We start from the raw sequence: 56,076 nt of genomic DNA, 5'->3' as shown, positions 1-56,076 counted from the left end.
CGGTTGATCAATTGGTTCAACCGCGCCAGCGCCATCCGTTTGTTCTTCTCCGAGCCCTCAATCATGAAGCCTACTCGCTGCTTCGTCATTAAGCTCAGATCAAAGCTCCGCAGCCAGCCCTCAATCTTTTCCATATCCCGACGGATAATCGCCTTGTTCACGTAAAACGGTGAAGCCAGGTTCTGCAGGGTTACGGGCTTCGCGTTCATCAAGAGCCGATATGCCAGGTGCAGCACCCTTTCCTCATCGGATTCATCCTCGGCGGTACTCTCGTTGGAATACAAGCGGCGGAATAAATCAGCCTGATCCGCTTCCCCGATCTCCAGATAGACGCCAAGTCCCGGCCTTTTCACCAGATGGCCGCTGGAGTGCTTAGCTATATATTCTTCAATCACCTTCAGATCGTTTCGGATCGTCTTCTCCGAGCACTCGGTCTGATCCGCCAGATCCTGAACGAGCCACAGCCGGTTCGGTTCCATTAACAAATTGCGAAAAATCTCTTTTTGCCTATTATTCATTCCGATCCCCTATTCAACTTAATGGGAGTGCTCACTCATCGTAGAGCGGGTGCATTGTCCTACGTATATCATATCCGGGTCTCTATGGCAAACTGATCTGGGAGGTTACACGAGAGTGGATCAAAAGAAATGGCATATTGACGGAAAAGCTGAGCATATACAGTATTCTAAAATCCGACGTAAACAAAACAAGGGTGCCGCAGAAGTCGGCCCCCTTGTTTCATGATCCGATTTTAATCCCTCTTACATCTTAAGAAATTCTTTCGGTCGTACATCGTATCTTACCTATAAAAGCCTCTACAACTTCCCGCGCCGACTCCGCTCCCGTCACGGCGGATATCACCGCGACGCCATCCGCACCCGCTCCAATCACTTCCTCCACGCGCTCCACGGTAATCCCGCCGATCCCAACGATCGGCAGGTGGATTCCAGCTTCGCGAAGCTCATGGAGAATGGCTGGGCCTTGCACAGTCTTGGCATCATCCTTCGAGCGGGTCGGATAGATCGGCCCGATGCCAAGATAGTCGGCGCCGTGGAGAATCGCGCGCCGCGCTTCCTCCACGGTATGCAAACAAGCAGAAGATATGATATGCCAGCAGCGGAATGATGACCGAGGCGATCAGCTTCTCAATAATCTCTCGGAATTCAACCGTGACCTTCTGCAAGGCCTGTCCCTTGATTACAGTCGCTCCGAGTCCCAACGTAAAGGCAAGCAGGAGAGCGGTTATGACCTCGAATACAGGCGGCATTTCCACCTTAAAAAAGGTTTCAACAGCGCCTCTTCCGGATTGGTGTAGGAATTGACCAGACCGCTAACCTCTCCAAAATAGACGGATATAATAACGTCGCTGCCAAGAGTGCCAACAGTCCCGCGATAACGGTGGAGAGATAAGCAAGGCCCGCGGTCACGCCCAGTAACCTCTCAACACAACACACTACTTATAATGACGAAAATTGTAGAATTATATCAGCTCATTCTAAACTTTTAGGCTAAAATTTCTAAAATGAACTTCTAACATAATTATTTTCGACGAAAAAAGACATATTAAATAATTGGGATTGATTGTTATTTTTAGTTAAAAAGTCCCATTAAATATATATATTGCAAATGTTATATTAGTGTTAGTATATTCCTAAAATTATACAAAAAAGGGAGTGAATAAATTATTTCTTTATATTAGGTTTATGCTTAGACTAATATTAAGGAGAATCAAATTAAATTATGCTCAAAAAACTATTTAAACCGGCCGTTTTATCTGTTCTTGCTTTCATGCTCACGCTGTCTCTTTTCTCACCGCATGCTTTTGCATTAAAATCAAATGCATCGCCAGATATATATTTGAGAACGTGCCATAACAATTTTTCTGATTGGTATGTTGATGGCGGAATATATGAAAGTACCTATGAGAAAGTAAGCTCGGTTTCTGCTTACATGGAATTATACCGTGACGGAACATACTTAGGATCGAGCTATGATATCGATGATCTTTATCGTCCTTCCGGTCTAAGAAGCGCGGCAGCTAATATCTCAAGCTGTACACATAAAACATTCGGATTTTATGTTATGAATTGGAATTCTCGCCTTTCGCCTCTTACTGGCAGTGATGTAACTAATTCGGGTTCAGTAAATATACTAAAAAACAAATGATGACTAAAGGAGGAAGCATCTTAATGAAGGTAAAAAAAAGAACTGCTATAATAACTCTCGGTCTAGCATTTGCTATATCAGGTTCTAGTGTTTATGCGAGTGACTCATTAACAAACATCTTCTCTTTTAATACAGAAAGTCAAGAAGAACAACAATATATTAAAAACGTAGAAAACAAACTTGTTTCTTCATGGAATTTAGGGAAAGAAACGATCCTAAATCATTCAATTAAATCCGTGACATTGACAACACAACAAGACTTAAGCGAATGGAATATGATAAGCTCCATCGAGATTGAAGATAAATTATATTCAAAATTCAAATCAGAAGAGAAATCGTCTTTTATTGATGCATTTTATGGCGAAGAAAGAAGAGCAAACCTAGAAGTAGGGGATTACATGCCTGCTATTCTAATAAACTCCGAGTTAACGGAAGCCAAGCAGTTTTGGCAGAAGTATGATGGCTCTTATATTGTTATTAACATGAAAACGAAGAACTCAAATGGATCAAAAGAATGGTATGTAGAAGGAAAAGCAGAACACTTAAACTAATAAAATTCACCCTATAGTTGTAAAGAGTGTCGAAAAATTTCGACACTCTTTTTTTATAGTAAGTTCTATTAATTGTAAAAATCCTTTCTCATGAAAACATCCAACTACCTGAAGCACTTATCTACAATAGCCTCCACTACCTCCCTCGCCGACTCCGCTCCCGTCACGGCGGATATCACCGCGACGCCATCCGCACCCGCTCCAATCACTTCCTCCACGCGCTCCACGGTAATCCCGCCAATCCCAACGATCGGCAGGTGGATTCCAGCTTCGCGAAGCTCACGGAGAATTGCTGGGCCTTGCGCAGTCTTGGCATCATCCTTCGAGCGGGTCGGATAGATCGGCCCGATGCCAAGGTAATCAGCACCGTGGAGGATGGCGCGCCGCGCTTCCTCCACCGTGTGGGCGGAAACACCGAGAATCCGGTTGCCGATTCGCTCGCGGACGGAAGCCGCGGATTCGTCGTCCTGGCCGACGTGCACGCCGTCTGCGTTCAGCTTCAGTGCCAGCTCTACATCGTCATTGACGATGAAGGGCACGCCCGCTTGGCGGCACTGATCCTGAATCCGGCGAGCCAGATGAATCATCGGTTCGCCGACAAGCGCACCGTGTCCCTTCTCACGGAACTGGACCATGGTTGCGCCTCCAGCCAGTGCTTCCTGCACGACCAAGCTTGGCTCGACGATACAGTTCACGCTGCCGAGCACGAGGTACATCCGCAGATGCCGTCTCATCATCTCGGGTGCCACTCTGCCCGTCATCGCAGCACCTCCTGACGGCGGCGATTGTATGCCCAATGATTGGTCGGGCCCTGTCCGTGCCCCAGGTTTAAGCCGTCCTCAATGGCCGCTTGGATGAATATGCGCCCGCTCTGAATCGCATCCAATGCGCTCAGACCTTGGGCCAGGCCTGCGGTAACGGCCGCAGAGAAGGTACAGCCGGTACCGTGCGTATGAACGGTATGAATTCGTTTGCCATATAATTCTGTGAAGGCCGTACCATCGTATACGAGGTCGATGACCGGAGGACTGTCGGGATTACCGTCATCGTTGGAAAAGAGCGAACGGCCCCCCCTATACTCCCCAGCAGGCATGGCAGTTCTCATTTGACCGTGCGTCCTATCGGACTGAGGCAACTCTTCCTGCTGCATACCCGCCGTTATAGCCGGTCCCCTGTCTCTTTCATGATCCGTACCTTCATCGCTTCCAAGGATTCCCTCGTCATGACCGCCTTTGATCACTACGATCCTGGGCCCAAGAGCATGAATACGTCTCGCCGCTTCTTTGCGATCGTTCATCGTGCGGATTCGCATCCCCGCCAATACTTCGGCCTCCGGTATATTGGGGGTGACAATCAACGCCAGCGGCAGCAAATCTTCTCTTAAAGCCTGCACCGCTTCGCTTTGCAGCAGCTCCGCTCCGCCCTTGGCGATCATCACGGGATCGACAACGACCTTCCCCCAGCCGAATGCCCGAATCCGGTCAGCAACCAGCCGAATGATCTCGGCGTTGAACAGCATGCCCGTCTTCAATGCATCTACTCCGAGGTCCGAGCCAACCGCTTCAATCTGCCCCGCAGTTGCTTCGGGTGGCAGCGGATATACGCCGTGAACCCCCAAGGTATTCTGCACCGTGATCGCGGTAATCGCCGACATGCCGTACACGCCGAGTTCCTGGAAGGTTTTCAGATCGGCCTGAATGCCGGCGCCGCCACCGCTGTCAGACCCGGCAATCGTCAGGGCACGGGGTATGCGAGCCTCGCTCATCGCGTGCCTCCGGCAGCCGCCGCTCCCGCTTCCAGCACAGCGGCATACCCTTCCAGCGATCCTGGATGAAGCTTCGCCAGCTCGTCCAGGAAAGTTATCTGGAAGCTTCCCGGTCCCAGATCTGCCGTTCGCTCAGCAGCTTTCGCCGCCGCGGCCCCATAGAAGGCCAGACCCGCCGTACCTGCAAGCAGCAGGTTTGCTTCCACCGCGGCAAAGGCACCCAGCACCGAGGTCAGCAGGCAGCCTGCGCCGGTCACCTTCGTAAGCAGAGCATCCCCTCCGGTAATGATGCGCACTTCCGTTCCATCGGTAATCACGTCCTCTTCACCGGTAATGGCCACGATCGTGCCTAACTCGCGCGCCGCCCGCACGGCCAGCTCGGCATGATTGCTGCCTGCGCTATTGCCTGCGTCTACGCCCTTGATCTCGCGGTCCTCCCCGATAAGGTGAGCGACTTCAGCCGCATTTCCGCGCACGAGCGAAACCTTCACCTCGCTTAGGATCCGCAGCGCCGACTCCGTCCGAAAACGGGTCGCTCCCGCGCCGACCGGGTCCAGCAGCACCGGCACGCCATGGGCATTCGCCGATTGCCCCGCGATAATCATCGCATCCACCAGCTCGCGGTTCAGCGTGCCGATGTTCAATACGAGCGCGCCCGCGATGGCGGCCATATCCGCCACTTCCTCCGGCGCGTAAGCCATCACCGGCGACGCGCCCAGCGCGTACAAGCCGTTAGCCGTAAAATTCGTAACCACCACGTTCGTCATATTGTGAACGAGGGGGCTCGTCTGCTGTACCTTCGTTAAAAGCGCCGAAACCTCTTTTTCCCATGAATGCATTTATATCAGCCTCTCTTCGCTATAATGGAATTCCATGTGCTTGCGAACATCGCTCTTTACAGCACGGCAGCTTCCAGCTGCACCGGCCATTCCTCCTGCTTATAAGCCATGTCCCAAAACAGATACTCCAGCTGGCAGCTCAGCATGAAATGCTCCCTCATCCGTTCCCGCTCGGCTGTCGTTGCACGCTCCGCCCATGCATCGACACGGTCGCGGAACTTGGCTGTTGCGTCTTCCCCCCGGTTTCCGTAGAAAGAAATCCAGTCGTAAAACGGATGGGAGGCATCCGGCTTCACCTCATTCAACAGCTTGCGGCCAATCTCCAGGTACGTCCATGGGCATGGCAGCAGTACGGCCATAATCTCCCCCAAACTACCCTCATGCGCCACCGTCAGCATATGACGGATGTAATGATGCGCGGACGGAGCCAGCGGATATCCTTGAAGCTCTTCATAGGTCACCCCGGCGGCTGCGCAAAAATTCTGATGCGGGTGCACCTCGCTGTGCAGAATGAATGAAATCTGTTCGTTAAAGGCCGCAATCTCTTCACGGCTGATCGATTTGGATATGGCTATTCCGTATATCCGCATGTAGGCATTCAAATACTCAAAATCCTGCTTCACATAGTGAATCAGCTGCTCCCGCTCCAGATTCCCCTCGGCAATGCCTGTTACGAAGGGATGATCGAAGATTGCTTGAAAAATGCCTCCCGCCTGCTGACGGAGCTCTTGCGTGAAACGCATCTTTGTCCCCACCTCCAACATATTGAAGAGCAGGAAGTCCGTAAGACACGACTTTTCAGACAACGCTAAAAAGCCGCCCCGAAAACTGGAGCGGCTTCGTCAACAAGCCCGGGTGCGCCAAAAAAACGCACCGAGACCTCATATTCGAAGGCTCCACTTTCCTACGCTAGTACGAACTAGATCAGGTTCAAAGGGTCCAAGATACGCTCTTGTCTCAGCCGCCAACGGCTCCCCTAGTGGACTTCCTATTCTTTTGTCTAATACTGTACATAGGTTTGGGGGTGGTGTCAAACGTTAACAGTTTGTGGACGGAACCTCAAGCTCGACCTTCCTCCGACCGCGTGATTGTGACGATGTACGGTGGCGGCTGTCTTTTCGCAAGATAAAAACGCAGGCTACCCCAAACTCATTCCGGAAACACTGACGCTCGGCTGTCATATATGCCCCCGCATAATGAGTGCATAAGCACAATTCAAATAAATGAAATTTAAAGGAGCGAGCGTATTTATGACGTACCGACTGAAAACGGTTAAACCCATTCCGGATGGCTACACCTCCGTGACGCCGTGGATCATCTCAAGAAACTCCGCAGCGCTGATCGATTTCCTCAAGCAGGCTTTTCGGGCCGAAGAGTTAGCCCGCGTCTATGTTGGCGATGGTGTCATCGGCCATGCCGAGGTGCGAATCGGGGATGCCGTCGTCATGATGTTTGACGCAAAGCCGGAATGGCCGGATAGCCCGGCATACCTCCGTTTGTATGTTGAGGATTGCGATGACGTGTATCGGCAAGCGCTGGCCGCAGGAGCGGTCTCGGTGACGGAGCCAACGACCTTGTTCTTCGGCGATCGGGTGGGACGGGTACGGGACCCGTTCGGCAACTTATGGTGGGTACAGACACGAATGGAGGACCTCACTCCGGTGGAAATGGAACAGCGTGCCCAAGACCCGGAATACATCCAAGCGATGACCTATGTTGCAGGGGCGGAGATCGTGGTGAAGATGTCGTAAAAAGTTACCGTGAAGCGAGCGTTATTACAGGGAGGACATGGGTGGATTCGGTGTCCCAGGGGTGTGCATGGATGGCGCCGACCAAAACAACTTAGAACACCATAACTTAGAGTAGCTTTGGGTTAGAGGTAGAATCCGGTATATAGTTGGTGCTACTACTGGTCCTGGTACTACTACTGGTATTGATGCTATTACTGTTCTTGGTGCTATTACTGGTCTTGTGCGACTGCTGGTCTTGGTGCGACTACTGGTATTGATGCTACTACTGGTCTTGATGCGACTACTGGTCTTGATGCGACTACTGGTCTTGGTGCTACTGATCGAGGACAAGCGGACTGAGGATACGTTATTTAGCTGAATAGGCGTAATTTTTGATGGCTAACGGACACCAGATACGTTATTCATAGAATATGACGGCAAATAGACCGTTTATTGCGGTAATAAGGGATCCTGTGTCCGTTAGATCTAAGAATCGAGGGTTAATCAGGGAAATAAGGGATCTGGTGTCCGTTAACGAGTACCTTGGTGACTGGCTGGTATTGATGCTATTACTGGTCTTGTGCGACTACTGGTCTTGATGCTATTACTGGTCTTGGTGCTATTACTGGTCTTGTGCTACTACTGGTCTTTGTGCTACTACTGGTCTTGGTGCTACTGATCGAGGACTAGCGGACTGAGGATACGTTATTTAGCTGAATAGGCGTAATTTTTGATGGCTAACGGACACCAGATACGTTATTCATAGAATATGATGGCAAAAGGACAGTCTATTGCGGTAATAAGGGATCCTATGTCCGTTTGATCTGAGAATCGGGGGTTAATCAGGGAAATAAGGGAACTGGTGTCCGTTAACAGGTCATGGTTAGCGGCATGATGCCCGGAGTTGGTTAGGCTGTACTGGCGAGCGATGTGACATGCAGCTGCATACCGGCGGTACTTCGACGTTGCGGTACTGGCGACGCGCGATGTTAAAAAAGGAGGCATCCCAAAAGATCTCAGATCTTGAGGGATGCCTCCTTTTTTAACTTTTCCTAGCATCTTCCGCTATACGATGATACTAGCCTTCAGCATCCGTCTTCATTCCTTACTGAATGCCGTAAAACTCCTGCAGTTGGTCGATCATCAGGTTGGCCGCCAGGATGCCGCCTGCCGTATTCCAGATCGCATCATCCACTTTGTGGGCTTGACCGTTCTTCACAACGTTCAGGTTCTTCCACAGCGGATCGTTGATCCATTCCTGCTCGGTCTGGTTGGCGCCGCCATCCCCTGTCTCATAAGTGAAATAGAACAGTCTGTCGGCTTCCACCTCAGGCAGACGTTCCTTCGTGATCTCGTCCACGAAATCGTCCTTGGCATTCTTGGTCATGTCGTTGCGGGCGATGCCGATTTTATCGAAAATAACGCCCGAGAACGTATTGGTATGGTACACCCGGGTCTTGCCTGCCATGAAACGAACCACGGAGACGGTTTCGTCAAGCTTGCTGCCGGCCTTCTCTTTAAACTCCTGGATCCGCTTGTCGTAGGCTGCCAAGAGTTCTTCGCCTTCCGACACTTTGTTCAGCGCCTTGGCATACAGTTCAAAATTGTTCTGCCACTCGCCGCGAAGATCCTCGGCAAAAACAGTCGGCGCGATCGCCTTCAATTGCTCGTATACTTTTTCCTGACGCATCTTGTTGCCGATGATCAGGTCAGGCTGCAGACCCGCGATCAGCTCGATGTTCGGCTGGCTCTCTTCCCCGACAACGGTAACGCCTTCCATCTGGTCTTTAATATGCGGATACCAAGGATCCCCCGTCCAGGATCTAACGGCACCTACCGGCTTCACGCCCAAGGCCAGAAGCGCCTCGGTTCCTTCGTTCGTGAGGACGACGACCTTTTGAGGCGTTCCTTTGATCGTTTCCGTCCCCATGGCATGCGTAACTTCATACGATTCGCCGCCGGCAGCAGCGCCGCTGTTGCCCTCTGCGGTATTCGTCGTGTCGCCGCCCGCGTTGCTTGTCCCTTCTTGCGCCGGGCTTGCTCCGCACCCCGCAAGAATCATGATCATGATCAGAGCCAGCAAGCTAAACTTGAGGCCTCTTGCCCGTTTCTTTGCCATTCCTGTTCCCATTCCTATCTAAATCCCCCTTGTGTCATATCCCGCTATTTGAAAACCATTATCAATCACTGATTCAAAACTATAAAGGGTTTCGTGAAAAATATCAATATATTTGTGAGAATGATTATCAAGCTCATTGACAGATACCGTCCCTTCACCTAAAATTCATATGAACTTAATTATTCATGGACTTAAGAAAGTGAGCATATATGCGCGTATTCGGACTATTGATATCGCTATTGGCGCTGGCCGCTGCCGTCATGGGCAGCATCGCATTCGGAGTAACGAACATCCCTCTTTATCAGGTATGGGAATCGTTCACTCACTTTAACGGAAGCAACGAACATCTGATTATTCTCACGGCAAGGCTTCCTCGAGCGCTCATTGCCGTCGCCGTGGGGGCGTGCCTTGCGGTTGCGGGTGCGCTCATGCAGGTCATCACGCGCAATCCGATTGCGTCGCCAAGCACGCTTGGCGTGAACTCCGGCGCGGCTTTCTTCATTATTCTGGCATCGGGCTGGCTGGGCATTGGCGGACTTCAGTCCCTTACCTGGGTCGCGTTGATCGGAGCCGCCGTCAGCGGCGGTATCGTATTCTTCCTCGGCAGCATCGGCAGGGACGGCATGACGCCGGTCAAAATCACCTTGGCAGGAGCTTCCATGGCCGCTTTCTTCCACTCCCTGACCCAAGGATTAATGCTCTCCGACGGCAAAATGTTTGATCAGGTGCTGGTATGGCTGGTCGGTTCGGTAGCCGGACGCGATTTGAACCAGCTAACTGCCGTATGGCCGTACATGGCCGTTGGCATGCTGGCTGCGCTGCTGCTGGGACGGCATCTGAACGCCCTCTCCATGGGAGACGACATCGCTCAGAGCCTCGGGCAAAAAACCGCACTCATCAAGCTGTTAGCTGCTGCAGCCGTCATCCTGCTGGCCGGCGGCTCCGTAGCGGCGGCGGGACCCATCGCATTCGTGGGGATCATCATCCCTCATATCGTTCGGTATTTAATAGGAAATGATTATCGGTGGATACTACCTTACAGTGCGGTGTTTGGCGCACTCCTGCTGGTGACGGCCGATCTCGGCTCCAGATACATTGCCATGCCGAAGGAAGTCCCTGTCGGCGTGATGACTGCAATCATCGGCGTGCCGTTCTTCGTGTACATAGCCAGGAAAGGAAGACGAGCACAATGAGTAAACACCGCATATTCCGCTCCAGGAACGCGAAAGTATCGTTTATGCTGGAGAGAAGAACACTATGGGTATGCCTAATCCTATTCGTGCTTTGCATCGCCGCCATGATTATTAGCACAGGAACAGGAAGCCAGTTTGTTTCGCCGCTTCATGTCATAAAGGCATTGTTCGGCGATGCTCCGCCCATGGAGCAGGTCATCGTCATGCAGCTAAGGCTGCCTCGAATTATTATCGCCGTGCTGATCGGCGCCGCTCTCGCGGTGGCGGGAGCTATTCTGCAGGGCGTCATCCGCAATCCCCTGGCCTCCCCCGATGTCATCGGCATAACGGAGGGAGCATCGCTTGGGGCGGTTCTCTTCATCTTCATATTTACGGGCACCGTATCGATCCATTGGATGCCGCTATTCGCCATCCTTGGTGCCTTTTTCATTACCGGTCTATTGTACGTGCTAGCCTGGAAAAATGGCGTATCGCCGCTGCGGCTCGTCCTAATCGGGATCGGAGTATCGGCTGCCATCAAATCGATCTCCTACATGCTGATCATATCCGGACCGCTGCAGCTGGCCGACCGCTCCCTTACTTTTATGGCAGGCAGCATTTACGGTATGTCCTGGGATAAGGACGTTATGACCCTGCTGCCTTGGGTAGCCGTACTTCTACCGCTTACTTGGCTGCAGGCCCGCAATGTGAACATTCAAGCCTTAGGAGACGACGTTGCCAGCAGCACAGGCGCGCAGGTTCAGAAGCAGCGTCTGATCCTAATCGGACTCAGTGTAACTCTGGCCGGAGCTGCCATCTCGATCGGCGGCGCCATCGCCTTCATCGGACTGATGGCACCCCATATGGCCCGCAGGCTGGTAGGCCCCAACTTCGGAAGCGTACTGCCGGTCAGCGCCCTGATCGGTGCGATTCTACTGCTTGTCGCCGACCTGGTAGCACGGACGGCATTTCTGCCGCGAGACGTGCCGGCAGGTGTATTCACCGCTGCGATCGGCGCGCCGTTCTTCCTCTACTTGCTGTATCGTAACCGCAATCGATTCTAGAACCGAAAGGAGCTGGCGTCATGAATACGCTGGAAGCAAAGGGATTGGGTCTGTCCTATGGGGGAGACTTTATATTCGAAAATCTGGATTTAACCGTGCCAATAGGTAAAATCACCGTGTTTATCGGCAGCAACGGCTGCGGCAAATCCACTTTGCTGCGCTCCATGGCCAGGCTGCTGAAACCGCAGCGCGGCTCGGTTGTACTGAATGGAGCCGATATCGCAAGCTTGTCCACGAAGGACGTGGCGCGTAAGCTCGCAATTTTGCCTCAGGGACCTACCGCCCCGGAAGGATTGACAGTCATGCAGCTGGTAAAGCAAGGACGCTATCCATACCAGAGCTGGCTTCGTCAATGGTCACGCGAGGATGAGGAAGCCGTCGCGGCGGCGCTGGCATCCACAGGTTTGACTGAACTGGCTGACCGTACGGTTGACTCGTTATCCGGCGGCCAACGCCAGCGGGCTTGGATCGCGATGACGCTGGCACAAGAGACGCCGCTCATTTTGCTTGATGAACCGACCACCTATCTGGATTTAACCCACCAGATCGAAGTGCTCGATCTGCTGTATGAATTAAATGTTCAAGAGCAACGGACCATTGTCATGGTGCTGCATGATATCAATCTGGCCTGCCGCTATGCCGATCATATCGTCGCCATTCGCGACGGAAGCATCAAGGCCAAGGGCGCACCGGGAGAAATCATTAATTCCGAGCTGATGCAAACCGTGTTCCAACTGCCGTGCGAGATTATTCCGGACCCGTTGTACGGGACCCCGATGTGCGTCCCGCGCGGAAAAGGCATGCGCAGGCCTTCAGCCGTCAAGCAAGAACCAGCGGAACCAAAACAACCAACTACGCCACCCGCCCCTGAACTGGCACCAGTGTAGCATACATGTAATTAAGCCGGCTCCCTTCCGCATTCAAGCGGGAGGAGCCGGCTTTTTTTATTTGGGCTATTCTCGCAGTATGGTGCTATTATCTAAAACAGGTCTTTGCAAACCAAGACATGAGGGCAGCCGGAACGGCGGAGAGACTGAATAAGTGTATCGGCTTTAACTCATCGATCATTTTTGAAAACAACAACCGACAACGTGCGTTCTGGAAACTTGCCGACACAAAGAAAGACCGCCCTAGCCATCAGGGCAGTCACTGTATTTGGAATTAGTCTTAAACATAGGATTTGTCTGCCACTGTTAACGTCTGCTTCGCTGGCGGCACATCATGACCATTTACCTACACGCAGGTCTTTTTTCCTTTGGCGATGCGGGAGTACTTTGAACAGCTTGGACTTTTCACGTTTTCGCTGTTCCAGCAGGTTCTTTACCCCTCGCATCAATATCCGGTACCTCATCTCATCCTCGTGGCCGAACTTGCGCATCTCGTCAAAATACTCGTCTGTCATCCTATCACTCCAGCTGTATAAGTCTATAGAACTAGAATATAGGACCGAACTATACAATTTCTAAACAAGACTGGGTTGCACGTTAAGCCGATGGCTCTTGCATAGCTGAGCTGCCGGCAGCCTTCAAGGTTTGCTTTCTTCGCCGGAGGAGAAGAGCCAAGGGGATGGCCAGTGCAACCAGCCCGCTTGCCACCAGGAACACATCATCAATGCTCCTCGTGTAAATGATCCGATGCAGCCACTCCTTGGTTTCGCCTAAAGTAGCGTTAGACAATCTGCCTTCATGCACGTTCAATCGCGCATAGAACAGTGACGTAAACATGCCCAGCGAAATCGAGCTGAACAACTGCCGCAACCAGTTCAGCAGCGCCGACGCATGGCCCGATTCCTGCTCCGTGACCGCTGCCATCGCTGCGCTTGTTGCCGGGGAAATAGCCAGGCCGGAGCCTACATTGCGGATACACATCCAGATCATGACGGTGATCAGCGTCGTTTCCATATGAAGCCTGCTGAATCGGAAGGTCGTGACGAACAGGATCAGGCTGCCCAGCGTAATTAGCAGAGCTGGTCCCCAAGAGGCATACCACCTCCCTGACAGGAAGGTAGCGATGGTGAGGCACGCCGCAGCCGGAAGGAACAGCAACCCGACCTGGAAAGGAGACAGACCCTGGATTTCCTCCAGAAACAGCGGGATGAAGTAAACACCGGAATAGAGCGCGAAGGTTAATATGAGCGAAACAGCCAAGCTGATCGCAAAGGCAGTATTGCGGAACAATCTTAGATTCAGAAGCGGCTCACTTGTTCGCAGCTCAACCCGGACAAACATCATCACACATAGACTGCCTATGATCAAGCATCCCCATGACAGAGGGGATTGCAGCCCCCATGCATGTATATTGCCAAAAAGCAGCAGCAGGACCAGACTTCCTACCGTGGCTAGAACAAGACCGGCCACATCCAGCCTTTTCCGAACAGCGGTAAACCGGGATGGGAGCAGAAGCAGGCCGGCTATCCATGCAGCCGCTCCAATCGGCACCGTAACCAGAAAGATCCAACGCCAATCATGCTGCTGAAACCAGCCGCTGAGCGAGGGGCCGATGGCGGTGCCGAGCACCGTCGAGAACGACCATACGCTGACCGCAAGCGGTTGTCTTTCCCGCGGGAGCGTCTGGTAAATCATCGTCAGGGAGATGGGGTGAATCAGCCCGCAGAACAAGCCTTGAACCATGCGAAATCCGATGAGCGCATAGATGTTCCATGACAACGCGCACAGAATGGAACCTGCCGTAATTCCCGCAAGGGACAACAAGAACATGGATCTGCCCCTGAAACGGTCCACGAGGTATCCGCTCACCGGCGTTATCATCCCGCAGGCCAGCGAGAACCCGGTAATCATCCACTGTACCGTGCTCAGCTCGGCATCGAATATGCCGATAAAACCTGGGAGAGACACATTGAGTGATACGACGTGGTACATGCCGGCAAACGATCCGAGAAACAACGTGATCAAAAGCGGCCAGAATGGAAGCTCGGCCTGCCCGCTGCCAGTCTTCGCCCGGAAATGGCCCGTATTTATGGACATATCTTATTAACCCCCTGCGGGTGGACTGCCGCCATAATCCTCACAGCGGATGATGACAGGCTGCATAATGGCCGCTCTCCAGAACCAGCAATGGCGGTTCTTCTTCGCGGCAGCGTGCGGTTACAAGCGGGCAGCGGGTATGGAACCGACAGCCGGAAGGCGGATTCGCCGGAGAGGGAATCTCTCCCTCTATGCCGCCTGTCGGCTGGCTTCCGCCCGGAGCTCCCTGCGGTATCGAATCGATCAGCGCCCGCGTATACGGATGGGCCGGCCTGAGAAACAGGGATTCGCTCGGGGCAATCTCGACCAGCTTCCCAAGGTACATCACGCCGATCCTATCGGATAGATGGCGAACGACTTGCAGGCCGTGGGCGATGAACAGATAGGTCAGGCCTAGCCTCTGCTGCAAGTCCTGCAGCAAATTCATTATCTGCGCCTGAACCGACACGTCCAGAGCGGACACCGCTTCATCAGCCAGTATAAACCGCGGGTTCAGCGCGATGGCCCTGGCGATGCCAATGCGCTGCCGCTGCCCTCCGGAGAATTCATGGGGATACCGATCCGCCCACGAAGGGTCAAGCCCGACCAGACCAAGCAGCTCATGGACACGCTCCTGCACGGCCGATGCGGGCAGATGAAGGTGTACCAAGAGCGGTTCGGCAATACTGTCCCCGATCCTCCAGCGAGGATCAAGCGACCCGTAGGGATCCTGAAAGATCGTCTGCATATGGCGTCGTGCCCTGCGCAATGCCGTGCCTCCCAGCTTCGTCAGGTCCTCTCCTTCGAACAGGACCTTGCCCTCCGTTGCCCGCTCCAGCTGCAGCAGCACTCGGCCCAGCGTGGATTTCCCGCTCCCGGATTCACCAACCAGCCCGAAGGTTTCCCTCCTGCGAATCGTGAAGCTTACGTCATCCACGGCCCGGATCAGCTTCTTCCTGCCGAAGCCATCCCCATGCACGGGATAATACTTTCGGAGATTCTCGACGGCAAACAACACGTCCGGGGATTCTACGAACGGATCATGCTTGTGCTTCTGAATATCCAAGCTATTCTTAATCGTCATCTCATCGATGCCAAAGCTTATATCAGCACATCGTGGTTGCGACGCTTCCCCTGGAACAGTTTTGGAAATCGCCTTGAAAGCAGCCTCGGAAACTGCACCAGAAACTGTACCAGAAACTGTACCAGAAACTGTACCAGGAGCCACTTCAGAAACAGTCTCAGAAACAGTTTCAGAAACTATATCAGAAACTACACTAGAAACTGCACCAGAAGCTGCACCAGAAGCGCGACTTGGAAATTGAACCTGGTTATTATGATCTGATTGTAACCGGTGACCTCTCTAAAATCGGTTATGAAATCGCTTGTAAATTGTTTAAAAAACATAACTTCCCAATCGGTCAAACCGAATATTCCGATTGCGGAATGATGATTTACGATTATGAAACTCAAATGGTTCAGTCTGGTGCAAGCGGCTGTGGGTGTTCCGCGGTTGTTACGTATGGACATTTGCTGAAACGTATGCGAAAGGGCGAATTAAAACGAATCCTCGTTGTAGCCACGGGTGCGCTTCTATCCCCGATCTCCTTCCAACAAGGGGAAAGCATCCCCTGTATTGCTCATGCCGTATCGATAGAAGCTGGGAGGAGTTTGTGATGATATTTGTATGGGCATTTCTAGTTGGCGGCGCAATCTGTGTCTTCGGTCAATTTTGTTTCGATGTATTTAAGCTCACACCGGCCCATACAATGAGCTTGCTTGTTGTGTTGGGGGCGTTTCTCGATGGAATTGGATGGTACGATCCGTTAATTGAATTTGCCGGCGCGGGAGCTTCAGTGCCGATTACGAGCTTTGGTAATGCGCTCGTTCACGGTGCGCTTGAGGCATTAAAGAGCGACGGTTGGATCGGGGTCATCACCGGAATTTTTGAGGTGACCAGTGCCGGAATTTCTGCAGCGATTATTTTTTCATTTTTGGCTGCATTGTTCGTAAAACCAAAAGGATAATATGGGGAATCCAAGGGAAATATAAAAAGGATTCTACTAAGCAGAAAAAGGAGAAGGTTACAATGGTAAACAAAAGATACATGAAGATGGTTATTGCCTTAACATTTGTGGTGCTTCCGATCGTTGCAACGGGATGTACCGATAATAATGAGGTGAGGCAACAAGGAAATCGAACAGATCGGATAGATCGAATACAACAACAAACGGATACGAATCCTGCGGATAATCGCATTCTAGTAGCAGACCAAGCGGCGCAAAAAATAGTGTCGATCCCTGGAGTGAAACAAGCCAATGTGGTGGTTACACAAAGAAATGCTTATGTCGCTGCGGTATTGGATGATGGGCAGAGCCAGTTAAGCAGGGAGATTGAAGATCAAATCGCTTCCAAAGTCAGGGAAACCGATCCGACCATCCAAAATGTATATGTTTCCACCAATCCGGATTTCATTGACCGAATCAATGCGTACGTAAGGGATGTGCAAGAAGGACGGCCGGTCGCAGGTTTTGTTGAGGAATTTAATGAGATGGTGCAACGAATATTTCCGAATGCCCGGTAAAGTACTCCTGTATTCCCCGTCTTTTGTAAGGTGCGAAAGACGGGGCCATATCAGCATTTAAGTCTGTTCAACCCCGAAATCTCCCCAAATGCTGCTCCTGAAGTTGATATAGTATATTCGATGTTAAAAAGACTCCAACAGGAGGCAATTGATCAGTATACTGGTATGGCAAGGAATTTCCACTAATGGGGTATGCGTTCAGACTTATATCAGTTGTAGCAATCCAAGTTCCATATTCACCTGCTTGTAGAGAGGGAGGTTTCATAATAAGACGTCCACTCAAAATAAAATGTCGAATTCTAATCGGAGGATCGTCAAATATAGTTAAGTTACCGGAGTATGTGGCATAAGGTGAATCAAATGTGATTTGTTTGGCGCTTTCATTCCAAGATCCATGAATTGGAATAGGCATACCACGAAAATTAATCGTACCAATTACCCTGTTATCAGTAATAGAGTTAATGATGAGTTCTCCCCAAACGATCGGTCTACCAGCTATATCAGCGCGGATACCCCATTTTGTTGGGAATGGTATACTAACCATAGTTACCTGTGCAGTTTGCAAAATGATCTCTCCTTAATTTTAAGAACTCAGGATTTTAGCGAATATGATTGAATACGCTTACGTTAATGGCTGATCATTGAATTAGATGCTCTGTTTAAAGCAACAATACAGTATATGCACCACCAACAGAATGATCCACTAGTGAAAGTTATATTCAGTCTCGGGTAAATCTTCTCAGGGAGAAAATAATGGATGTTATGGCCCAGAATAATGTATTGAACCGGACCCAACTAATGATAGCACTTGGAAAAAAGTAACTATGACTATATGATGAAACATGATAATGATTGGTTTAAAAGAAAACTTCCCTCTCAAAAGGTATTTTTCCAGATCATTAATGACTAGGAACAACAACAACAACGATTATTTATATTGTGGAGTTGCCGCGGCAGCTCCAATTTTTTGGTTCTGTTTTTACAAAAGCAAATATCAATAACAAACTTTATTTTCTACATTTCCTGTTTGCCCCTAACGAAAGAAACCGACACTAACAAAATTGCTCAACACATGGATTGTAAAATAAACCTTTAAAATCCATAGAAACAAGCTTTTTAGTAACGAACTTTATTTTCTTACACCATTAGGCACTCCGGAAATATTGCTGATTGTTGCAGTTCTCGTTAGAATTGCGATCGCTTTTAGAAAGTGAATCATGAAATGGGTGCTGGAAATGTTTAATGCCACGCAAACGCATATTACTGTGGCTAGTTGAAACAAGGTTGTTTAATTCGACGATCTCCCCCGCATACATCACCACGATCCGGTCCGCCATATCGGCCGCGATCCCCAGATCATGCGTAATCAGCAGGATGGACATGCCGAATTCCTGCTGCAGATCCTTCAGCAGGCGCAGAATCTGCGCTTGTATCGTGACATCCAGCGCGGTTGTCGGTTCGTCCGCGATCAGAAGATCCGGCCCGCAGGACAAGGACATGGCGATCATCGCCCTTTGCAGCATCCCGCCGGACAGTTCCCCCGGATACTGCTTCAGCCGCAGCTCCGGTTCGGGAATGCCTACCCGTCCAAGCAGCCTGGCCGCACGATCCCTCGCCTCCCGCTTCGATACCCGCTCATGCTGCAGAATGGTTTCCTCAATCTGCTGCCCAATGGTAAAGACGGGATCAAAGGCAGCCATGGGCTCTTGAAAAACCATCGCCATTTTTTTCCCGCGATAACGCCTCAGCTCGGCCTCCGTCAGGCTGGCAAGATCCGTCCCGCCAAGCCTCAGGGAACCGCCCGTGATCCGGCCATGCTCATGATCGATCAGGCGCATGATGGCTTTGGACGTCACCGTCTTGCCACTCCCGGATTCGCCCACCAGACATACCGTCTCCCCTGCCCCTATCGAAAGCGTCACGTCGCGGATCGCATGAATCGTCCCCCGCCGGGTTCTAAAATCAACCGACAGCTGTTGAATATCCAGTAAATTACTCATCCATGTCCTCCTATCGCTGCGTGATTTTTTTTGGATCGAGATGATCTCTCAGCCGGTCGCCTATAATATTGACGGACAGCACGAATGCCGTAATGGCAAGACCGGGAAAGGTGCACATCCACCACGCAACGGCGAGGTATCCTCTGCCTTGAGAGAGCAGCGTCCCCCAATCCGGCACTTCGCGAAGCACGCCAAGACCGAGAAAGCTCAGCCCCGACCCTGTCAGTATGGAGGTTCCGATGCCGATGGTTGCCATAACCAGAAGGGGGGACAGGCTGTTCGGCAGCACATGGCGCCAAAAAATACGCAGCGGCGAAGCGCCGATGGACCCGGCCGCCTTCACGAACGTCCGGTTCTTGATGCTCATAATCTGGGCCCTCATCACCCGCGCATAACCCGGTATGGCGGAGACTGCCACCGCCAGCACAACATTGAACAGGCTCGGACCGAGAGCCCCGGCAATCGCCAATGCGAGCAGGATGCCCGGAATGGTCATCAGAATATCGTTCAACCGCATCAGAACGGTATCCACCCAGCCACCTGCATACCCGGACAATGCTCCGATCGTGCCGCCAATCAACCCTCCCACGAGGACGGAGGCAAAACCGATAAAGAGCGAATCCCGGCTGCCATGAACGACCACGCTGAATATATCCCTGCCAAAATAGTCGGTACCAAATAGATGGGCCGCGCTCGGCGCCTGCATAATACGGTCCGTCAACATATCCGTCGGGGCATAAGGCGCAATCCACTGCGGCACGATGGCGCATGCGACGATAAACAGCACAACCAAACCTGCGGCGTACAAGAACCCATCATTCGCCGAGAATCGGCCGAGCCGGCGCGTAGAAGGGGACGTCAGCCTTCGTTCACGCCAAACCGTTTTGGCGGAGACCGCCTCTCTCATATGAACTCCCTCCTCTTCTTTAAGCCGAACGTCTGACGCGCGGATCAATCCATGCATAGGAAATATCCACGATCAGGTTCACGATGACATAGATGATGGCGGAAAAAAGAATCACCCCTTGAACGACTGGCAGATCCTTGGCCATGATGGCATCGGCAATAATTCTGCCGATCCCCTGCCGGGAAAAAACCGTCTCGATGACCACCGTGCCCGCCAGCATCTCGCCGACAAGCATCCCGATCATGGTCACGGCTGGAATCAGCGCATTGCGCAGTGCATGACGGTACATCACCGCCCGCTCCGCAAGGCCTTTAGAACGCAAGGTCACGATGAACTGCTCGTTGATCACATCGAGCATGCTGTTACGGACCATGCGCACGATGAAGCCTGCTCCCACCGTTCCCAGCGCCAGTGCCGGCAGCACCAGCGTCTTCCAGCCATCCGAGCCCATGGCCGGGAACCAGCCCAGCGTGATGGAGAAAATCAGGATCAGCAGAATGCCCGACCAGAAGGTGGGCATCGATATGCCGAATAAACCGACGATCCGGGCGATGATGTCAATCGCCTTGTTCCGGTGAATCGCCGACAATACCCCAAGCAGAATGCCAACGATGACCGAGACCAGCGAGCTTGCCGCCGTCAGCGCGAGCGTTGCCGGGAAACTCTCCACGATCTTCGGCAGCACCGGATCGGAATTGATCAGCGACATGCCGAAATCGCCTTGAAGAATGCCGCCGAAATAACGAAGGAACTGAATATGAAAGGGTTGGTCGACCCCAAGCTCGTGCCGCAGATTCGCGATCACTTCCGGCGTTGCCATGGAGGGATCCACCATGTTATCCGTCGGGTCCCCCGGAAGGACATATAGAATGGAGAATACCAGGACAAGCGAACCGACGATGACAATCAAAGAGGTCAACACTCGCCAGGTCAACGTTCTAGCCATACTTCTTCAGGCCCCCTTTCTTCTATTTTTGCAGAGACACATCATTGAATAACGGGTAGCCCAGCGAATCGAACAGCACGCCTTGAACCGAGTTCGATGCTGCCACCGTGTATGGAAACACATAAATCGGGAGGATGATCGCATGGTCGATGATATATTGCTGGACAAGCTGGTACAGCTCCGCACGTTTCGCGTCGTCCTTCTCCACCCGCCCCTGTTCAAGCCATTGATCCACATCCGGATCGTTCAGCCTGGACAGGCTCGCCTGGCCTTTCGGATCATAGGAGTGATAGAACGAATAGAGTGCGTTCGGATCCGAGTTCACCTGGCTGTTGCCGTACAAATCATAATCGCCGTTGGTATACACCACCGTGCGGATATCCTTTGTGATTTCGACCTCGACGGCGATGCCGATCTGCTTCAGCTGCTGCTGAATCATCACCGCAATATCGTTGCGCTTCTCCCGGTTCGGCGTGCCGTCCACATAGCGAAGCGTAAGTTTCTTGCCGTCCTTAACCCGGATTCCGTCTTCGCCCCTCACCCATCCGAGCTCATCCAGCAGCCGATTAGCCTTTGGGATGTCCGGCTTAATCGACTGCTCAAGCGATGCGTCATACCCGAACGTTCCCGGCGTTAACGGGGACCAGGCACGCTCATAAGTGCCTAAATACAATGTCTTAACGATCGTATCCACATCCACCGCAAGCTGTACGGCCTGCCGCGCTTTTAATTCATTCCATGGTTCGCGGTCTTTATTGAAAAAAAGCGTGTAGGGCAACCCGACGGTGTTCGTCTGCAGCAGCTGGAAGTTCGGGTCCTTCTCCAGCGTCAAAATATGCTGGGGCGGCACCGTCTCGGCGGCAAGCACCTGCTTGCTCTGAACGCTTCCGATTCGCGTGGCCTCCTCCGGAACGATTCGGAAATCGATGCCGTCCAAATAAGGGGCTCCCTGATTGGTCACCAGCTCCGGCGCCCACTTGTAATCCGGATTACGTTCTACGTGAATCCCTGCGTTCTCCTCCCATTTCACAAACTTGAACGGCCCGGTGCCGACCGGATGCTGCCCGAGCTGATCGCCGTATTTTTGTGCCGCGGCCGGAGAGACAATCCCCAGTAATGCTTGACTCAAATTGCCGAGAAAAGCTCGGGATGGCGTGGCCAGATTCAGCTTGACCGTATATTCGTCCAGAACTTCCGAAGACTGGTACGGCTGCAGCAATGCTGCCGCATTGGACGCTTTCGTGGCCGGATCCAGGATCCGGTCGAAATTATATTTCACCGCTTCCGCATTAAACGGGGTACCGTCGTGGAACTTCACGTCCTTCCGAAGCTTGAACGTATAGCTGAGGCCATCCTCCGAGACTTCCCACTCCGTCGCCAGCCAAGGCTTGATCGTATGATCAGGCAGCTGAACCACCAGACTGTCGTGAATCGTACGGATGACTCGAACGGATACCGCCAGCCCGCTGCGGTGCGGATCCAGCGTGTCAGGCGATGTCGCAAGGGCAAAGCTGAGTTCTCCTCCCTGAGCGGGTACGCCTTGTGCGGCAAGCGCTCCTGCTGCCGTCGTGCTCCCTGAGGTGGCCTGCTGCCCTCCGCATGCGGACAGCAGCAGCATCAATACCATAGCAGCTGCGGCAACCGGTTTTCCTCGTTTTCGAGCATGGTTTCTCATATCCAGACTGACTCCCTTCGAATTCGATTTTTATTAATGGAATGCCGCATAAGATGCTGGAATACTTATTTGTCGCTCTCACTGGCATTACATACATTCATATTTCCAATGAGTATAGTCGGAATTATGTTGTTGATTACTCTATCACCCAGCATTCTGTTCTACAAGACCATATAGAGAAGTTCTATCCTCACTTCTTGATTCTCTATTTGAGCCCTTAACCCTCGGTAATTATGGCAGCGCAAAACCACGATCCACGGATTCGGATCGCGGCTGCTGAATCTCAAGATCGCACACAGTTTGCCTTGGAAACTTAGGGTCAGACCGCCTGCCCCTGCCGCTCCGCCGGCACAGCCGAATATCGGGCCAGTTCTGATTGCAGCTCGTTTAGCGCGTCATCCAAGCGTTCTCTCAGCTGCTCCGTGAGGTCGTATTCGCCCAGTTCGAGACGGGTGATCCACTGATCTACAGCAAACACCCCGCTGAGAATATGGGTTCCTCCGAGTGCGGATATTACCGGCTTCAGCGCATAATCCACCGCGAGTAAATGCGCGATGGTGCCCCCGATGAACAGCGGGAGCACGACTTTGCCTTGCAAACCTTTTTGAGGAAGAATATCCAAAATCGTTTTCAACGCCCCTGAATAAGAAGCTTTATACACCGGGCTGGCAATGATCACGGCAGCAGCTCCTTCAACCGCCGTTATGACCTGCTTGATGGCCGGACTGTTGAAATCGGCCCGCAGCAAATCCTCAGCCGGTAGATCCGCTGCCGAGATGAATTCGATCTCGTAGCCGGCAATGACCAGGCGATCCTCTACATATTGCGTCAATCCGAACAAGCGCGACCCTTGAGTCGGGCTTCCTGCTATAAAGGCGATTTTCGTCATGATTTCCTCCTTATTCGTTAACGTCATGTAGGGCTAGGCGCACCCATATTCGCGTCCCATGCACCAGGACAGCTTCATCCACATCGAATCGGGGCTGGTGAATCGCATGGACGATCCCCCGATCCCGGTTCCCGCAACCGATGAATCCAAAAGCGCCCGGGACCTGATCCAGGTACCAACCAAAATCCTCGCCTGCCAGGCTGGGTGGATGGAGCACATGTACTTGCTCCTCGCCCAGCACTTGCCCTGCGGCTTGCGTCATACGACGCAGCGCGGTTCCGTCGTTGACCACGGCCATCCCTTCACGAAGCTCCAGCTTATAGCTGCCGCCTGCTTGGTCCGCAATGGAGGCGGCCAGGCGCCTTAAGCCCTCCGTAATCGCCGCCACGGTGTCCTTCCGAAACGCCCGAAAGGTTCCCGCAAGCTCACTGTGCGCAGCGATGACGTTGATGGCGGTGCCTGCCTGAAGCGTCCCGAATGCCAGCACGGCTGGTTCAGAGGGATCCACCCGGTTGGCCATCAAGCTGTTGGCCTCCGTTACGTACCGGGCTGCCATTTGGAGGGCATCCGTAGCCAGATGAGGGGAGCTGTGATGCCCCGGGGTCCCATGGAAATGCACTCTAAAATGGCTTGATGCCGCCATGGCATAGCGGGTATGGACGCCAAACGAACCGACAGGCAGCTCAGGCATCACATGGAGGGCATAACATTGATCCGCATGCTCCAGCACGCCGTCTTCAATCATATCGCGCCCGCCCGACAGCAGCCGTCCGTCTAGCGGACTTGGTAGAGCCCCTTCCTCGGCAGGCTGAAAGACAAAGCGGATCGTGCCGCGGACGCGATGGCGATAGTGTGCCAAGGTCCGCGCCGCGCCCAGCAGCATTGCGGTATGGGCATCATGCCCGCAAGCATGCATCACCCCTTCATGTTTCGATCGGTAAGACACGTCGTTCTCCTCCCGGATCGGCAGGGCATCCATGTCGGCTCGCAGCAGAAGGGTCGGTCCGCTGCCGGCCGTTCCATGAAGCGTACCGATGATCCCCATCCCGAAATGTCTGCCCACATTCCGCCTAACCTCAATCCCCCACGACTCCAAGAGATCAGCCACAAGCTTCGAAGTGCGGAAGACATCGTACAGGAGCTCGGGATGCTGATGAAGGTCCCTCCGGATCCTGGAGAGCTCTTCATGAAGCTCCCCCGCAAAATCCATCATTTCATCCAGTTCTACAGCTGCCGTCATGCCCACTGCTCCCTATTATGAACGTGCAGCAACTGCCTTACCTTTGCTGTACCGGTTCTCGGGCACGGGCAATCCCAAATTGCCGCGCAGCGTGTCGCTCTCGTACTCGGTTCTGTAGAGGCCTCTCTCCTGCAGAATCGGCACGACTTGGTCCACAAAATCCTCCAGCCCGTTCGGCACCGCCGCGGTGGTCATAAAGCCGTCGGCCGCGCCTGCTTCGAACCAAGCCTGGATCTTGTCTGCCACCTGCTCCGGCGTGCCGATAAACCCGCCGCGCGGCGTGGCCGACTGCAGCGCCACTTGCCGGAGCGTGAGCCCCTTCTCCTTGGCATCCCTTTTGATTTTGTCAGTGCCGCTCTGGAAACTGTTCTTGCCCAAGTCACCCAGCTCAGGGAACGGTTCATCCAGCGGGTACTGGGAGAAATCGTGATGCTCGAAGAAGCGGCCGAGGTAATCCAGGGCATTCTCGATGGTCACCAGACTGGCTACCTCCTCATATTTGCGCTCGGCCTCTTCGGCCGTGCTGCCGATAATCGGACTGATGCCGGGGAAGATCAGCACTTCGTCCGGATTCCGGCCGAATCCCGCCGCCCGCGCCTTCACGTCCTGATAAAAGGCTGCCGCATCCTCCACGGACTCATGACCGGTGAATACGGCATCAGCTTCCTTGGAGGCGTAGTTCTTGCCGACCTCGGACGATCCCGCTTGAAATATAACCGGCTGTCCCTGCTTGGAACGGGCGATGTTCAGCGGCCCCTTCACGGAGAAGAACTCGCCTTCGTGATTCAGCGTGTGCATTTTCTCGGGATCGAAAAAAACGCCCGTCTCCTTATTCCGCACGAAAGCATCGTCCTCCCAGGAATCCCATAGGCCCCGGGCCACCTCCAAATACTCCGTTGCGATCCGATATCGCTTATCGTGCTCCGGATGCTCCTTCCTGCCGTAATTCAGGGCGGAGCCCTCCAGTGGAGAAGTGACGATGTTCCAGCCTGCCCGTCCGTCGCTAATCTTGTCGAGCGAAGCGAACTGACGGGCAACGGTGAACGGCTCGCTGTACGAGGTTGATAACGTACCGACTAGACCGATGTTTTTACTGACGGCGGCTAGTGCGCTCAGAATGGTGATCGGCTCAAAGCGATTCAGAAAATGCGGGATTGATTTTTCGTTGATATACAAGCCGTCCGCAATGAAGATCAGATCGAACTTGCCCTCTTCGGCTTTCTGAACCCACTGCTTATACAGCCCAAAATTAACGCTTGCGTCAGGCTGCGCGTCCGGATGCCGCCACATGGAGGTTCCTCCCCCCACGCCGTGCAGGAGCGCCCCCAGTTTCAATTGTCTTTGCTTTGCCATATTCCATTCCTCCTTACAGATATTGGCGCCCTCGTCTCACACCGGAGCGGCAGCCAGTTTAATGCGTTCGATCTGCCCGAGATGATTCTGTACGTGGCGGGTAAAACCATTGACGATATCTGAGACGCTGACGGTCTCCCCTTTGATATTGATGCCGGTTTTGGCCGTATCGGCCCCGCTCAAGCGGCGAAGCAGCAAGCTGTTATAGTGCAGCAGCGCCCGGAATGCTTCCAATATATCCTCGGCTCTGCCTTCGTTCGAATATTGGCCGTTGACCCAGGCATCCTGATTGAACCCGGGCAGCTGGGTCGTCGTCCCGGCCAGAATATCCCGAATCCGGAACGAAACCACGATGCTGTGATCTACCAGATGAGAGAGCACCTCCTGCACGCTCCATATGTGCGGGGCTTGCTTCCATTGGAGCTGATCCTCGCTAAGGTCGGCGACGGCGGCCAGCAGTTGATCATGGGTATTAACAAAAGCTTCGATAAGGAATTCGCTCATTCGATCTCCTCCAATACAAACTCGATTATGACCTGCCGACAGAAATAATAACAAAAAGCTCCTTCACATCCCGCGCAAGGTTCATGTTCCGGGCATCATAACGGTAAAGCTTGATAGATAAACCGGTGCTTCCTTTCAGATGACAGCAACAGAAGGTATTCCTTATGGCGATGGTGCTGCCGAGGGCGAGGGTGATACCGATGGCGATAGCGAAGTCTCCCCGCCGGAGCGGTAATGCCCGAGCGCCCGCTCCGCCAGCCTCGTGAAGAAGTCGATGCTGACCGGAATCGCCCGCTCATCCAGATCAAATGCCGAATGGTGCCACTCCTGCTCGCCCGCCGTCCCCATGAAAACAAACAACCCGGGAACCTCGCGCTGGTACACCGCAAAATCCTCTCCGGCCGGCGAAGGAACCGGTATCACCGCCTCATATCCCGCTTCGGCAGCGGCGATATAACCGAGCTCCGCCAGCCTGCGGTCACTATGGACCGGCGGCGGTCCCTCGATCCAGCGCACGGCAGCCGTCGTTCCGAAAGCTGCGGCCACGCCTTGAACCACCTGGTTGAATCGTTCAAGCACCTGTTGCCTGACGTCGTCATCGAAGGTACGTATGGTGCCTTCCAGCAGCGCTTTATCCGGAATCACATTCCACGCGGTCCCGCTATGCAGCTTCGTAACGCTGATGACGGCGCTCTTCGAGGGGCTCACATTCCGGCTTACAATTGACTGGAGGGCCGTAATGATATGCGACGCGGTCACGATCGGGTCAAGGCCCGCTTCGGGTACGGCCGCATGGGACCCCTTCCCCGCCACCTCAACCACGAAGCCGTCGGCGGCGGCCATTAGCGGTCCCTCCTTAATGCCGATGGTGCCGACAGGCAGGTCCGGCTTGTTATGCATGCCGAAGATCGCCTGCACGCCTTCGAGCGCCCCGCTGTCGATGACTTGCCTCGCGCCCTTGGCTTTCTCCTCGGCCGGCTGAAAGATCAGCCTCACGGTTCCTCTCAGCTCCTGTTCCCGCTGCTTCAGGGCATACGCCGTCCCGATCAGGGCAGCCGTATGAAAATCGTGCCCGCAGGCATGCATCTTGCCGGGAATCGTCGAGGCGTACGGAAGCCCCGTCTCTTCCTGGATCGGCAGGGCGTCGATGTCCGCTCGCAGCGCAATGATCGGCCCCTCTTGAAGTCCGCCGACTTCGGCGATTATGCCTGTGGCGAGCGGATACTCCGCCACCCGTATCCCGGCTTCCTCAAGCCAGCCCCTGATCAGCTGCGTCGTTTCGAACTCCTCGTTCGACAGCTCCGGGTATCGGTGCAGATGACGCCGGATCTCAATAATTCGCTGAATGTCTATGTCCGTGGATAAAACATGGTTTGGCATGCGTAAAACCTCCTAAATAGTCACGTGCCCATCGACGATTCCCTTATGCTTCGGCAGGAACCTCAGCCAACGCCTCACTCAGCAGCTCGAATGAGCGGATTCGCTTGGCAAAGGGCTGGATGTTGCTGGTGACGATGATTTCGTCAACACCCGAAGCCCGCTGAAGCCGGAGCAGCTGTTCACGCACGGTCTCCTTCGTCCCTTTAGTGATGAACGGTTCCTGTTCCTCAATCGTATACGGTTCGCCTGCCTGGCGTCCGAATTCTTCCGCCTGTTCCCTCGTCCCCAGCGTCAGCGTCCGGCCGCTGGCCAAATGAATCTTCACCAGCTTCATTGCCCCTGCCAGCTCCGCCGCTTCCGCCTCCGTATCGGCCACAATTACGGATAGAGCGACAAGAATTTCCGGTTCCCTGCCATAGGTATAGTCAAATGTGCTTCGGTAAACGCGAATGGCCTCCAACGCCGCGGATTCCTCCCCGTTGATGAAGAGGGAGAATACATAGGGCAGACCGAGTCCGGCCGCTATTTCCGCGCTGCCCGCGCTTGCCCCCAGCACGTACAGCTCGGGGGCGGTCTCCGGCAGCGGAGCGGCGCGCAGCCCGGCTAACGGATGGTCTTCCTCCAGCGTATTGTGCACAAACTTTCGAAGCTCGACGATCTTATCCGTTAATGACGCGTCCTCCTGCACGCCCCGCTGCAGTGCCTGCGTGCTGCGCGGCAACCCGCCAGGCGCGCGCCCGATGCCCAGATCCACGCGTCCCGGCGCGAGCGCGGCCAGCACGTTAAAATTCTCCGCTACCTTGTAGGGACTGTAATGCTGCAGCATGACGCCGCCGGATCCCACGCGGATGGTTCGGGTTCTGGCTAACAGGTAGGAGATGAGCACCTCCGGCGAAGACCCTGCCACATGGTCCGAATCGTGATGCTCGGAAACCCAGAAGCGCCGGAAGCCGAGCTCCTCCGACTTTTGGGCAAGCAGCACGGTGTGCGCGAACGCCTCCGCTGCCGTTTCCCCCGGATACATCGGACTTTGGTCAAGCACGCTTATCGTAATCCCCATATTCGTCAACCTCCTAAATGCTATAGTTAAACTCAGGCGTGATCCGCTTCAGAAACTGCTTGGTTCGTTCTTCCCGCGGATGATGGAACAGCTCGGACGGGGGCCCCTGCTCCACGATCACGCCTTCGTCCATGAACACAACGTGGTTCGCCACATCCCTCGCGAAGCCCATCTCATGGGTCACCACGATCATGGTGATCCCTTCCTTCGCGATTTTGCGAATGACGGCAAGCACCTCGCCCACAAGCTCCGGGTCGAGCGCTGACGTCGGCTCATCGAACAGGATCACCTCCGGCTCCAGGGCCAGTGCCCTGGCAATGCCCACCCGCTGCTGCTGTCCGCCCGAGAGCTGGCTCGGATAGGCATCCAGCTTATCGGCAAGACCGACTTTTTCGAGCAGGGCGACACTCTTCTGCCTTGCCTCGGCCTTCGGCATTTTTTTGACGACGATCAAGCCTTCCATCACGTTCTCGATCGCCGTCTTATGTTTGAACAGATTGTACTGCTGAAACACCATCGCCGATCGCTGGCGGAGTTCGTGAATCTCCTTCTTCGTGGCCCGCTTGCAATCGAGCCGGTAATCGCCGATGGTTATCTCGCCCCCATTCGGCTTCTCGAGATAATTCACGCAGCGCAGCAGCGTGGTTTTGCCCGAACCGCTCGGCCCCAGAATCACCACCACTTCCCCTTTGTTTACCGTCAGATCAATCGATTTCAGCACCGCGTTCTTGCCGTAGGACTTTGAAATTCCGGTTAGTTGAATCATGCGACGCCCCCCCGATTGTACAGATTGATTCGTTTCTCAATGATTGCGGTCAGTCTCTCGATGAGGAGCGTAAGTCCCCAGAAAATAGCTGCCGCCGCCAGATACGATTCGAAGAACTTCCAATTGGTCGATGCCACGATCTGCGCCTGCGCATTAATATCCACAACCGACACGGTAAAAGCCAAGGTTGAACCGTGAAGCATACCAATCACCGAATTGGACAGATTCGGCAAGCTGACCGCCAAGGCTTGGGGGAATACGATTCTGCGCAGCGCCTGCCAGGTCGTCATGCCGATCGAATAACCTGCCTCCAGCTGCCCCCGGTTGACCGCGAGAAGTCCGGAGCGGATCACTTCCGACATATACGCCCCTGCTGTAATGGAGAACGATATGAACGCTAACCAGATCATCGGGATGGAGGATGACTTAAAGCCCCAGCTCATCTGGGCGGACAGCGCATCCACCAGCACCGGCAGGCCGAAATAGATCAGCAGCAGATGCGTCAGCATGGGAGTGCCCCGGATAAAGGTCACGTAGACGGTGGCGATCTGGCTGAGCACCGGCACCTTATAGATCCGCACAAACGCCGCCACTAACCCGATCATGAATCCAACCGATACCGATACGGCGGTGATTAACAGCGTTGTCGGGATCGCGGACAGCAGGTTTACGAATGCGGTCCATATGAAGGATGGGTCGATTTTCACAGCTCCGCACCTCCTTTTTCAGCTCTCATTCCGGCAATGATGCGGCGGTAGGACCATTTCTTTTGCATACGGAATCTTTTACGGGCCGCCGACTCCGGAACCTCATGACGCATCAGGCTCCGCTCCGCTCGCAGCAGCAGTTTCTCCAGCGTAAAGCTGATGACAAGATAGATGATTGCCAGCGCCAGATAGGCCTCGATAAAATGCTGGGTGATATTGCCCAGGGTTTGCGCTTTTCCTGTCATCTCCATCAGTCCAAGGGTGAACGCCAGCGAGGTATCCTTCAGCAGGGCAATCACCATATTCGAAAATACAGGAACGGCGATCGCGAGCGCCTGGGGGAGAACGATCCGAAGGAAGGCTTGATGTCCCTTCATCCCCATGGCATATGCTGCCTCTACCTGGCCTCTGTCCACCGCCGTTACCGATGCCCGAATCATCTCCGACATGAAAGCTCCGGTATGAAGCCCGTAAGTCAGGATCACGAATACTATGACGGGCGCCCGGGACATGTCGATATGAACCAGCTTCAGCATCTCCGGCAGACCGTAATAGAACAAGAAGAGCTGGATCAGGATCGGCGTTCCCCTGAAGAACGATATGTACACCTTGGAGAACGTGTCCAGCACCGGGATCCGGTACAGGCGAGGCAGGGCCACCAGAAAACCGACGACGATCCCCACCAGCAGAGAGCCTGCCACGATCAGCAGCGTGACGCCTAAGGTCGACAAGAGTTTAGGCAAAAAGCTAAGCACATACGTGAAATCGAACGGTGCCCCCATGAATCCTTCTCCCTTCCTGTATGGTTATCGCGTCATGGATTCGACGACGTGAAGTCGTCGCCCAGCCATTCCTTGCTCAGCTTGGTCAGCGTCCCATCCGATTTAAGCTCTCTGATCGCATCATCAACCGCATCCGACAGCTTCTGGCTGTCCGGGTCATCCTTACGGAATACGAACAGGATATCGGCCTCCGACAGGTGATCACCCGTTGTTTTCAGCTTTCCTTGCGGATCGATCAGCGGCAGCGTAAAGTCCGCCCCAACGGTTGCATCCACACGGCCCGTCGTAATTACGGTATCATTCGCCGCACCGTTCTGATAGACAATATTGATCGTATCGTTATGGTCCTTGTTGTAGTTTTCCAGAATCTGAGCAGCCGCACTGGTTGCACCGGTCAATACCTTCTTCCCTTTCAAATCATCCAGTGATTGAATGGAGTCGTTCTCCTTGGCAACAATGATTTTATTTCGCCAATAGGCGTAAGGCTCTTTATTGAACAGGTACTTTTCGGTTCGTTCCGGATTCTTCTCCATCTGGTGAGCCACAAAATCGATCTTCTTCGTTTCCAGGCTCAGCAGCAGATTGGAGAATTCCTGCGTCTGCAGCTCGAACTCATACTCCGGCAAACGCTGATCGATCTCCCGCACCAGCTCAACGTCAAAGCCGGTCAGCTTTCCATTCTCGTCAATAAAGCAAATCCTCGGAAAGGCCGTGCCCGTGCCAACCACAATCTTTGTTACTTTTCCTTCCGCCTTGTTCACCGTGCTATCTTTTTGCGCCTCTCCGCTCTTCGCGTCTGCTCCGCACCCGGCGATCACCCCTGCCAACGCCATGACAACGGCTGCCACGATTGATTTCTTCACGACCTCATCCCCTTTCGATCTTGTCCCCATCCTAATTTAATAATTCCTATAGATTTAGTAAGAATTATGTTGTCACTAACTTTACCGCGATTTGGAAAACGCGTCTAATAGAGTTTTTCTATTCATCCATGTAAATCATCAATAGGACAATTCCCGACCGAGCTCCAGCAAGGAATCCAGAAACTCATTATTCTGCCCGTTCAAGGAGATGAGATGGGTCTGCAGGGAAATGCCTGCCGTTTCGGCAATATCCACGGGAATCAAACTTCCCTCGGCTGCCTCCTGCTGAGCGCACAGCCCCGGTAGAAAGCAGATCCCCGCCCGCCCCAGCACGAGCTTCTTCGCCGTCTCGGAATTATCCACCTGAAACACGATGTTCGGCGGCTGTTCCAGACTTTCGAATGCCCGGTGAATCCGCAGCCAGTCCAGCGAACCGCATTCGAAGAAGACCAGCGTCTCGCGCCGAATATCCCGAATGGAGGCTCTCCCGGCCGCAGCGAGGGGATGATCCTTATATACGTACAGGCGGATGGGGTCTTCGAAGAACGGATAGGATTGAAACGCCGGATTCATCAGCTTGCGAACGAAAGCCAGATCGATGTCCTTAGATGATAGTTTGCCGGCCAACTCTTCTGTAGGACCTGTTGTCAGCTTGAAGTTCATCTCGGGAAACCGGCGGTTGAGCACCATAAGCAGATTAGGCATTAAGTAATTGGATACCGAAACCGTGCTTCCGATTCTGAGCTCATTGGGCATGGATGCTTTCGATTGAAGGTGGTGCTTCCCTTTTTGGAAGGTTTGGAGGATTTGCTGAGCATAGGGAAGAAATTGTTTGCCTTTGTCGGTCAGATGAATCTGTTTACCTAAACGGTCGAACAGCCTGCAGTCAAGCTCTCTCTCCAGCGACTGGATGCGTGCGGTCACCGTCGGCTGGGACAGAAACAGGACGTCTGCCGCCTTATTGAAGCTGCCGTAGTGATGGATGTAGACAAAAGCCTCGATATTTTCGATGTTCAAGCTAACACCTCCGGAAACATCATGATATTATTATTACTATTATACTTACTATTCCAATGAATATAGGTGGTTTTATGACCGCAATTTCCTTATAAATTATCCTTATCTTAGGCAGTTGGCAAATTATTGTCAATCCAAATATGCTTATAGATTTTTTTAATGAGGGGATTAATGTTATTTGTATTCCGATGTGATTAATGAGATAAACTGCTATACTAATCTCACCTTATCAGGATATGACCGTATCCTCTGAAGTTATAAACACCGTAAAAAGGAGTGGTAGCGATGAATTCAATGCAAGAAGTGATCGTACGGGATGCACATGATTGGGAATGCGAGGCTGTTGCGGCTGTGATGCTGGAATCTTATCAGCAGTATGCCTTCGATCTGTCAACGGAACGATGGGAGGAGTATCGGGATTCCATCAGGAATTCCGCGTACAGCCATGCGCCGCATGCCCGGATCGTCGCCGAGCTTGCCGGGGAAATCGTCGGCAGCGTCCAGCTCTTCCTCTCCTCGGAGGACGCTTACGGAAAACCGGAAATGGGAATTCACTCCCCCATTATCCGTCTTCTTGCCGTATCTCCAGGTTTCCGGGGACGAGGCATTGCCACACTTCTGATTCAAGAGGCTGCCCGCAGATCGATCCAGCTCGGCTCAACCACACTGAATCTTCATACCTCCGACATGATGGCCTCTGCGGTGAAGCTTTACGAGCGGCTCGGCTTTGAGCGGGCATACGACACGGATACGTTCAACGGCGAACATCTTGTCAAAGGATACCGGATCGAACTGCCCGGCTCCCTGCTGCTGCAAAGCGCCGTGTGAAATAACAGAGGACGCGAATAACCGGAATTTTCCCCCGTATATGGAGGAGGAATCCGGTTATTTTATATGTGAGCATTTTGCATAATTCCGAATTTGGATAAATCATAGGAAGAACAGACATTGTCTCGTCTCTAAATCACGCGTTTTCTGAAAAAGGACAGACCTCCAGAATTTTTGAAGTTTGAACTTTTTAAGCGGCGGCTTGCTTTCTTCTCGAAGCAGTTGAGAGCGCAGATACGAGTAGGACGATGGCGTTCAAATACTGCTGCGTAGTGACTTTTTGAACGCCCCAGACATGCAGGCTATCCGCGGACAAATACGTTTTCATTCGAGAATTGCACCGTTCCACGCTGGTTCGTTCATTGTAAAGCTCTTTCCAGCGCTTGGTATCGCGATGCGGATTACTATATCGCCTTAGATCGTCCTTCGTATCGACTTTGACGACCATGCCATAGTTGGACGCTGAGCAAGTGGCCATGCCTAACGGGCAATCTACTTTGCCTGTGGCATGCGGACAACGAAACTTCAAGTAATCGCCGTCGGCGCCCCAGTAAGTCATCGCGAACCCCATCGTACAGCAGGGTGTTCCGTTTGTCGTCATGCCAGCGGGCGGTTCTTTTTCTCCCCGAGGATTGAGAGGAATAATGGCTTGAGCGTTCACCTTTCGAGCCGCTTCGTACACTTTCATTTGGTCATAGCCCGCATCAAGCATGAAGAATCTCGTGCGTTTATCGACAGCAACCTTCTCAATCAGGCTCGGCGCCATTTCTCCATCATTCACATGCGCTGGCGTGACTTCGAGCGCAAGTGGAAGTTCGCTTTTCGTATCCACCGCCAAGTGGAGCTTATAGCCGAACCAAGTCACTTTATTACCGAAGGAGTCGAACTTCGCTCCCCAGTTCGCATTGCCCGTTTGCTCGCTTTTTCGCTTAGGCTGCTTCTTTTCGTAAGCGTGAATCGAGGCACTGTCGATCGCAACATGATTTCCGTCGATGATGCCGTCTTGCTTGCAGCGATTGACCAAGTCTTCGAACAACTGTTTGGCCAGCTCTTTCTTCGTCAGCTCGGCAAAGACTCTGCTTAATGTAGCGATGGATGGAGCCTCGCGGTCGAGTGGAAGTCCGCATTGATAGCGAAACCTAAGATCGGTACTCAGTCGATGATGTAAACCAGTAAATGTCTGGATACGTTCTAGAGGAGCAGCAAGAAGGGCGCGCAAAATGCCTTCTCTGCAATGCCCGTCGGCTCCTCGGGGTGAACGACTTCTCAGTTCTTTCGCGTAAGGACGGAGGTCCAGCACACTGAAAAAGATCGGCAAACGATCTTTTGACTCGATTTTTAGCAGTTCCTCAAAGGAAAACAGACTTTCTTGGAGAATATACAAGAGACTTTACCCCTTCTTGAGTTTTCTGGATTGGTCTCTTGAAAACTTCTGCAAGTTGGGGTAAAGTCCCTTTTTTATGCCTGAAAATCCTTGCGTAGCAAGGGCTTAGATTACTGCAAAATACTCATGTACATATATCTGCCTGCCCTCGTACTCGCTCGATTCGTTCCAATGTTGCACAGCGAATATTCGTTTCACATCGGATCGACAGGTATTATACAATGAACACAAAAGGGGGCGTCGTTCATGTGGAGTATATTCAGGTTGAACGGACCGGTCTGGGCAGGCATCGCGGCGGGCATTCTTCTCGGGCTGTTCCTCAAGATCATCGAGCATATCACCACGCTGAAGGTCTATACGCTGCTCCTGAACGTCGATTACGTGCCTGTCCTGAAGGAGCTGAGGCTTCCCGAACTGATCGAGTTTGTGCTACACCTCGTCATCTCCGTCCTGTTGAGCATTCTTCTAGCCATCTTTCTGAAGTCAAAGAACTGGCCTCGGGGGCGAAGTTTGTCTTGGGTTTCCTTGGTATGTCTGGCCGTAGGACTGCTCCTGTATCCGACTACCGTTTTGTCGAACCGTACGCCGGAGTTAACTGACCTCGCTGCCCTCCTATTCTGGCTGGCCGGTCATCTGTTATACGGCATTGCATTGGGCTGGCTGCTGACGGTTTCACGCAAAGCTTCAGCCTAGGTCGGATAGCAGACTTACGGAAACGCCGGTTTATGGATTAACGCAAAATGACCGCTCCGTTTGAATGGGAGCGGCTTGAGCGTATGGTATTTGTTTAGTACAATTTTTTTTGATTTAATTTTCCAACGCTTTCAGTTGATTAACGATAGGTAAAACCCAATTCGGCAAATTAATTTCCCTATGCTTAATTATCCCGAATTCTGCTTCCAGAACAATTTCTCCACTTAGTGCGCTATTATCTATCACTAGTAGATGATCAACCAGGCCCAAGTATTGGAGAAGATTTTGCATAGAAGAATGATGCCGATGCATGATATCTTTGGCAGGGATGTGGTGACCCCCATTACGAACTCTGCCGGCTACTCGTTCAACATTAAGATTTGGATCACCAAGGCCTACATAAAACATGGTGACCTGGAAACCATTTGCTTTTGCTTCCTTCATAAGCCTAATGGCGTACCCACCCGAGAGTGTCGTTTCTATGGAGAAATCCCGTTGAAATTGTAGGCATTCTCGAGCTAATTTTATTGCCTCTTTTCCTGCTGAAACGCGGGCTGATTCAGGTTGCTCCGGGCTCAGACGCCTAGCCAGTGCATCGGGATCAATATTTACACTCACCCCAATTCGGTCGATGATGAGATTACGAATCGTACTCTTCCCACTCCCATTGTTTCCGGCAAAAACAAACATCGTTGTTGGTTCAACTGTCTTTTCCCGAGACATATTCCTTCTCCCCATTAGAATACTCCCTTACCAGTTTGCCAAAATCATCTTTATATACAACATAAGATTCGTTTACTTTGGCCTCAAGTCTTGCTCTTTCGCCAGTCAGCCTAATAAGTTTGGTTAATTGTTTATCCTTTTTCATAGCCACAACCTCCAACTTATTGTCGTTGAATACCGTTTCTCTTTTAAATCATATCACAAACTGATTAATCCACCACATAGGATTAACTTGTATAAACATCTTTGAATTCGACTGGGTGATTAACGCAAAATGACCGCTCCACTTGGGAGCGGTCACAGCTATGAAACCGAATGCGCAAATGCCGCACTCATGCTATGGAGCCTCACTTTGGCAGTGCTAGCGTCCCAAGGACAAGTCCTTGTCCACTTCGCTATCGGATTCCTCATCCTCGACGTTCGCGTCGTCGCCGGATGCAGCTACGCCATCCATGAAATCTTGAATCTGACCGCTGTTGCGGGTCAATGTAGCAACGGAAACCTCATGCTTCTTCGCGATATCAGACTTCGTTGTTGAAATGTTAAGCGATGAAGTTACTATATATTCTAACGCACTTGCATATCCGCCCTGTTTGCGGTACTTCGGATTGGCTTCTCGGGAGAAGCTGTTCCAGACCATCAGAAGGCTGAACACTTGAAACAGCTGCTGATCATCCTGCAATTCGTAATCCCGGCAGATTTGAGGAAACACAGACTCTGCAAGCTCACGATGCTCATCAGCGTTCCAGTCCATCCATCCCAGCTTGTCGTTAATCATCTGCCGCAATTGATCGACCTGTAGCTTAGGATCTGCTGCTCTCGCACCAGGGAACTGGATGACTTTACCGTATACCGTGCGTTCATCTCTTTCAAGACAACATCTTTTGTACTTTTTCCCGCTTCCGCAGTGACATAGATCGTTTCTTCCTAGCTTTTTCATTTCCTAGCTCCTATTTGAATGATTTCTTCTATTATACATGGAAAATATGAAAATGCGCATCCCAAGCCTGTAGACCCTTAAGGCATGCCGGCCTTCCGCGTCATAACACTCTCTTACAGGGGGGGCTTCCGATAAGAAGGTGTCCAGGCAAGTTAGATAGCAAAAAAGCGCGGGTTCCCTCTATGAAAGCCGCGCCCCTTCATATTATTCTATAATATCGTCTTAACGCAAGTAGGATGTAACAAATTTGTTAGAACCTATAATAGACTTATGCCATTTTTGGTAAAGATTCCATAGATTCGCGCCTTAAGGCTCATTGGCCTGGCCCAAACGTCACAGATAGCGACCGAGCATCTCCACCACCGAGTCGGCGCACATCCGGTATCCTTCCTGATTCAAGTGAAGGCGGTCATCCGACAAATAACCGCTCAGATCCTCTTTGACCCTGGCATTCAGATCATGAATCGTAATGCCCATCGGCACAAGCGCCTTCACAGCGTATAAAACGAGAAGCGCCCGTTCTCCCCCGGTGCCACGACTTCTGCAAGGCTTGCCAGCCTTTCTCTAACGTAAGGCTCATATCCCTCCCGGATGGAATCGCCCAGCAACAATATCCTCTTCATATATCCGCCTCCTCTTCAATCCATCTATACTCGTAACGAAACGGCCTTATCCTGATCACCTCAGGATAAGGCCGCTCGAGCACGAGCAGCACTACGGCTGAACCTGCTGGTTCCTCCAGATTAATAGCCCAGTGCGGTTTTGGCTTCCTTCCACTTCGCATTCAGCTTGTCGAACGCAGCCTGCAGATCGTCTGCCACAATATATTCCTGAACATAATCGCCAGTACCAATACCGATTTGTGCTTTATTGGCGATTTCGTTAAACTTCGGATCGGTCGCTTCGCTCTCGATCAGGGTCGGATTGAACGATTGGAATTCGGCGAGCTGCGAGATGGAGGACTCCGCCGATTTGATGATCGGCATGAAGCCGGAATCTTCCACGTATCCGGATTCCTTCACGAAGAAATCGACCCACGCGGTAGCAAGCTCTTTGTTCTTGCTGTCTTTGCTGACGGCGATGAAGTAATCCGAACCGAGCGGCGCGTTGTACTTGCCGCTATTATCGTACGGGAGCGGGAAGAAGCCGATGTCCTCCGAAGCCGCGCCGGCGCCGATCACCTGCGGAATCACCCAATTGCCCAGGAAGTACATCGCGGCTTTGCCGGAAGCCATTTCGCCTTTCGAAATCTCCCAGTTGTTTGTGTACAAGTCTTTCTCTACCCATTCCTTTTGCACGAAGGTGCGTCCGATATTCGCAAGGATGCCCCAAGCATTGTCCACCTGGAACGGCGCTTCCTCGGCGACCTGCTTCGAAGCGAACTGCGGATCTCCGTTCACGTACCATGCGGAGTTATCCGCCCAGTTGCCCATCGTCCATTGGGCTCCGAAGTTCATGTACAGCGGAATGATGTCCGCCGCCTTCAGCTTCTCTGCGGCCGCGTACAGCTCATCCAGCGTGGTCGGCACTTTGTCGACGCCTGCAGCCTGGAACGCTTTCTTGTTGTATACAATGCCTTGCGTATTGACGCCGGTGGAGATTCCATAGCGTTTCCCTTCGAAGAGGGTATTGTCCGCAAAATAAACGTCCTCGAACATCGTATCCGGCAATGGCTCAAAGTACTTGCCGTACTCCGAGGTGGCAAGGCCTGTCGGAATCATCAGCACGTCGCCGGCCTCGCCCGTGGTCAGCCGGACCTGAATGTCCGTCGCATAGTTGGTCAATCCTTCGAATTCAATCTCCGCCTTCGGATATTTCGCTTTGAAGGCTTCCACGTATTTGTCCAGCGTGCCGTCGTTCACCAGGTCGGTGCGGTGCGTCAACACCTTCAGCTTGCCGCCCAGCTCCGCTTCGCTGGATGCCTCGGTCGGCTCGCTGCCGGCGCTGCCGCTCGGCGGTGCCTCGGTGCCTGCGTTATTCGTTTTATTTCCTCCGCAGGCAGCCAAAATGGATGATACGGTTAAGAGCAGAAGCAGTGCCATCGTAAATCTTTTTTTCATTTCGTCTTCCCCCTGTACGTTGAATGTACTTGCGTTTCTTCGCATCTTCATGAAGCGCTTACTGATATCGCTTACATTTCAAATGATAATCGCTAACACGTTCAAAACAAATGAATTGTTTTTGTTTTTATTGTCATAAATTATGCTAACATATCATTTTCTTGTTAGGCTCGAAATAACCTGCTTCTCGGCAGCCGACAGCAAAAATCGCACCGTACGTCCTAACAAACGTGCGGTGCGATGTTAACCCTATGTTTATGTTCAGCTGCCTTGCGCACCGAGCCGGTACGCCCGTCCGATCCTGCATTAAACCCGGATGCTGGCCGCATAAAATGTCTTCACCGTCTCCTCGGCCAACTTGCCGTACATGCAATAATCATCATTCAGGGACGCTTCCTCCACGCCATACAGCCGCGCCGGCCAATCCCACAGCATGTACCCCTGCATCCACTCCCGCTTGGCGCAAGCAGCGAACATCGCTTCATAATACTGCCGCTGCTCCTCCTCCGACGGTCCGCCGGGCAGCGACCAATCGTTCGGGCGGGCCGCGGAGCCCTCGCGGCTCGGACAGCCGGCTTCCATGAAGAAGAACGGCTTGTTCCATCGGCGGACCGTGCCTTCGATCCGATCCAATTGCTCCTCCCACTGGTCGATCGGATAATAGCCGCTGGAGGAGATGATATCTACCGCATCCCACCAGCCCACGCGCTCCTCCTGATATTTATCGCAATTATACGTCACCAGCCCGCCGTAGACGTTTCGTACATCTGCAATCAGGATCCGCCACTCCGCGTCCCGCTTGTCGGCCTGCACCATCTCGCAGCCCACGCACAGCATCTCGCATCGCTCTTCCTCCGCGATTTCGGCATAATGGCGAATGAACTCCCCATAGGAGCGGAACCATTCCGCCCAGCTCGGCTCACCCGGAACCTCCTCGTCGAAGAAGTTAATATGGGCCCGCCACGTTCCGTTCGCGACGTTCACGACCGGCTTCAAGCACACCTTGAGGCCCAGGCTCTTCGCCTTGCGGATAGCCCATCGCACCTCATCGTCCGTCACCGTCGGTTCCTCCCGGAACGGGATTTCCGTCGACTGCGGCGTTGCCTGCACGGCCGACAGCGCGATGGCCACCCAATTCACGTCCATGTCCGCCATGCGTTCCATGGAGAATTCCGCCTCGGGTCCCGTCCAGGAGCCCCGTACGCCGGTCCACCCCCAGGTCATGCCGCATACTTTTTCCGTCCACTTGTTTGTCGAGTTCATCTATCGAGTCTCCTCTTCTTCATCGTCTAGTGTTCGTTATTTGACCGCTCCGTTCGTAACCCCCGCAAAAATGTACCGCTGCATGAACAAGAACAACACGACCGTCGGAATGAAAATAATGAGAATGCCTGCCGAGATCACGTTCAGCTGCGCCGCGTTCGGACCGATGAAGGAATAAATCGCGGTGGATACCACCTTCAGGTCTTGGCTCGGCATATACAGGTACGGCGTGTAAAAATCATTATAAATCGAAATGCTCTTCAGAATGACCAGGGTCGCCGTAGCCGGCGCAAGCAGCGGGAAGATGATGGAACGGTAGATTTTGAACAGGGACGCCCCTTCCAGCATGGCGCTCTCATCCAGATCCCGCGGGATGCTGTTCACGAATTGCAGATAGATGACGATCTGGAGCACGTCGGCTCCCAAGTACAGCAGAATCGGCGCAAACATCGTGTTGTAGGCTCCCAGGCTCTGGATGACGCTGAAGGTAGCCACCTGCGTCGTGACCATCGGAATGACCTGAGCGACCAGGTACATGCCCATGATCGCTTTTTTCATCTTGAATTCGAACCGTCCGACCGCATAAGCGACCATGGTACCGAACAGGATGTTGCCGACCACCGAAATGACCAGTACGATCAGGATATTGCGAAATCCGAGCCCCAAATCCCCGATGTCGATCACCCGCTTGAAGTTCTCGAAATTAAGGAAATTGTCGGGCAAGCTTAGGCCGGATTGATAATACTCCACCTGGGTCTTGAACGCCCCCACGAAGATCGAGTAAATCGGGAAGAACACCACGAACAAAGCGACAACCAACGTGAAATAATTGAAAATCCTAAAGCCGATCGAGCCTTCCCTTCTCATGATTGCTTCTCCTCCCTGAACAGCAGCTTCCGTTGGATGACAATGAACAGCAGCACGATGATCAGCAGCACGACCGCCATCGCCGAGGCCAGTCCGAAGTTCTGATACTTGAATGCCGTATCCACCGTCTTGATGACGAAGGTCGACGTATCGTTCGCCCCGAGTAACATCACGAACGGAATATCGAACGCTTCGAGCGCGCCCGTCAAGGTGAGGATCAGCATCAGCTCCAGCACGCCCCGGATGCTAGGCAAGGTAATGTAACGGAACTTCTGCCAGCCCGATGCCCCGTCGATGGAGGCCGCCTCGTACAGGTCGCCCGGTATCGACTGCAGCGCCCCGATAAAGATGACCATGTTCAGCCCCATGTACTTCCACATCGAGATGAAGGCCAGCGCAAAATTCACGATCCCTTTATCGCCCAGCCAGCTCTGCTGCCAGGATTCGAGTCCCAGCGCGCCAAGCAGCGTATTCAGCGAGCCGTATTCCATGTGGTACACGTTCTTGAACATGATGACCGTAGCCACGCTGTGCAGCACGTACGGCAGGAACAAGGCGACCCGGAAGCCGTTTCTCCCCTTCAGCTTGCCCGTCAGAATAACGGCAAAATAGAGGGCAAAGACGACCTGGATGAGACCCCCGATCAGATAATACAGATTGTTCTTGAGTGAGCTGAACACTTCGGGCTTCGTAAAAATCTCGACGTAATTGTCAAAGCCGATAAAGTTCATATCCCAGCCGAGACCCGACCAGTCCGTCAAGCTGTAATACAACAGCGAGAGCGCCGGATAATAAGAGAAGGTCAGTGACAGGAGCACGGGAATGGCAAGGAAACCGAACAGAATAAGATAGCGCTGCGTTTTATAACTGAAATTGAACACGTTCCCTTCCTCGCTTTCTGGATGAAATGGTACCGTTTTCAATCATTATAAAAGACAGCGCCCCGAAAAATAATAGACTTTGTTTGCTTTTATTGTCCTCAGTTTAGATAACAGTCACCTAACAAAATCGCGGTACTCCTTTGGCGTTTTTCCGGTCATTTTTTTGAACACTTTATTGAAATAAGCCGGGTCCGGGTAGCCCACGCGTTCGCCGACCATATACGTCTTGAGCCCGTGATCCTCCTTCAGCAGCCGCTTGGCATGCTCGATTCGCACGGCGATGCAATAGTCCGTAATCGTCTCGCCCGTTTCGGTCTTGAACAGCTTGCTCAAGTAGCTCGGAGTCAGATAGACCAGGTCGGCGAGGTGCTGAAGCTCCAGCTCCTCGGTGTAATGCCGCTGAATATAGGCCTTGATCGTCTCGACAGCCCGATGCTCGCTCTTTCCTTGATCCAGAAGCCCGGCAGCAGCCTCTACAGCGCGCTTCAGCCGGCCCGCGAACGAACGCCAATTCTCGCTGTCCCCCGGCTCCAGGTTCCAATCTGCATCCCCTGCGTCAATGCCGCGCTGCTTCATCTCTTCCGCCACATGCGACTCCAGGGTCAGGCAAGCTTCCCTCAATTCGGCCCAGCCGGGCCGCAGGGAAGCCGTCTCTTCCAGCCAAGTGCCCATCGCCGCCGACAAGCGTGCATACTCGCCTGCACGCAGCGCCGGAAGCAGCTGTTTATCCAAGGAACGGACAAGCCGGTAGCGCTCTTCCCGGTGAACCGCCGCTATGCCTTCGCCTCCGCAGTTGCGCCGTTCATCGCTGTACCAAGCCTGCTCCAGGACGCTCGCGGCTTCCCTATAGGCTTGCGGGAGCCAGCGGCTCCCGCTGAATACGCCGCTGATGCCCAGCTTCGCCGAAGTGCCCGCGGGAAGCTGCTGCAGCAGCATGGCCGCCCATTCTCTCGCCATATCCGCATGGCCGGACTCGGCGATGGACGCCAAGATCGCTTGCCTTCCTCCTTCGCAGCCGATGATTCTCCGCTCCGTCCCCCAGACCGACGTCCACGCCAGCAGCCTCTCTTCCGCGATCTCCGGGAACGTGCGAAGCAGGAGCACCGCGTAATGTCCGTGGAACAGCGCCTTCCGATCCAGCCGGTCGCAGACTTCTTCGAACAGATGCTCCGGCATGGTTCGCTGATCCGTGCCTAACAGGAAGCTGACCAGATCGTCCGACTCCAGCTTGCGCTCGTTCTGCTCGCCCTTCACCAGCTCGTCGACGTTCTCCAGCATGCGGAGCAGCTCTTTCATGTTGACCGGCTTAAGCAAATATTCCAGCGCTCCCTGACGCATGGCGGTGCGGGCATACTCGAAATCGTTGTAACCGCTGAGCACGGCGAATTTCGTGCGGCAGGCCATCTGCTTGATATTCGCCATCAGCTGGAGCCCGTTCATTTGCGGCATTTTGATATCGGTAATGACCAGGTCGGGCTGGAGCTCATGCCATTGATCCAGCAGCTCCTGGCCGCTTGCAAACGTCCCTACGACCCGATATTGCTCGCCTGCGTCCCGTATCAGCTTGCCAAGCCCCAGCCTGATCCGTTCTTCATCGTCCACCACGGCGATGTTAAGCATTTGCAAGTCCTCCTGTCCTCGGTTCTTCTATATGTTCCGCGGGAAAGGTAATCCGAACGGCGGTTCCTCGCCCTTCCTCGCTGTCTACGGTAAGGCCGTAGGGTCTTCCGTATCGGAGCTGCAGCCGCTCGTGCACGTTTCGCAGCCCGACTCCCCGGCCGTCCGTTCCTGGGGACTGCGCCTGATCGAGCATGCTGCGCAGCCTCGCAAGCGCTTCTGCCGACATGCCCAGCCCGTCATCCGTAACCGTAAACACATGGTTCATGCCATCCATGGCATAGGTAATGGTCAGATGCAGCACGGTTTTGTTCTCGTCGAAGCCGTGATTGACGGCGTTCTCGATGATCGGCTGAAACAGCAGCTTCATCACTCGAATGGAATCAGCCCCCGGATCATCCGGCAGCGTCAGCACGAACCGCTCGCCGTACCGGTAATTCAGCAGCTCGATGTAGGCTTTGACATGCTCCCACTCGCGCTTCACCTCCACGACCTCGCTGCCGGCATGAATGCTGTAACGAAGCTGCTGCCCTAACAGCTGAACCATGTCCCCCACTTCCTGATCGTTATGAAGGACGGCCGTCATCCGGATCGTTTCCAGCGTATTGTAGATAAAATGCGGATTGATCTGGTGCTGAAGACGCTCCAGCTCCGCCTCCTTCTTCCGCTTCTCGATCGCGTAAATATCGTCGATGAGCTGTTTGATGCGTGCCATCATCCGGTTGAACGAGACCCCGATCAGCGAGGCTTCGTCCCTCCTTCGGACCGGGAACACCACATCCAGCTTGCCGGTCTGCACCTGCTTCATCAGATGGACGATGGACCGCAGCGGCCTTGTCAGCGCATGGATCAGAATCAGGGAAATGATGAGGGCAAAGCTGGTAACGCCGACAGCCGCCGCGATCGTTATCTTGCGGGTCTTCAGCGCATCCTGCATCAGCTGCCGCTCCGGCACCGTAATCAGGATCAGCCAGCCGGTCTGCTCGGATTTCCGGTAAACGACAAGCTGCTCCTCCCCGTCGACCTTATGGCGAAAGCTTCCTTCGTTGCCGGTGGCCTGGGCAAGCGCCGCATTGTCGGTCATGCTGCGGGACAAATATTTCTTCTTGCTGTCATAGATCACGGTCCCGTTGTCATCCAGAATGAAGGTGGTGCCGTGCGTCGTCTCCTCCAGGTCGGTGACGATGTTCTCGATCACGCCGATGTTGGCATCCACCACAATGGTGCCGATGGAATGGTACGATTTATCGATGATGTCGCGGACGACCGTGAACATGTACTGCTTGCTGCCGGCGGACACGGCGATCTCCTGGGTGCTGACCAGCACGGGCCGGCCGCCGGCCTCCGTGGCCAGCTTGCGCCAGTTGTCATAGTACTGCTGCAGATTCGAACGGTTGCCGCCGCTTTTGACCACGTAATAGGGGTTGCCGAAAAGGTCGAACAGGTACACGTTGCTCGTGCCTTCTTTGATGTTGTTCATGAAATAGATGCTCCGCTCGACCTTGCGGGTAATCTGGAGCTTCAGCTCGCTCTCGTTCAGGCTTGCCGATTCCTTCGGCTGCCCTTCCGCCTGGTAATGCCGATTGGACATCTCGAGCCCGGACTGAATTTCATTAAGGTACGAAGGAATGATCGAAATTTTCATCATATCGGTCACGTAATCATCCAGCTTGCCCATCATTTTGCTCGACAGCTGGGACACGTAGGCGACCGTATTGTTCTCGATGGTGGCCGTATAACGCTCTGCCGCAAAATACGTGATGAGTCCGATCGGCAGGATAATCAGAAACAGAAAGACCACAAACAGCTTCCGGTCCAAGCGTCCGGCCGGCCGCTCCTTCCATAGACGGGTAATGTAGCCGCGCAGGTTCACGTCAGTCGACCTTCTTTGCATAAGCGGTGGATTCGCGGAGGATGAAGTCGCCGGCCAGCAGTATTTCATTTATTAGGTAAACAATTAAAACTTTTGAATGCAGCGACGGCGCAGACAAAAGCCCGTTCCAACCTGGAACGGGCTCTCTCACGATTGTAGCTTATGAACGTTTCATGACGCCTTTCGTTAATTAGCACGCTAACCGTTCACCCCGTTAACGGTTCTATCGCCTTGCTGCTGCAGCCATATCGCCGATCACTTGCCTTAGCACAGGCTCAAGCCGGTCCGCCATCAGCTTGAAGCCGAGGTCCGTCGGATGAACCCCGTCAACGGTCGTTTCCCCGGGATCGTCGCCTAACCAATCCGATCCGTCCACAAACGTTAGGTTATGGTCTCCGGCCACCGTCAGTTCCCGAATGAGCTCCATCTGAAACTTTTTCCGTTCAAGCCGTCCTTCGCGAAATTCCGGCATGAACGACTCGGCTCCATGAGGGATGCGGGATACCAGAATGATGGGAACCTCCGGATGGAATTTCCGGTAGGTCTCGATATACCGCGGCAAGGTCTGACGATAAGCTTCGGTCCCTCCGCAATTCGCCTCATAATCAATCACGAGACAGGCCGGCTCCGAGATTTGGGCGGCCAGTTCGGCAAGCTCCGGCTCTCCCTTGCCGTTCCCCGAGAAGCCCAGGTTGATAAACTCCAGATGGAGCCTGCGGCTTAAGATGTTCGTGTACGACATGCCGGGCCGCGACGCGCATCCGCCTTGCGTGATGGAGGTTCCGTATATCACCACTCTCGAGCTGGAATCATAGGGCTCCGGCGCAAGGACCTCGGCTCCCGGCTCCATTCCGATCCATATCTCCTCAACGCCCTGATATAAGGGCATGTTGAGCAGGAACGAGCGTGCTTTGCGGTCCTCGACAGTGAAAAGGCTGCTCTCATACTCTGCCTGACCTGGCTGGAAACGGGCGGTTCCTGCATGTTTCCACTCGCCCGGGCCGCCGATATACGCATCCACTCCGCACTCCCCGGTGGAGGGCATATGGTACATGCCGGATCCTGCCGTCAACCGCACGCGGACGGATACGTTCCGCGAATCCGTTCGGAAGCGGATTTGACCGCCCGATGTGCAGTTCGCAAGCATATCCACCTCCGGTCGGACGGGGACCTCAGGTACGGCGGGCAGCCTGCGATAGATGCGTTCGGTGTCGAACCAGGCAAAGCCGGATACTCGGAATGGCTCTTCCAATGGGGAATACCATAACCATTCGTCCGCTTCGACGTGATCGATCTTCATGTTCTGATCCAATTGAAACGGAGACACCTTCTCAGGTTCAGGGCTATTGTTCTGCACAATGTCGCCTCCCTATGTAAGCTCGAATTGAAGTACATTTCCTTAGAACGGCTTATCTGTCCCATGCGGTGGCAACCTCTTCCTTGAGCTCCTTCAGCAGCTCTTCCTTGTCATCCCGGTAAAACATGTTATAGGTGTCGAACGGGATCATCCGCCCGTCGGGATGCACGATATGCACGCAGGATTTCTTGACGGACCGGACATCGAAGTTATGGGCATCCAGGAACTGCATGATAATGACCCGGAAGACGTTGTCGTACGTAATCTGCTCCGGCACGGCGGCCAGCGGCAGGCAGCAGAGCAGGCTCTTCAGGGAAAGCGCCGAGGATTGCGGCGAGTGGCCCGTCGACAGCAGCTCAAACATCTTGCCCCGGATGACCGGGTCCTGTTCGAATACAATCGTGTTGCTGTCGCCTTCAAGCAGGATTTCCGGGTCGATCATCCGCGTCAGCGGGAGCACTTCCCCGCCCAGCTTCAACGCATAACCCATGGCGAGGCAATCCGGGTGGCAGGGCACCGGCAGAATGTCCGCGTCCGTAAACACTCCGGACTGGTCGATGATCATCCGCCGGACTTCGCTTACGGTCAGCCGATCGGTTGCCGGATCATACCCCTCCAGCCGTCCCGCCGCCTGAATCGGCTGAATGGTGACGCCGCGCACCGCCTTTTGCTGAAGCCCATACTGAATGATGTCGCCGATTTCGCCGTCATTTAGCCCTTTTTTCAGCGTGACGACCAACGTCGTGGAGATGTTGAATTCATTCAGGTGCTCGATAGCCTGCCGGCGGATGCGCCGCAGGTCGGCCCCTCTCAGCTCCTTCAGCACATGTTCCTCAAAGCTGTCGAACTGCAGGTAAATCTCGAAGCCGGGCATATACTCGGCCAGCCTCCGCGCAAAATCGCGGTCCTGGGCGATGCGGATGCCGTTCGTGTTCACCATGATATGCTTGATGGGACGGCTTTTGCACATATCCAGGATGTCGAAGAAATCCGGGTGCGTCGTCGGCTCGCCGCCGCTGATCTGCACGATGTCGGGCTCCCCCTCGTTCTCCACGATCCGGTCGAGCATGAATTCGATCTGTGCCAGCGACCGGTAGGAGGTGCGGTGCGGCGACGATTCGGCGAAGCAGATCGGGCACTGCAGATTGCAGTGATCCGTAATCTCCAGCAGCGTGAGGCAGCTGTGCTGCTCATGGTCCGGACACAGTCCGCAGTCGTAAGGGCAGCCGTAACGGATCGGCGTATTCCAGACGAGCGGCATTTCGGACGGCTTGATGAACTTTCGCGTCTGATGATAATACTCGGCCTCGGTTGCGATCAGCACTTTTTCCGGACCGTGCACGAGGCATCTTTTGAGCATATACACCATGCCGTTCTCCTCGATGATCTTGGCTTCCACTTTGCGATAACAGGTCGTGCATATGCTGTTCGTCAGTTCATGATACAGATAAGGCCGGTTTTTTGGCATAATCATACTCCTTTGGTCAGCTTGGAAGACGGGAATCCGACGTGAAGCGGCGAAGCTGGTTTCTGCCGCCGATCAGCCATGCGTAATAGATGAGGCCCGCGATGCAGGCCAGCTGGATATTGTTCAATCCCAGGTAAGGATGCGGCGTCGGCTTGATCCATTCGATCGCCAGGCGGAACAGCAGATACCCGGCCATGAACCACTGGAACATCCGCCCGGACACATAGCCCTCGCGAGTCGATCTGCCGCGGCTTTGGCGGTACAGCGGCACCAGCAGCAGGGCCAGCACGATCAGGAAGAGGATCTCATACAGCTGAGTCGGGTGGCGATAGATCCCGTCGCCGAAATCCACGCCCGTGAACCAGGTTGTCGGCGTGCCATAGGTGTGGTCGTCGAGTCCGGTCAGAAAACAGCCGATTCGCCCAAGGCCCAGGCCCAGCATCAGCGGGTACACGAAATCATCGCCCGTGGAATGCTTCCAGCCCACCCAGCGTTTGGTCAGCTCGACGCCGATCAATCCGCCGAGAAGACCGCCGACAATCGTCTTGCCACCCCAGAGGAGATGGAATTGGCGCAGCTGTTCCCAAGTGGCCGCCGGATCCTCAAACCAGTACAGCAGCTTGGCCCCAATGGCAGCCCCGGCGATGATGCCGGCCAGAAGCTGCAGGCTCATCAGCTTTGTCATGCCGCTCGGCCGACGGGTCCATAAATATACCCGAAAGCCGATAAAGTAGGCCAGCGATTCAAATAACACATGCGGATGAATCCGCCAGGAGCCCAGGTACAAATAAACAGGAAATTCCATCCGCCCACTCCTTGAATGAAAACTTGAGTTGAAAATAAGACCTTGTTCGAGTTCGAAACGCGTACTTTAATAGGAAAACAGGATCGTTCCGCAAATCGCGAGCAGCAGCAGCGTAAGCCCGCCCAAGATGGCTAGTATGGAGACGATCACGGTCACCCATATGTTCCTGGATCGTCCGGGCATGCCGGGAGCGGGGGGCATTTCGCCGCAGCGGTAGCGGCAGCGGCCCGTCTCCGGATTATGGCATTCGTCGCACACCGGCTTCCCGCATCGCGTGCACTGCGCGGCGGCTGCCCTTTCGGGATGGTTCATGCAGCGGTAAAATTCCATCGAATCACCTCATTTGGCATTTAACCCTTATATTGCCTATTGTAAACGCTAACGGAGAATTAGACCACCACCTGCAAACGACAGATGGTCCTGGGGTGAATATTCATAAGACGTCATAAGATGCCGCCGTTTCCAATCGGAATCGCGGAAATAAAAAAAGGCAAGCCCTCTGACTCATTCAAAGCCAGCGCTTGCCCTTCCATTCTTGCGGCTCGATGGGTCAGCTCGTGGGTGCATCCTGCCAAACATTAAACTTGTTGCCGTCGGGATCCTTGAATTTGAACTGCAATCCGCAGGAACCGTGATCTACCAGCGGCTCGACCTGTGCTCCATTTTCCCGCAGCCGCTTATGCAGCTCCGTAATATTCTCGACCTCGAAGGTTAACGAGAACATCTCGTAATTCTCCCCTTCCCATTGGTTGGTTATGAAGTTGGCTGTTCGGTTATCCAGTGTTTCCAGCAGGAATAACCACTGTCCGTCCCCTAAGATCAAGATGGCGCCTGTATCGTCGCATTTTCTCACCGTAAGGCCAAATAGCTCCGAGTACCATTTTACCGCCAGCGGAAGATTCCTTACCGGGAGATAATTGCAATGAACCTTCTTTAGCAGCGGCTTGTTCAAGGATTGGAGCTTGGGTGCTTCGTTTAATGGGTTGTCTATCGTCATTCGATTCACCTCTTGTTCAATGTGGTTTCAATATATAGACGATGGAACCGGACCGATTCCGTCACGGAGAGCCATTTTTTTATCAATTCGGTTCAATAGCATGATACTTATTGCCGTCAGGATCGTAGAATACCAGCAATTTGCCGAATAAAGCATCTTCCCGGATCGGCTCCATTCCAATCCCCTGTTGATGCAGCCGCTGCTCTAACTCCCCAACGCTCGCTGCTTCGAACGTGAGTACAGGCATGCCCGCCGGGGCGTGGCGCTGACACTCGAGCAAATACAATTCCTGTCCGGATTCCAGCACCGGATTGCCGTGCCTGCTGGTTCCCAGATGAAAATGCAGGATAAACCAGGCGGTGGCCTGCCCCTTATCCGTGACTGGAATATAGAAATGACCGGCTCGCTTAAGGACATGTTCCGAGACCTGCTGCTCGAAATCCCTCCCCAAACGATGAGTAAGGAAATAATGCTCGAAGTCACGGGCTAGAAGCTGTTTCAAAACTTCTCTGGCACGTCGTATTCGGCTTTCAACCGCAGATACCGACATGTTAAGGAACTGTCCGATCTCTTTCATGGACCACTCGCTTAAGTAGTGCAGCACGACAACGGATTTACTCTTCTCCTCCAATCCCTGCAAGGCTTCCCAGACGGAATCATGGATCACATATTGTTCCAGCCATGGCGTGATATTGTCCGATGCTGGAGTCGTTTCGTGCAGGGGGAGAGCCTGCTTGCTTCGTTTGGCAAAATCGAGGCTGGTCCGGCGCGTTATCGCATACAGCCAGCTGCCCAGTTTCGCTGGATCGTTCAGCGTATGGAGGTTGCGATAGCACTTCAGAAATGCTTCCTGCACCGCATCCTGTGCCTCGTGGAAATCTCCCAGCACGCTGTACGCAACGGATAACAGGGCGTTGGAATACTCGTTGACGATCATCCTGTAGGCATCAAAATCCCCCGCTTTGGCATCCTCGATCCGTTGATGGGTTAGCGGCGAATGTTCTTTCATTAGGACAGATCCTCCCACCGTGCCCACATCTTCTCCGGATTGAGCTCATACACCCCATTGTCCCGGAACATGAAGTGATGCATGATAAACTCCCTCCGGATCGTCGCAAAGTCTTCATGATACTCTTTGATAAACTCGTTCATTTCCTTCTCGCTGTACTTCCGTCCCTTCTCCAACCGGGATACCATATGCGTAAGCACGATGAGTTTCTTCTTTAGCTGGGCAGGGATGCTCTTCAGCTTCCCGTCGGAGGTGAAGAAGTTCTTGATCACGGAATCCCTCATCCGCCGTTCTTCTTCCTGCAAGCTTTCCGTTACGCCCTCGGACCGGACTCTTTGGTAAATCAGATTCTCCGTCGCTGTCGCACTGTTCTTAATAAAATAATCGTTCAGCGAAAAAAAGATCGTGTTCTTGTCCCTGCGTTCGTTGATGAGGCTCGCTTCCCGCAGCTTCGCCGCGTGGTGCGTAATCGTAGCCGGCGTGACGCCGATCTTCTCGGCCAGAAGCTGGCCGTTCATTTCGCCTTCCGCAAGCAGGATGAGCATCTTGATTCGGGTCGGGTCTGCGAGCGCCTTGTGATAACTGACCACCTTATCCAATTGCATGGTTATCGACTCAACTCCTTATATAAATTTAACATCTATCTAATTTATAGTTTGTTAAATCAGATGTTAAACCATCCGAATTACAAAGTAAACCTCCTCATGGAGAATGAAGGCCCTGGCACCATAAAAAAACCCGCCCTTCTTCATGAAGGAACGGGTTTTTCGGATGTTGCGGCTCCACGTACGGAACACGGTTGCTCTGTTGCTGTTGACCTAGATATCAGCACAGCTGCATCTTACACTACCGCTGCGTCCACTCTGGACTGATCGGCATTCTGGCATCGTTTGCATACCTTCAGCGCCGTGCCGTCCGATTTGTTGGCGACGTAGAGAAGTTTGATGCGCGACGTGCTGCATACCGGGCATGTGCCGCGGCCGCGCGATGGCATGTTCCATAGTGCGCGGCCCCGTTTTGTTTTGGCCATGGTTCATATCCCCTTTATTTCATAATCTCCAATGGTATTTCGAACCCATGCACGCCGCTCGCCTCCGCCGCGATTATTCTTTGTTATGCGAAGCTCAATCCTTAGGATGGACAAGCCGGATATCCGTGCAACTCCATTATAGGGGACGGGCCATCGCCAAATATAGGGAATAAATGCTTATGAAGTCTTTTTTACATACGCCTTCTTTCGTGGCTATGAATTCCATATCCGCTGGATCTCCGGTATATCTGAACGGAAGCTGAGCTTATATACGTCGGGATTGGAGAAAGCCTCCCACTCGTTGAAGCCGATCCGGTCATCGTAATGCTTCAGCAGAAGCGAGATCAGATTGCCATGGGATACCATAACGGCATTTCGGCTTGAACTCTGCAGGACCTCATGGACTACGCTTACCGCACGATGCATGGCTGTACGGCTTGATTCTCCGCCTTCAAAGCACAAGTCCAGATCCTCATAGGTTCTGCGCAGCATCTCCCGCCATCCAGGTGCATTTCGACCCGACAGTATTCGCTCGGTCAACCTCTCATCCAGCACAACGGCCACGCCCATGCGATCAGCCAAGGGTCTAATGGTGTCGTGAGCCCTGCGATAAGAACTTGAAACAATACGGTCAATCCCTTTGTCGTGCAGAAATTTAGCAAGTTCAAGCGATTGCTGAAGCCCCTGCTCGGTTAACGGAGCATCCGCCGCTTGTCCCTCCGCTTGGCAATGGCGCACGACGTATATCTTTTTCATAGGACCAGCACCTCCCTATAATCCAATATTGCGCTTGAGCCCTTGATAGCTTCCTGACTCCGGAAATCCGCGCTGAACGATCGTCATAAACTTCTCGGAAAACCCGTGGTTTGCTAAATCTGCGATCGGGACCATGACCACATCGCCGATAGGATTGAGATCGAACTCATTCGTCGGGAGGCGGATTTCCCCCTCCAAGCGTTCCAGCAAAAACGTAATATGCAAAAGTGATGGCGATGAATCCGGCTTATCGCATAAATACAGAAGCTTGGTCACTTTTGTAACAAGCCCGGTCTCCTCTTCCATTTCCCGAATCATGGCTTCCTCCAGCGTTTCCCCTTGCTCTACCCTTCCTCCCGGAAGCGACCAGCCGCGTTCCGACGAAACGCTCTGTTTGACCAGCAGAATCCGTTCATCTTCGATCAAAATTCCGGTGACTCGAACCTGCAATAGGCTGCTCATACCCTTCCCCCATTCTTAGGATTTTGCTTTTCGAAAACCATGCTTATTTAAGCTTCCTCCGCGCCTCCTCCGCCCGCCGTACGCTCTCCATCGTCCACGGCGGCGTCTGGGGATGATCCCTAATTTCCGACGGCGTCATCCACTGCACCGAATCGACCTCGTCCGGGCTTTTGCAATACGGCGTTCCTCCATCATACTCGCACAAGAACACCATATTGATGACGGAACGGCCATCGCCCGTTACAAACGAAGAGCTGTAGACATATGTAACGTTTTCCTTCACCTCAACCCCGACTTCTTCGTAAAGCTCCCGCTTCACCGTGCGCTCCAGAATATCCGGCGTGCTGCCTTCCTTGTCGACCTTGCCTCCCACGAACGAAAGCGTTCCTCCTGCGTTCTCTTCCTTCAAGCTGCGCGTTATCATCAGCCACTGCCCGTCCTTATGCACGGCACCTTCCACATTGACGATGAACATGAGCCTTCTCCCCTTCATAAACCTCTTCTATCTTACTTTATATGATCATACCATTGACTCTCACCTTACAGGAGACCTTAAAATAGGTTCCAGCATTTTTTTAAATGAAAAAGTCGGCTCATGCACCATATGAAGGGGACCCAGGGTTGGTGCGATTCATCTTTGGTCGTCGCTTCATTTTTGCATCATCAAGGATTTCCTGAGTTAAGATTTTTTCGCCTTTTTGATTCATCTCATATCTGCGGTGTGGTACAGTACATCAAGATGGATGCAGGCTGATATCCGAAGGAGGCGTCTATGAGCTATCACGGATCCGATTTTTACGACAACGACAAGAATTTCGAAAAATACATGGAACGGCGGCAGTGGCGGGAGAATGCCAACGATACGTTGGAGAAGCCCGTCATCAGGCAGCTGCTGGGGGATATCGCGGGCCTTCATGTATTGGACCTGGGGTGCGGTGATGCCGGCTTCGGCGTGGAACTGCTTCAAGAGGGGTGTGCCTCCTATGCCGGAATCGAGGGCTCCCGCAACATGGTGGAAGCCGCTTCGAGCAGCCTGGCCGATTACAAGAACGGGACCGTTCAACACATGAGGATGGAGGATTACGCGTATTCGCGCGACACCTATGATGTAGTGCTCTCCAGGCTTGCCCTTCACTATCTGCAGGATATCGGGGGTATCTTTCGAAGCGTTCACCAGACCTTGAAGCCAGGCGGAAGGTTCATCTTCTCCGTCGAGCATCCCGTCATTACCTCCACGCTGCAGCCGTCCGGCACCAGAACGAATTGGGTGGTGGACAACTACTTCATCCAAGGCTACCGGGAGCAGCAATGGCTCGGCGGCACCGTTCATAAGTACCATCGAACCGTCGAGGATCACTTCCGGGCGATGCAGGAAGCCGGCTTTATCGTGGAGCACTTGAGGGAGTCCCATCCTATGCGAGAGTATTTTGTCAACGAGGAAACCTATGAGCGCAGGCGCAGAATTCCGTTGTTTCTGTTTCTTGCGGGGAAAAAGAGCGAGTAGCTCACTAGCGGCATCAAGAAAAAAAAGCACCCTTCCACTTCACAAGTGAAAAGGGTGCTTTTTAAGTTTAATGGGTTCGTCGGAGACGGCTGCATAATTCATGCGCATGGTGCGTGGTTTGGGGCATGCATGAATGGCTGTTGGCCATGATAAGAAGTCATCCCCCAATCGCCGCTTCCACTTATGAAGGTCTGCCGGCTCTGCTTCCCTTGTTGAATCCGCCGGACTTGCGTTTCCGGGCCTGGCCGTTGTTAGGTTTCGAAGCTGCTTCCGAACTCAGCTTTCGTGCCATCTCTGAATATGGATTCGTGACGGCTTCCGTCATGGGCTTACGCGCCGAGTTCGTCTTGGATTGGCGGGCGGCGTCCGTCTTCGGCTTATTTCCCGCGTCTTGTCTTGATTGGCGGGGTGCACCCGTCTTCGGGTTGCGTGCCGCGTCGGCCTTTGGTTTGCGGGCCGTATCCGCCTTCGGTTTAGCAGGTCTCGATGCAGCTGACTTGCCTTTGCCGGGCTTGGA

At 53.3% G+C, this 56,076-nt stretch carries 61 protein-coding genes, 2 pseudogenes and 1 riboswitch (2 of these 64 only partly in view); of the genes and pseudogenes, 12 read left to right on the top strand and 51 right to left on the bottom strand.

The features are described 5' to 3' along the window. From AC3RCL_RS05755 to AC3RCL_RS05745, 3 genes and pseudogenes are all read right to left on the bottom strand, one after another. A protein-coding gene (locus AC3RCL_RS05755) for a BglG family transcription antiterminator (RefSeq protein ID WP_492534794.1) crosses the window boundary here: on the bottom strand, positions 1-518 show its 5' end (the start). It extends 1,435 nt beyond the left edge of the window; the window shows 518 of its 1,953 coding nt (coding positions 1-518); the start codon lies at positions 516-518; the stop codon falls past the left edge of the window. 250 nt (positions 519-768) lie between these two features. Continuing rightward, a pseudogene (locus AC3RCL_RS05750) lies at positions 769-1,086 on the bottom strand (thiamine phosphate synthase); the annotation flags it as partial. After that, complete coding sequence (locus AC3RCL_RS05745; protein WP_492534791.1) at positions 998-1,267, bottom strand: cation:dicarboxylate symporter family transporter; 270 nt, start codon at positions 1,265-1,267, stop codon at positions 998-1,000. The pseudogene AC3RCL_RS05750 and the gene AC3RCL_RS05745, both read right to left, overlap by 89 nt. A 473-nt stretch (positions 1,268-1,740) precedes the next feature. Between AC3RCL_RS05745 and AC3RCL_RS05740 the strand changes: the two genes are divergently transcribed. Both AC3RCL_RS05740 and AC3RCL_RS05735 read left to right on the top strand, forming a co-directional pair. Then, entirely contained in the window at positions 1,741-2,166 is a 426-nt protein-coding gene (locus AC3RCL_RS05740; protein ID WP_492534789.1) for a hypothetical protein, read from the top strand. 23 nt (positions 2,167-2,189) lie between these two features. Then, on the top strand, positions 2,190-2,717 hold the full coding sequence (locus AC3RCL_RS05735) for a hypothetical protein (protein WP_492534787.1): 528 nt from the start codon (positions 2,190-2,192) through the stop codon (positions 2,715-2,717). A 104-nt stretch (positions 2,718-2,821) separates the two neighbouring features. Here the strand turns inward: AC3RCL_RS05735 and thiE are convergent, their stop codons facing one another. The 4 genes from thiE to tenA are packed head-to-tail and all read right to left on the bottom strand — an operon-like array spanning position 2,822 to position 6,064. Continuing rightward, positions 2,822-3,478 (bottom strand): thiamine phosphate synthase, encoded by a 657-nt coding sequence (gene thiE / locus AC3RCL_RS05730; protein ID WP_492534785.1) that lies wholly within the window; start codon positions 3,476-3,478, stop codon positions 2,822-2,824. Next, on the bottom strand, positions 3,475-4,482 hold the full coding sequence (thiD, locus tag AC3RCL_RS05725) for a bifunctional hydroxymethylpyrimidine kinase/phosphomethylpyrimidine kinase (protein ID WP_492534783.1): 1,008 nt from the start codon (positions 4,480-4,482) through the stop codon (positions 3,475-3,477). The genes thiE and thiD overlap by 4 nt, the downstream gene beginning before the upstream one ends. Then, complete coding sequence (gene thiM, locus AC3RCL_RS05720; RefSeq protein ID WP_492534781.1) at positions 4,479-5,321, bottom strand: hydroxyethylthiazole kinase; 843 nt, start codon at positions 5,319-5,321, stop codon at positions 4,479-4,481. Before thiM ends, thiD begins: the two co-directional genes overlap by 4 nt. Positions 5,322-5,377: 56 nt before the next feature. Beyond that, positions 5,378-6,064 carry a thiaminase II gene (gene tenA, locus AC3RCL_RS05715; protein ID WP_492534779.1) on the bottom strand — a complete coding sequence of 229 codons (687 nt, stop codon included), beginning with the start codon at positions 6,062-6,064 and terminating at the stop codon, positions 5,378-5,380. Between the two features lie 141 nt (positions 6,065-6,205). Next, a riboswitch (TPP riboswitch) is annotated at positions 6,206-6,309 on the bottom strand. 262 nt (positions 6,310-6,571) lie between these two features. Here tenA and AC3RCL_RS05710 point away from each other — a divergent pair. After that, entirely contained in the window at positions 6,572-7,072 is a 501-nt protein-coding gene (locus AC3RCL_RS05710) for a VOC family protein (RefSeq protein WP_492534777.1), read from the top strand. A gap of 1,084 nt (positions 7,073-8,156) precedes the next feature. Here the strand turns inward: AC3RCL_RS05710 and AC3RCL_RS05705 are convergent. Next, entirely contained in the window at positions 8,157-9,182 is a 1,026-nt protein-coding gene (locus AC3RCL_RS05705; protein WP_492534775.1) for an ABC transporter substrate-binding protein, read from the bottom strand. Positions 9,183-9,379: 197 nt separating this feature from the next. Between AC3RCL_RS05705 and AC3RCL_RS05700 the strand changes: the two genes are divergently transcribed. From AC3RCL_RS05700 to AC3RCL_RS05690, 3 genes are read left to right on the top strand one after another with little or no spacing between them, the layout of a single operon-like run. Continuing rightward, positions 9,380-10,363, top strand: a complete 984-nt coding sequence (locus tag AC3RCL_RS05700; RefSeq protein ID WP_375120793.1) for a FecCD family ABC transporter permease — start codon at positions 9,380-9,382, stop codon at positions 10,361-10,363. After that, the gene (locus tag AC3RCL_RS05695) at positions 10,360-11,406 is read left to right on the top strand and encodes a FecCD family ABC transporter permease (RefSeq protein WP_426198802.1); all 1,047 of its coding nucleotides are present in this window, start codon (positions 10,360-10,362) and stop codon (positions 11,404-11,406) included. The genes AC3RCL_RS05700 and AC3RCL_RS05695 overlap by 4 nt, the downstream gene beginning before the upstream one ends. Positions 11,407-11,426: 20 nt before the next feature. Beyond that, a complete protein-coding gene (locus AC3RCL_RS05690) occupies positions 11,427-12,293 on the top strand; it encodes an ABC transporter ATP-binding protein (RefSeq protein ID WP_339222062.1) in 867 nt (288 codons plus the stop codon). Between the two features lie 332 nt (positions 12,294-12,625). On the opposite strand, the gene AC3RCL_RS05685 is transcribed toward AC3RCL_RS05690, so the two are convergent. From AC3RCL_RS05685 to AC3RCL_RS05675, 3 genes are all read right to left on the bottom strand, one after another. Then, positions 12,626-12,808 carry a hypothetical protein gene (locus tag AC3RCL_RS05685; protein ID WP_113060721.1) on the bottom strand — a complete coding sequence of 61 codons (183 nt, stop codon included), beginning with the start codon at positions 12,806-12,808 and terminating at the stop codon, positions 12,626-12,628. A gap of 82 nt (positions 12,809-12,890) precedes the next feature. Next, the gene (locus tag AC3RCL_RS05680; protein WP_426198807.1) at positions 12,891-14,390 is read right to left on the bottom strand and encodes a DHA2 family efflux MFS transporter permease subunit; all 1,500 of its coding nucleotides are present in this window, start codon (positions 14,388-14,390) and stop codon (positions 12,891-12,893) included. 40 nt (positions 14,391-14,430) lie between these two features. Further along, positions 14,431-15,453 (bottom strand): ABC transporter ATP-binding protein, encoded by a 1,023-nt coding sequence (locus AC3RCL_RS05675; protein ID WP_492534773.1) that lies wholly within the window; start codon positions 15,451-15,453, stop codon positions 14,431-14,433. 224 nt (positions 15,454-15,677) lie between these two features. On the opposite strand from AC3RCL_RS05675, the pseudogene AC3RCL_RS05670 reads away from it, so the two are divergent. The 3 genes and pseudogenes from AC3RCL_RS05670 to AC3RCL_RS05660 form a co-directional block, all read left to right on the top strand. Next, a pseudogene (locus AC3RCL_RS05670) lies at positions 15,678-16,046 on the top strand (stage V sporulation protein AD); the annotation flags it as partial. Further along, positions 16,046-16,396, top strand: a complete 351-nt coding sequence (spoVAE, locus tag AC3RCL_RS05665; protein WP_426198811.1) for a stage V sporulation protein AE — start codon at positions 16,046-16,048, stop codon at positions 16,394-16,396. The pseudogene AC3RCL_RS05670 and the gene spoVAE, both read left to right, overlap by 1 nt. A 62-nt stretch (positions 16,397-16,458) precedes the next feature. After that, a complete protein-coding gene (locus tag AC3RCL_RS05660; protein WP_268633785.1) occupies positions 16,459-16,953 on the top strand; it encodes a YhcN/YlaJ family sporulation lipoprotein in 495 nt (164 codons plus the stop codon). Positions 16,954-17,020: 67 nt separating this feature from the next. On the opposite strand, the gene AC3RCL_RS05655 is transcribed toward AC3RCL_RS05660, so the two are convergent. From AC3RCL_RS05655 to AC3RCL_RS05580, 16 genes are all read right to left on the bottom strand, one after another. Further along, entirely contained in the window at positions 17,021-17,518 is a 498-nt protein-coding gene (locus AC3RCL_RS05655; RefSeq protein ID WP_426198814.1) for a hypothetical protein, read from the bottom strand. Between the two features lie 580 nt (positions 17,519-18,098). After that, positions 18,099-18,953: an ABC transporter ATP-binding protein gene (locus AC3RCL_RS05650; protein WP_426198816.1), complete on the bottom strand. Its 855-nt coding sequence runs from the start codon at positions 18,951-18,953 to the stop codon at positions 18,099-18,101. 10 nt (positions 18,954-18,963) lie between these two features. Then, entirely contained in the window at positions 18,964-19,860 is an 897-nt protein-coding gene (locus AC3RCL_RS05645) for an ABC transporter permease (RefSeq protein ID WP_426198818.1), read from the bottom strand. 19 nt (positions 19,861-19,879) lie between these two features. Then, a complete protein-coding gene (locus tag AC3RCL_RS05640; protein ID WP_194541165.1) occupies positions 19,880-20,806 on the bottom strand; it encodes an ABC transporter permease in 927 nt (308 codons plus the stop codon). Between the two features lie 22 nt (positions 20,807-20,828). After that, positions 20,829-22,481: an ABC transporter substrate-binding protein gene (locus tag AC3RCL_RS05635; protein WP_426198821.1), complete on the bottom strand. Its 1,653-nt coding sequence runs from the start codon at positions 22,479-22,481 to the stop codon at positions 20,829-20,831. A gap of 319 nt (positions 22,482-22,800) precedes the next feature. Then, the gene (ssuE, locus tag AC3RCL_RS05630; protein ID WP_426198823.1) at positions 22,801-23,370 is read right to left on the bottom strand and encodes an NADPH-dependent FMN reductase; all 570 of its coding nucleotides are present in this window, start codon (positions 23,368-23,370) and stop codon (positions 22,801-22,803) included. A 10-nt stretch (positions 23,371-23,380) separates the two neighbouring features. Continuing rightward, positions 23,381-24,610: a M20 metallopeptidase family protein gene (locus tag AC3RCL_RS05625; protein WP_426198825.1), complete on the bottom strand. Its 1,230-nt coding sequence runs from the start codon at positions 24,608-24,610 to the stop codon at positions 23,381-23,383. 15 nt (positions 24,611-24,625) lie between these two features. Continuing rightward, positions 24,626-25,963 (bottom strand): LLM class flavin-dependent oxidoreductase, encoded by a 1,338-nt coding sequence (locus AC3RCL_RS05620; protein WP_492534772.1) that lies wholly within the window; start codon positions 25,961-25,963, stop codon positions 24,626-24,628. A gap of 36 nt (positions 25,964-25,999) precedes the next feature. Next, complete coding sequence (locus AC3RCL_RS05615; RefSeq protein WP_426198826.1) at positions 26,000-26,467, bottom strand: DinB family protein; 468 nt, start codon at positions 26,465-26,467, stop codon at positions 26,000-26,002. 162 nt (positions 26,468-26,629) lie between these two features. Beyond that, a complete protein-coding gene (locus AC3RCL_RS05610) occupies positions 26,630-27,847 on the bottom strand; it encodes a M20 peptidase aminoacylase family protein (protein ID WP_426198827.1) in 1,218 nt (405 codons plus the stop codon). 43 nt (positions 27,848-27,890) lie between these two features. Then, the gene (locus AC3RCL_RS05605; RefSeq protein WP_492534771.1) at positions 27,891-28,907 is read right to left on the bottom strand and encodes an LLM class flavin-dependent oxidoreductase; all 1,017 of its coding nucleotides are present in this window, start codon (positions 28,905-28,907) and stop codon (positions 27,891-27,893) included. A 13-nt stretch (positions 28,908-28,920) separates the two neighbouring features. Next, a complete protein-coding gene (locus AC3RCL_RS05600; RefSeq protein ID WP_426198831.1) occupies positions 28,921-29,673 on the bottom strand; it encodes an amino acid ABC transporter ATP-binding protein in 753 nt (250 codons plus the stop codon). After that, positions 29,670-30,380: an amino acid ABC transporter permease gene (locus AC3RCL_RS05595; RefSeq protein WP_426198833.1), complete on the bottom strand. Its 711-nt coding sequence runs from the start codon at positions 30,378-30,380 to the stop codon at positions 29,670-29,672. Before AC3RCL_RS05595 ends, AC3RCL_RS05600 begins: the two co-directional genes overlap by 4 nt. Further along, on the bottom strand, positions 30,377-31,162 hold the full coding sequence (locus AC3RCL_RS05590) for an amino acid ABC transporter permease (RefSeq protein ID WP_492534769.1): 786 nt from the start codon (positions 31,160-31,162) through the stop codon (positions 30,377-30,379). Before AC3RCL_RS05590 ends, AC3RCL_RS05595 begins: the two co-directional genes overlap by 4 nt. A 32-nt stretch (positions 31,163-31,194) precedes the next feature. Beyond that, the gene (locus AC3RCL_RS05585; protein ID WP_492534768.1) at positions 31,195-32,025 is read right to left on the bottom strand and encodes a transporter substrate-binding domain-containing protein; all 831 of its coding nucleotides are present in this window, start codon (positions 32,023-32,025) and stop codon (positions 31,195-31,197) included. Positions 32,026-32,163: 138 nt separating this feature from the next. Then, the gene (locus tag AC3RCL_RS05580) at positions 32,164-33,042 is read right to left on the bottom strand and encodes a LysR family transcriptional regulator (RefSeq protein ID WP_426198839.1); all 879 of its coding nucleotides are present in this window, start codon (positions 33,040-33,042) and stop codon (positions 32,164-32,166) included. 285 nt (positions 33,043-33,327) lie between these two features. On the opposite strand from AC3RCL_RS05580, the gene AC3RCL_RS05575 reads away from it, so the two are divergent. Further along, positions 33,328-33,870 (top strand): GNAT family N-acetyltransferase, encoded by a 543-nt coding sequence (locus AC3RCL_RS05575; RefSeq protein WP_426198841.1) that lies wholly within the window; start codon positions 33,328-33,330, stop codon positions 33,868-33,870. A gap of 190 nt (positions 33,871-34,060) precedes the next feature. Here AC3RCL_RS05575 and AC3RCL_RS05570 read toward each other — a convergent pair whose 3' ends face one another. Then, the gene (locus AC3RCL_RS05570) at positions 34,061-35,254 is read right to left on the bottom strand and encodes a transposase (protein ID WP_028407136.1); all 1,194 of its coding nucleotides are present in this window, start codon (positions 35,252-35,254) and stop codon (positions 34,061-34,063) included. Positions 35,255-35,500: 246 nt separating this feature from the next. Here AC3RCL_RS05570 and AC3RCL_RS05565 point away from each other — a divergent pair, with 246 nt between their 5' ends. Then, positions 35,501-35,947, top strand: a complete 447-nt coding sequence (locus AC3RCL_RS05565; RefSeq protein WP_492534767.1) for a hypothetical protein — start codon at positions 35,501-35,503, stop codon at positions 35,945-35,947. A gap of 114 nt (positions 35,948-36,061) precedes the next feature. On the opposite strand, the gene AC3RCL_RS05560 is transcribed toward AC3RCL_RS05565, so the two are convergent. From AC3RCL_RS05560 to AC3RCL_RS05455, 22 genes are all read right to left on the bottom strand, one after another. Then, a complete protein-coding gene (locus tag AC3RCL_RS05560) occupies positions 36,062-36,670 on the bottom strand; it encodes an ATPase (RefSeq protein ID WP_071221326.1) in 609 nt (202 codons plus the stop codon). Then, positions 36,648-36,815 (bottom strand): hypothetical protein, encoded by a 168-nt coding sequence (locus AC3RCL_RS05555; RefSeq protein WP_175495194.1) that lies wholly within the window; start codon positions 36,813-36,815, stop codon positions 36,648-36,650. Before AC3RCL_RS05555 ends, AC3RCL_RS05560 begins: the two co-directional genes overlap by 23 nt. 216 nt (positions 36,816-37,031) lie before the next feature. Beyond that, a complete protein-coding gene (locus AC3RCL_RS05550) occupies positions 37,032-37,610 on the bottom strand; it encodes a YecA family protein (protein ID WP_426198844.1) in 579 nt (192 codons plus the stop codon). Positions 37,611-37,943: 333 nt separating this feature from the next. Then, the gene (locus AC3RCL_RS05545; RefSeq protein ID WP_235613143.1) at positions 37,944-38,087 is read right to left on the bottom strand and encodes an SGNH/GDSL hydrolase family protein; all 144 of its coding nucleotides are present in this window, start codon (positions 38,085-38,087) and stop codon (positions 37,944-37,946) included. Positions 38,088-38,101: 14 nt separating this feature from the next. Further along, entirely contained in the window at positions 38,102-38,233 is a 132-nt protein-coding gene (locus tag AC3RCL_RS05540) for a hypothetical protein (protein ID WP_426198846.1), read from the bottom strand. A gap of 120 nt (positions 38,234-38,353) precedes the next feature. Then, positions 38,354-39,670, bottom strand: a complete 1,317-nt coding sequence (locus tag AC3RCL_RS05535) for an ABC transporter substrate-binding protein (protein WP_492534764.1) — start codon at positions 39,668-39,670, stop codon at positions 38,354-38,356. A 306-nt stretch (positions 39,671-39,976) separates the two neighbouring features. Then, a complete protein-coding gene (locus AC3RCL_RS05530; RefSeq protein WP_492534763.1) occupies positions 39,977-40,933 on the bottom strand; it encodes a glycoside hydrolase family 113 in 957 nt (318 codons plus the stop codon). A gap of 36 nt (positions 40,934-40,969) precedes the next feature. Further along, complete coding sequence (locus tag AC3RCL_RS05525; protein ID WP_192569581.1) at positions 40,970-41,800, bottom strand: carbohydrate ABC transporter permease; 831 nt, start codon at positions 41,798-41,800, stop codon at positions 40,970-40,972. Continuing rightward, complete coding sequence (locus AC3RCL_RS05520) at positions 41,797-42,681, bottom strand: carbohydrate ABC transporter permease (RefSeq protein WP_009593160.1); 885 nt, start codon at positions 42,679-42,681, stop codon at positions 41,797-41,799. The genes AC3RCL_RS05525 and AC3RCL_RS05520 overlap by 4 nt, the downstream gene beginning before the upstream one ends. Before the next feature lie 114 nt (positions 42,682-42,795). Then, positions 42,796-44,301, bottom strand: coding sequence for a response regulator (locus tag AC3RCL_RS05515; protein ID WP_492534762.1), 1,506 nt, complete (start codon positions 44,299-44,301; stop codon positions 42,796-42,798). Next, positions 44,294-46,171, bottom strand: a complete 1,878-nt coding sequence (locus AC3RCL_RS05510; protein ID WP_492534761.1) for a cache domain-containing sensor histidine kinase — start codon at positions 46,169-46,171, stop codon at positions 44,294-44,296. Before AC3RCL_RS05510 ends, AC3RCL_RS05515 begins: the two co-directional genes overlap by 8 nt. Positions 46,172-46,394: 223 nt before the next feature. Then, positions 46,395-47,528: an SGNH/GDSL hydrolase family protein gene (locus AC3RCL_RS05505; protein ID WP_492534759.1), complete on the bottom strand. Its 1,134-nt coding sequence runs from the start codon at positions 47,526-47,528 to the stop codon at positions 46,395-46,397. Between the two features lie 52 nt (positions 47,529-47,580). Beyond that, positions 47,581-48,996, bottom strand: coding sequence for a radical SAM protein (locus tag AC3RCL_RS05500; protein ID WP_192569583.1), 1,416 nt, complete (start codon positions 48,994-48,996; stop codon positions 47,581-47,583). A gap of 16 nt (positions 48,997-49,012) precedes the next feature. Continuing rightward, the gene (locus AC3RCL_RS05495; RefSeq protein ID WP_492534757.1) at positions 49,013-49,801 is read right to left on the bottom strand and encodes a prolipoprotein diacylglyceryl transferase family protein; all 789 of its coding nucleotides are present in this window, start codon (positions 49,799-49,801) and stop codon (positions 49,013-49,015) included. Between the two features lie 66 nt (positions 49,802-49,867). Then, positions 49,868-50,131 (bottom strand): hypothetical protein, encoded by a 264-nt coding sequence (locus AC3RCL_RS05490; protein WP_009593178.1) that lies wholly within the window; start codon positions 50,129-50,131, stop codon positions 49,868-49,870. Positions 50,132-50,351: 220 nt separating this feature from the next. Continuing rightward, complete coding sequence (locus AC3RCL_RS05485) at positions 50,352-50,798, bottom strand: VOC family protein (RefSeq protein WP_096775082.1); 447 nt, start codon at positions 50,796-50,798, stop codon at positions 50,352-50,354. Between the two features lie 82 nt (positions 50,799-50,880). Further along, a complete protein-coding gene (locus AC3RCL_RS05480) occupies positions 50,881-51,807 on the bottom strand; it encodes a sigma-70 family RNA polymerase sigma factor (protein WP_492534756.1) in 927 nt (308 codons plus the stop codon). Next, positions 51,807-52,412: a DUF2087 domain-containing protein gene (locus AC3RCL_RS05475; protein ID WP_492534755.1), complete on the bottom strand. Its 606-nt coding sequence runs from the start codon at positions 52,410-52,412 to the stop codon at positions 51,807-51,809. Before AC3RCL_RS05475 ends, AC3RCL_RS05480 begins: the two co-directional genes overlap by 1 nt. A 236-nt stretch (positions 52,413-52,648) precedes the next feature. Beyond that, positions 52,649-52,837: a hypothetical protein gene (locus AC3RCL_RS05470; RefSeq protein ID WP_009593181.1), complete on the bottom strand. Its 189-nt coding sequence runs from the start codon at positions 52,835-52,837 to the stop codon at positions 52,649-52,651. 213 nt (positions 52,838-53,050) lie between these two features. Beyond that, positions 53,051-53,593, bottom strand: coding sequence for a histidine phosphatase family protein (locus AC3RCL_RS05465; RefSeq protein WP_492534754.1), 543 nt, complete (start codon positions 53,591-53,593; stop codon positions 53,051-53,053). A gap of 15 nt (positions 53,594-53,608) precedes the next feature. Next, the gene (locus AC3RCL_RS05460) at positions 53,609-54,055 is read right to left on the bottom strand and encodes an NUDIX hydrolase (protein ID WP_096775077.1); all 447 of its coding nucleotides are present in this window, start codon (positions 54,053-54,055) and stop codon (positions 53,609-53,611) included. A 43-nt stretch (positions 54,056-54,098) separates the two neighbouring features. After that, a complete protein-coding gene (locus tag AC3RCL_RS05455) occupies positions 54,099-54,530 on the bottom strand; it encodes an NUDIX hydrolase (protein ID WP_492534753.1) in 432 nt (143 codons plus the stop codon). Positions 54,531-54,827: 297 nt separating this feature from the next. On the opposite strand from AC3RCL_RS05455, the gene AC3RCL_RS05450 reads away from it, so the two are divergent. Continuing rightward, positions 54,828-55,559 carry a class I SAM-dependent methyltransferase gene (locus tag AC3RCL_RS05450; RefSeq protein WP_492534752.1) on the top strand — a complete coding sequence of 244 codons (732 nt, stop codon included), beginning with the start codon at positions 54,828-54,830 and terminating at the stop codon, positions 55,557-55,559. A gap of 181 nt (positions 55,560-55,740) precedes the next feature. Here AC3RCL_RS05450 and AC3RCL_RS05445 read toward each other — a convergent pair whose 3' ends face one another. After that, positions 55,741-56,076 carry the final stretch of a DEAD/DEAH box helicase gene (locus AC3RCL_RS05445; protein ID WP_492534751.1) on the bottom strand. Its footprint extends 1,185 nt past the window's final position, so 336 of the gene's 1,521 nt are visible here — the last part of the coding sequence; its start codon lies off the right edge, out of view; its stop codon occupies positions 55,741-55,743.

Source organism: Paenibacillus sp. MT86, assembly GCF_058792535.1.
Note: the sequence above shows the minus strand (reverse complement) of the source record. Positions and strands in the feature narration are given on the sequence as shown.

Bases quoted from the DNA above. Each gene is read 5' to 3' on its own strand.
- AC3RCL_RS05490 (WP_009593178.1), bottom strand. From the start codon at position 50,131: ATGGAATTTTACCGCTGCATGAACCATCCCGAAAGGGCAGCCGCCGCG.
- thiD (WP_492534783.1), bottom strand. From the start codon at position 4,482: ATGAGCGAGGCTCGCATACCCCGTGCCCTGACGATTGCCGGGTCTGAC.
- AC3RCL_RS05685 (WP_113060721.1), bottom strand. From the start codon at position 12,808: ATGACAGACGAGTATTTTGACGAGATGCGCAAGTTCGGCCACGAGGAT.
- AC3RCL_RS05735 (WP_492534787.1), top strand. From the start codon at position 2,190: ATGAAGGTAAAAAAAAGAACTGCTATAATAACTCTCGGTCTAGCATTT.
- AC3RCL_RS05745 (WP_492534791.1), bottom strand. From the start codon at position 1,267: ATGCCGCCTGTATTCGAGGTCATAACCGCTCTCCTGCTTGCCTTTACG.
- AC3RCL_RS05620 (WP_492534772.1), bottom strand. From the start codon at position 25,963: ATGGCAAAGCAAAGACAATTGAAACTGGGGGCGCTCCTGCACGGCGTG.
- spoVAE (WP_426198811.1), top strand. From the start codon at position 16,046: ATGATATTTGTATGGGCATTTCTAGTTGGCGGCGCAATCTGTGTCTTC.
- AC3RCL_RS05485 (WP_096775082.1), bottom strand. From the start codon at position 50,798: ATGACGATAGACAACCCATTAAACGAAGCACCCAAGCTCCAATCCTTG.
- AC3RCL_RS05455 (WP_492534753.1), bottom strand. From the start codon at position 54,530: ATGTTCATCGTCAATGTGGAAGGTGCCGTGCATAAGGACGGGCAGTGG.
- AC3RCL_RS05615 (WP_426198826.1), bottom strand. From the start codon at position 26,467: ATGAGCGAATTCCTTATCGAAGCTTTTGTTAATACCCATGATCAACTG.
- AC3RCL_RS05550 (WP_426198844.1), bottom strand. From the start codon at position 37,610: ATGAAAAAGCTAGGAAGAAACGATCTATGTCACTGCGGAAGCGGGAAA.
- AC3RCL_RS05705 (WP_492534775.1), bottom strand. From the start codon at position 9,182: ATGGGAACAGGAATGGCAAAGAAACGGGCAAGAGGCCTCAAGTTTAGC.
- AC3RCL_RS05535 (WP_492534764.1), bottom strand. From the start codon at position 39,670: ATGAAAAAAAGATTTACGATGGCACTGCTTCTGCTCTTAACCGTATCA.
- AC3RCL_RS05465 (WP_492534754.1), bottom strand. From the start codon at position 53,593: ATGAAAAAGATATACGTCGTGCGCCATTGCCAAGCGGAGGGACAAGCG.
- AC3RCL_RS05625 (WP_426198825.1), bottom strand. From the start codon at position 24,610: ATGACGGCAGCTGTAGAACTGGATGAAATGATGGATTTTGCGGGGGAG.
- AC3RCL_RS05540 (WP_426198846.1), bottom strand. From the start codon at position 38,233: ATGAAGAGGATATTGTTGCTGGGCGATTCCATCCGGGAGGGATATGAG.
- AC3RCL_RS05525 (WP_192569581.1), bottom strand. From the start codon at position 41,800: ATGAGAAGGGAAGGCTCGATCGGCTTTAGGATTTTCAATTATTTCACG.
- AC3RCL_RS05640 (WP_194541165.1), bottom strand. From the start codon at position 20,806: ATGGCTAGAACGTTGACCTGGCGAGTGTTGACCTCTTTGATTGTCATC.
- thiM (WP_492534781.1), bottom strand. From the start codon at position 5,321: ATGCATTCATGGGAAAAAGAGGTTTCGGCGCTTTTAACGAAGGTACAG.
- AC3RCL_RS05495 (WP_492534757.1), bottom strand. From the start codon at position 49,801: ATGGAATTTCCTGTTTATTTGTACCTGGGCTCCTGGCGGATTCATCCG.
- AC3RCL_RS05680 (WP_426198807.1), bottom strand. From the start codon at position 14,390: ATGTCCATAAATACGGGCCATTTCCGGGCGAAGACTGGCAGCGGGCAG.
- AC3RCL_RS05555 (WP_175495194.1), bottom strand. From the start codon at position 36,815: ATGAAAAAGGATAAACAATTAACCAAACTTATTAGGCTGACTGGCGAA.
- AC3RCL_RS05565 (WP_492534767.1), top strand. From the start codon at position 35,501: ATGTGGAGTATATTCAGGTTGAACGGACCGGTCTGGGCAGGCATCGCG.
- AC3RCL_RS05460 (WP_096775077.1), bottom strand. From the start codon at position 54,055: ATGAGCAGCCTATTGCAGGTTCGAGTCACCGGAATTTTGATCGAAGAT.
- AC3RCL_RS05475 (WP_492534755.1), bottom strand. From the start codon at position 52,412: ATGCAATTGGATAAGGTGGTCAGTTATCACAAGGCGCTCGCAGACCCG.
- ssuE (WP_426198823.1), bottom strand. From the start codon at position 23,370: ATGACGAAAATCGCCTTTATAGCAGGAAGCCCGACTCAAGGGTCGCGC.
- AC3RCL_RS05450 (WP_492534752.1), top strand. From the start codon at position 54,828: ATGAGCTATCACGGATCCGATTTTTACGACAACGACAAGAATTTCGAA.
- AC3RCL_RS05710 (WP_492534777.1), top strand. From the start codon at position 6,572: ATGACGTACCGACTGAAAACGGTTAAACCCATTCCGGATGGCTACACC.
- AC3RCL_RS05575 (WP_426198841.1), top strand. From the start codon at position 33,328: ATGAATTCAATGCAAGAAGTGATCGTACGGGATGCACATGATTGGGAA.
- AC3RCL_RS05700 (WP_375120793.1), top strand. From the start codon at position 9,380: ATGCGCGTATTCGGACTATTGATATCGCTATTGGCGCTGGCCGCTGCC.
- AC3RCL_RS05740 (WP_492534789.1), top strand. From the start codon at position 1,741: ATGCTCAAAAAACTATTTAAACCGGCCGTTTTATCTGTTCTTGCTTTC.
- AC3RCL_RS05645 (WP_426198818.1), bottom strand. From the start codon at position 19,860: ATGAGAGAGGCGGTCTCCGCCAAAACGGTTTGGCGTGAACGAAGGCTG.
- AC3RCL_RS05515 (WP_492534762.1), bottom strand. From the start codon at position 44,301: ATGCTTAACATCGCCGTGGTGGACGATGAAGAACGGATCAGGCTGGGG.
- AC3RCL_RS05560 (WP_071221326.1), bottom strand. From the start codon at position 36,670: ATGTCTCGGGAAAAGACAGTTGAACCAACAACGATGTTTGTTTTTGCC.
- AC3RCL_RS05650 (WP_426198816.1), bottom strand. From the start codon at position 18,953: ATGAGTAATTTACTGGATATTCAACAGCTGTCGGTTGATTTTAGAACC.
- AC3RCL_RS05470 (WP_009593181.1), bottom strand. From the start codon at position 52,837: ATGGCCAAAACAAAACGGGGCCGCGCACTATGGAACATGCCATCGCGC.
- AC3RCL_RS05695 (WP_426198802.1), top strand. From the start codon at position 10,360: ATGAGTAAACACCGCATATTCCGCTCCAGGAACGCGAAAGTATCGTTT.
- AC3RCL_RS05530 (WP_492534763.1), bottom strand. From the start codon at position 40,933: ATGAACTCGACAAACAAGTGGACGGAAAAAGTATGCGGCATGACCTGG.
- AC3RCL_RS05480 (WP_492534756.1), bottom strand. From the start codon at position 51,807: ATGAAAGAACATTCGCCGCTAACCCATCAACGGATCGAGGATGCCAAA.
- AC3RCL_RS05610 (WP_426198827.1), bottom strand. From the start codon at position 27,847: ATGCCAAACCATGTTTTATCCACGGACATAGACATTCAGCGAATTATT.
- AC3RCL_RS05545 (WP_235613143.1), bottom strand. From the start codon at position 38,087: ATGGGCATTACGATTCATGATCTGAATGCCAGGGTCAAAGAGGATCTG.
- thiE (WP_492534785.1), bottom strand. From the start codon at position 3,478: ATGACGGGCAGAGTGGCACCCGAGATGATGAGACGGCATCTGCGGATG.
- AC3RCL_RS05660 (WP_268633785.1), top strand. From the start codon at position 16,459: ATGGTAAACAAAAGATACATGAAGATGGTTATTGCCTTAACATTTGTG.
- AC3RCL_RS05500 (WP_192569583.1), bottom strand. From the start codon at position 48,996: ATGCCAAAAAACCGGCCTTATCTGTATCATGAACTGACGAACAGCATA.
- AC3RCL_RS05635 (WP_426198821.1), bottom strand. From the start codon at position 22,481: ATGAGAAACCATGCTCGAAAACGAGGAAAACCGGTTGCCGCAGCTGCT.
- AC3RCL_RS05590 (WP_492534769.1), bottom strand. From the start codon at position 31,162: ATGGGGGCACCGTTCGATTTCACGTATGTGCTTAGCTTTTTGCCTAAA.
- AC3RCL_RS05605 (WP_492534771.1), bottom strand. From the start codon at position 28,907: ATGGGGATTACGATAAGCGTGCTTGACCAAAGTCCGATGTATCCGGGG.
- AC3RCL_RS05600 (WP_426198831.1), bottom strand. From the start codon at position 29,673: ATGATTCAACTAACCGGAATTTCAAAGTCCTACGGCAAGAACGCGGTG.
- AC3RCL_RS05690 (WP_339222062.1), top strand. From the start codon at position 11,427: ATGAATACGCTGGAAGCAAAGGGATTGGGTCTGTCCTATGGGGGAGAC.
- tenA (WP_492534779.1), bottom strand. From the start codon at position 6,064: ATGCGTTTCACGCAAGAGCTCCGTCAGCAGGCGGGAGGCATTTTTCAA.
- AC3RCL_RS05675 (WP_492534773.1), bottom strand. From the start codon at position 15,453: ATGACGATTAAGAATAGCTTGGATATTCAGAAGCACAAGCATGATCCG.